Genomic DNA, 56,932 nt, shown 5'->3' with positions numbered 1-56,932 from the left:
CCGCCGCCAGAGTCGGTTACGAGAGCAACTCCCAATTCAGCCGGGAGTACAAACGGTTCTTCGGCAGCACGCCGACAGATCAGGCCTCCCGCTTTCGGGATGGCCAGCTTCGTATCATAGAGGGATAACAAGAGAGGGATTACCTATGCGTTCACTGCTTTGTCTGTTTACCGTCTGGCTGCTGACGGCCTGCACCGGCCTCGCCGACGGCATCCGTCCCGTCACCGGCTTCCAGCTCGACCGCTATCTCGGCACCTGGTACGAGATTGCCCGCCTCGACCACGGTTTCGAGCGCGGGCTGGAGCAAGTGAGTGCCACCTACAGCCTGCGTGACGATGGTGGCGTCAAGGTGCTCAACCGCGGCAAGCAGAGCGATGGCAGCTGGCGCGAAGCCGAAGGCAAGGCCTACTTCGTCGGCAGCCCTGACGAGGCTCGGCTCAAGGTGAGCTTCTTCGGCCCCTTCTATGGCGGCTACAACGTCATCGACCTCGATCCCGACTATCAGCTCTCGCTGGTGACCAGCTACAACCATGACTACCTCTGGATCCTCTCCCGCTCACCCAACCCGCCCAAGGCGAAGGTGGATGCGCTGGTCGCCAAAGCGAAATCGCTGGGCTTTGCTACCGACCAGCTTATCTGGGTCAAACAGAGTCACTGACCCCGCACCGGTGGCGAAACGCCTTCGCCACCGGCTTGTTTTCCCTTTCCAGTTAATATCCCAACGCCACCTTCGCGGCCATAAAAATACCGCCGCTTGGTTGTTGCCAATATATTGCGAAGCTGCACCCGCCCCTACCAATAACGCAACAAATAATAGCCATGTTGTCAGTTCTGCCTTGCCACACAGGCACCGGCAATGATTGCTACAGCTGATTAAGGTGAAACGAAATAGCGCCAAAATAATGGGATTCACCATTGACCAGAGAGCAATAAACCAACAGCAAACCGCAATTAAAAACCAAACGAATCCCACCAAGGTGATTATTTGTTGCCATCCCCGGAGTCTGGTGATAAACAACTCGGCTACCCAAAATTACACATAAATATTCACTTTAACGAGGTGGCTAATTGGAATGGATTAAACTGAGCGGCATTCTTATTATTTTGTTGGGTTTTTATTTCAAACTCGACACCCTGGCTGTCGTACTGGTGGCCGCCGTCACCACGGCGCTGGTCTCCGGTCTCTCCATGACCGATTGCCTCTCCCTGCTGGGAGAAGCCTTCGTCTCCAACCGCATGGTGACACTGTTTCTGCTGACCCTGCCGATGATCGGCATCTGTGAACGCTACGGCCTCAAACAGCAGGCAGTCACCCTGATCGAGCGGATCAAGAAGCTCACCCCGGGCAAGTTCATGACCCTCTATATGTTTATCCGCGAGCTGGCCGGTCTCTTCTCGGTGCGGGTTCAGGGTCACACCCAGTTTATTCGTCCGCTGGTCAACCCCATGACTCAGGCAGCCGCCACCAAGGTACACGGCAAATTAAGCGAAGAGGACGAGGAATATATCAAGGCGCGGGTTTCCGCCACCGAAAACTACGGTAACTTTTTTGCCCAGAATACCTTCGTCGCCTCCGCCGGGGTATTGCTGATCGTCGGTACATTTGAATCTCTTGGATATAGCGTCTCTGCCGTCGATATTGCCAAGGCATCCATGCCGATCGCCATTATCGCCCTGCTGATGGTGGCGATTTCCAATATGTGGTTTGACCGTCAGATGGCCAAGACATATACCGTGAGCAGCGACGAGGAGGGGCAACAATAATGGCGACCCTCATCCCCAACATGCTCGAATTCTTTTATGTGCTGATCGGCGTCATCCTGTTCAGCAGCGCCTGGCGTGTCCTGCGTGACCCCAACCACCCGGCCAAAATCGGTACCGCCCTGTTCTGGACCATCCTGGGTGTGCTGTTCGCCTTCGGCAGCTATATCCCCAATGTCATCAATGGCGTGCTGATCCTCGCCATGGGGGTCATCACCCTGCTCAAACAGGTGAAGATCGGCAAGCTGGAGCAGGCGAGCGAGGAGGAGTCCCAGCGCCACGCCAACCGCATCGGCAACCGGATCTTCCTCCCCTGCATCCTGCTGGCCGTGCTGGCGGTGGTGATCGCCCAGTTCACCCCCCTTGGCGGTCAGGTCGGTATCGGTCTGGCGGCGGTCATCGCCTTCGTCATTACGGTACTGCTGACTCGTGCCACCCCCTCCACCGTGGTGGGAGACTCCGACCGGATGATCCAGCAGGTGGGTATCACCGGCATCCTGCCGCAACTGCTGGCCGCCCTCGGGGTGATCTTCAACAAGTCCGGGGTCGGTGATGTCATCTCGCAAGGGATCTCCACCGTGGTCCCGCTCGGCAGCCCCTTCATCGGGGTAGTGGCCTACTGCCTCGGGATGATGGTCTTCACCATGATCATGGGCAACGCCTATGCCGCCTTCACCGTCATCACCGCCGGGATCGGTATCCCCTTCGTGGTCGCGCAGGGCGGTGATCCTGTCGTGGCCGGTGCGCTGGCGATGACCGCCGGTTTCTGCGGCACTCTGATGACCCCCATGGCTGCCAACTTCAACGCCCTGCCCGCCGCCCTGCTGGAGATGAAGGATCTCAACAAGGTGATCAAGGTGCAGGTGCCGATGGCACTGACCCTGGTGCTGGTCCATATCGTCCTCATGTATTACTGGGCATTTTGAGAATTCGGGAGAAGATGATGAAAGTTCTGATTACCGGTTTTGACCCCTTTGGCGGCGAGCCCATCAACCCGGCCTGGGAGGCAGTAAAACGCCTGCCGGACACCATTCTGGATGCCACCGTGATCAAGGCCCAGATCCCCACCGTGTTCGGCAAATCGGCCACCCTGCTGGCGGAGCTGATGCATCAGCACCAGCCGGATGTGGTGATCAACGTCGGTCAGGCGGGAGGTCGCTTCGCCATTACCCCGGAGCGGGTCGCCATCAACCTCGATGACGCCCGCATCCCCGACAACGAGCAGCAGCAGCCCATCGATGAAGTGATTCAGGCCGATGGCGCTCCGGCCTACTTCTCCCGCCTGCCCATCAAGGGGATGGTGCAGCGCATCAAGGAGAACGGCATTCCTGCCGCGGTCTCCAACACCGCGGGCACCTTCGTCTGCAACCACATCATGTATCAGCTGCACTACCTGATCGAACAGCAGTTCCCGGCGGTGCGCGGCGGCTTTATCCACGTCCCCTACATCACCGAACAGGTGGCGGACAAGGTGAACCAGCCCTGCCTCGCCATGAGCGATATCACCCGTGCGCTGGCGTTGGCCATCGAGGCGGTGGTGCTGCAACAGGATGGTGACCTCAAGGTCGTGGGTGGCGAGATTTCATGACGCTTTGCCAGCCACGCCCGCTGTTCGTCTATGGCAGTCTGATGGATGGGCTCTTCAACTACCGCCGCTATCTGGCCGCTTATGTGAGCCAGCCGCCACGACGCGCCCGGGTGCGCGGCGCCCTCTATCACCTGCAGCACAAGGGCTATCCGGCCCTGCTGCCGGGTGATGACTGGGTCTATGGCGAGCTGTTTGTGCTGGACGACTTCCCCGCCGCCATCGCGGCGCTCGACGAGATGGAGAACTTCCACGGCGAGGATGATCCGCAGAGCGAATATCTGCGCCAGCTTGTCGAGGTGGAGATCTTCGACCCGCAGCAAGGGCGCTATGTCGGCCAGCAGCTGGCCTACCACTACCGCTACGTGGTGCAGCACGATCCCCAGTGGCAGCAGGGCAAACACTACCTGCCCGATGGCAACTGGCGCGCCTTCCATCTGGCACAGCTGGAGAGCGCCGCCTGACGGTCAGCGACAATAACAAAGGGCAGCCCGCGGGCTGCCCTTTTGCATGGAGAGTTGGCGGAGGATCAGAGCCGGAAGCGGCCAATCTCCTGCTCCAGCCGCTCGGTCAGCGACTTGAGCTCGGCCGCCTGCGCCGCCTCGTTGCCCGCCTGCTCGGCCAGCTCTTGCGAGACGTGGCGGATATTCTCGGTATTGCGGCTGATCTCGCCGGTCACCGAGGTCTGCTCCTCGGCCGCCGCCGCGATCTGGGTCGCCATGTCGCTGATGGAGCCGATCGCCTCGTTGATCCGGCCAAGGCTCAGGTTGGCGGCTTCCGCATCCTCCACGCTGGTGCCCGCCAGCTGACGGCTGGTCTCCATGCCGCCCACGGCGCGACGGGTCGTCTGCTGCAGGGTCTCGATCATCTGCTGGATCTCGTCGGTGGAGTCGTGGGTACGGCGCGACAGCACCCGCACCTCGTCCGCCACCACCGCAAAACCACGGCCCTGCTCACCGGCCCGGGCCGCCTCGATGGCGGCGTTGAGCGCCAGCAGGTTGGTCTGCTCGGCGATGCCGCTGATGGTAGCCAGAATGCCGCTGATCTTCTGGGCATGGCTGTCGAGCTCGTTGATCACCTGACTGGCATCGGCCACTTCGTCCGCCAGACCGGTAATGCTGCGCTGACTCTGGCCAACCTGGGATTGACCCGCGACCGCCAGGGCGACTGCATCGGTGGCGGTGGTAGCGGCAAACTCGGCGTTACCGGCGATCTCCTGGGTGGCGGAGGCCATCTCGGTCACCGCGGTCGCCACCATCACGATCTCGTCCTGCTGCTGACGCACCCGCTGGCTGCGGGCCTGGGCGCCAGCCGCCTGGGCACGGGACTGGGCCGCCAGCTCGACGGTCACATCCCGCAACCGGCTAACGATGCCGTGCAGCCGCGCCACGAACTGGTTGAAGTTGCGCGCCAGCTGACCCACCTCGTCCTGACTGCGGGTATCGATATGAACGGTGAGATCCCCCTCGCCGTGGGCGATGTCGTGCAGTGCGTGCGCCACCCGACCGAGATCGGCGAACAGGTATTTGAAGGTGGCGGTGAGCAGGGCGCTGAACACCAGCATCAGCACCAGCGTCAGCCCCACCAGCTGCCACAGCAGGTTGCTGAGCGGCGCCTCCAGCACATCGCGATACATCACCATGGCCAGCAGCCAGTCGGTGCCCGCCACCGGTTGTACCGCCAGCAGCACATCCCGCCCGTCGATGGTGGCGGTGTGCAGCTCGCTGTTCTCGCGGCCCCACTGCTGGAAGGTGGCGGCAGAGAGTCCCGGCGCCAGCTCGGCGATGGGCTTGAGCGCCAGATCCTTCTGCGGATGGCCGACGATGAGGCCGCTGCTGTCGAGCAGCATGGCGTAACCCTCACCCTGCACCTTCATCGCCAACACCTCGTCGATCAGCTTGTCGAGCGCCAGGTTGGCCCCCACGGCGCCGACCAGCTCGCCCTGATGACGCACCGGCTCGGAGAGGGTGACCACCAGCTTCTGCATGGTGACGCTGACATAGGGGGCGGTGATGATCAGCTGACCCGCCTTCACCGCATCCTGATACCAGGGGCGCTCGCGCGGGTCATAGTTGCCGGTGTTGAGAGAGGGGTCCTGCCGGGTCATCACCCCCTGCGCGGAGCCAAAATAGGCGAGCCCGAAGCCACCGGAGGTGTAGGCCTGCTTCAGGTGAGGCACCAGCTCGGCCTGCGGGTTATCGCCGATCAGATTGACCAGCGCATGGACCGTGTTCTTACGGTCCTCCATCCACTCACCGATCGCCACCGAGTAGGCGTGGCCATAGTTGACCGCTTCGCTCTGGATAGCGGCCATGGTACGTGATTTGAGGGTATGGAATGCCACTACACCTAGCAGTGCTGCCATCAGCAGCACCACGCCAAGGCTGGTGGCCAGCAGCTTGCCGCGCAAAGAGAGGGTCATGACTACAAATCCTTGTTGTTGTTGTGTCAGGCAGGGAAAACCCCGTGTGATCCGGGCTATCGGCCGCAACATGAACAGACTTTAGTGAATCTGTATATTTTCACATCTATCAACAACAGAGATTGCTTTCAAAGAGTTCCGCTTCGCTATTCCATGCTACTGAGCCATTTCACAACAAGCAGCAGGCCGCCCGAAGGCGGCCTGTCACTTACCCCTGATATGCACCGGCGGAGTAGGTCAGCTCATAGCTGTGGCTGTAGATCTCGATGATGTTGCCGAAGGGATCTTCCATGTAGACCATGCGATAGGGCTTCTCGCCCGGGTAGTACTCGCGCACCGGCATCCGCTGCTTGCCGCCCGCCGCGACGATACGCGCCGCCAGCCCCTCGACATCCGGATCCTGCACGCTGAAGTGGAACACCCCGCTCTTCCAGAATTCGAAGTTGTTCTCGCGGCGCTCGCTGTTGGGGAACTCGAACAGCTCGATGCCGATCTTGTCGCCGGTAGAGAGGTGGGCGATGCGGAAAGAGCCCCAGCCCGGGCCGAACACGTCGTTGCACATCACGCCGATGGCGGAGTCATCCTCGGTGATGGTGGTTGCCGGCATGATGAGATACCAGCCCATCACCTGGGTATAAAACTCGACCGCTTGGTCGAGGTCAGTCACCGTGATACCGATGTGGGAGAAGTTGCGCGGGTAAGTCATAAGTCACCTTGAAACTGTGTGTGGGAAACAGGTGACATGATAGGAAGAGGCGCCATAATGAAAAATAAGGTCAAACTAATGGAAGGCATAAATTAAATTTATGATTAATCCACTCTGGCTCCACACCCTGCTGGTGGTGCATGAAACCGGCAGTTTTACCCGCGCCGCCGATCGGCTGGATCTCACCCAGGCCGCCGTCAGTCAGCACATCTCGCGTCTCGAGGCCGAATTCGGCCCCCTGCTGCTGCGCAAGCCCCGTCAGCTGGAGCTCACTCCACGCGGGCTGGTGCTGCTCGACTTCGCCCGCCAGCAGGAGCAGGCCGCCGAACAGCTGCGGGCCCGCCTCTCGGACGACGATCCCCATAGCGGCACCATCACCCTGTCCACCCCGGGTAGCATCGGTCTGTTGCTCTATCCCCTGCTGCTCGACCAGCAACAGGAGCACCCCGGGCTCACCATCCAGCACCGTTTCGCCCCCACCCCCGACATAGTGCAGGCGGTGCTGGCGGGGCGCAGCGATCTGGGACTGGTGGATCAGCCGCCGGAACACCCCAGCCTCGCCGCCGAGCCGTTCGCCCGCGAGCCCCTCTGTCTGGTGGTGCCCAACGATGGCGAGGAGCAGAGCTGGCAGCACCTCTGCCAACTCGGTTTTATCGATCACCCGGATGGCCGCAGCATGGCACAACGCCTGCTGGGACGACGCTACCCCGGCCAGCGCCTTGACGAGATCCCGCTGCGTGGTTTTACCAACCAGATCGGTCTGATCCTGGAGCCGGTCGCCCGAGGCCTCGGCTTTACCGTGCTGCCCCGCTTCGCCGTCACCGCTTTTGCCCAACAGGAGAAGATCCGGGTGATCCAGAGCCGGATCGAGGTGATCGACACCCTCTGGCTGATCTACCGCGCCGAGTGGCCGCTCCCCGCCCGCCACCAGCGTCTGGTGGAAACTCTCAAGACGCAGGTCGGCGCCAGCTGACCTGCCATTCAGGGCGATTGAGATTGTCGGAGTCTGCGAAAGATTGAGCCTCAATCCGGAATCAAACGGGTGCTCACCCTGTTGCCTCCCCTCTCGGCAACGCGCGCTGTGATAGATTGGGTATCCCGTTTTCAAGGAGAGCCCGCTGCCATGCCACGAAATATCGAGATCAAAGCCCGAATAGCCGGGGTCGATGACCTTATCCCCAAAGCTGCGGCCATCGCCGATAAGGGCCCCGTCGAAATCGCCCAGGACGATACCTTCTTCCGCTGTGAATCGGGCCGCTTCAAATTGCGTACTCTCTCGCCTTCGGCAGGCCAGCTCATCTTCTACCGCCGGCCTGATCAACAGGGTCCGAAGGAGAGCTACTACCACATCACGCCAACCAGCGAGCCGGACAATCTGCGGGAAACGCTCACGCTGGCTTGCGGCCAGATCGGCCGAGTTCGGAAACAGCGGACCCTGTTTCTGGCGGGCAGAACCCGGATCCATCTCGATCTGGTTGAAGGGCTGGGTCACTTCCTCGAACTGGAAGTGGTGCTGGAGGATGACGAACCGCTCGAGGTGGGGATGCAGGAAGCCCACGACATCATGGCGCGCCTCGGTATCGATCCTTCCCGGTTGATCGAAGGCGCCTATCTGGATCTCCTGCTGCAACGGCAACCCTGAAGGATTAACAACAGCGAGGCCGCCCTTGGGCGGCCTCGCACTATCAGGTGGCAGGGTTATTTGACCCGCGCCAGCGCCGTATTGATCCTCAGGTTGGTCGCCTCCAGCCCCGGCTGCTGGCCGTAGAAGTCGAACTCCAGCTCGACCCCGGGGCGGAACAGCAGGCAGTGGGTGGAGCCACCGAAGTGGAACATCCCGAGCTGCTCACCCTTCTCGATCCGCTGCCCCGGCTGCACCGTCACCTCGCAGCTCGACACTTCGGCCATCCCGACCGGCACCACGCACATCAGACCGATTTTGGGATTGTCCGCCTCGATAAAGATCAGGGCGCGGGTCGCCACCGCGGTGAGGAAGGGTTGCGACTGATTGGGGGCGCTCGGGTCAGCGCCGTCGAGGTTGCCAAAACCCTGATGGCGGTTGGCAAGGTAGTAGCTGCCGTTGACCACCTTGACCGAATGCACCGTGCCGCTCACCGGGCTGTGCCAGCGGTGATAGCTCAGCGCGCTGAGGAAGGCCTGATAGATGGTGCCCCCCTCGAACTCGGCGGCACGCGGGTCGAAGTCGAGCAGGTTGTCCAGCGAATAGGGTTGCCCCTTGAGCCAGAAGGAGTCCTGCCGGCGCACTCTTTTGGCCACCTGCAGCGGGGCAGATTCGCAGGCGTTGGCGATCACGTTGTCATCGTCGGGGGCCGTCACCGGCCGCACGCCGGGGCGAAAGCGGCGGGTGAAGAAGTCGTCCCAGCTGGCAAACCCTTCATATTCGGCCCCCGGGGTGGAGTGGAAAATCCCCTCGAAGCTGTCCGGAGTGGGGTTGTCACCGGCACCGAGCGCCCCCTGCGCCACCTTGACCATCTCCCGTTTCGCCACGTCCCCCAACCAGGGGACAATCAGGGTCTGGTGATCGAGGGGACTGACCGACTCGGTCAGCACATAGCGTGACGCCGGGCTTTGCAGGAAATTGGCCCAGTAGCCGAGGATCTTGCGCAGCTGCTGGTTCACCAGCTCGTTGGCAAAGAAGCCGTAGCCGGCGGCCGTCGCCATGGGCCAGTTGAGCAGGGCATTGATGGGAAAGCCGATGAGCCCCGCCGGCTCGTGGCTCTGCACATCCTGATAGGCTTCCGGCGCCGTGGTCATGATGCCGTTGAGCAGCAGCAGAAACTCTTCGAAGCTGCGCACCTCGACCTGGCCGAGCGGGGTTCTGTGCTTGTGCTGCCACGCCTCGTCAAACATCGCCTGCGCCTGCAAATGCAGCGCCGGCTCCTGCTCGACCAGCGCCTTCAGCTCGGCGATCGGTGCCACCAGCGGACGGGGCTGACGGGTAACCGCCTGCCGCAGCCGCTGCACCCAGCGCTCTACATGCACCTGATCCCGGGGTACCCAGCCGCCAGCGTGGGTGTGATTGTGACGAGTCTCCACCGCTTTGTTCATCGTTCTGTCTCCTTGGATTGAAGCGCCTCAGGCCAACCGGATGCAGTACAGACGCCGGGCAACAGGGCACCATCTGACAAGAAGCAAGGTGTAGCACAGGGGTAGAGAGGCCTCAATTGACAGATGTGGCAGAGGCAAACGGCAAGAAAGAGAGCTAGCGGGGAGAGTGGCAAACGCCAGAAAGCGAAAAGCCAGCTCGATGAGCTGGCTTTTCTTGAATTAAATGGCAGGGGCGGCAGGACTCGAACCCGCAACCATCGGTTTTGGAGACCGCTGTTCTACCAATTGGAACTACGCCCCTGCAACAAACGAGGCGTAGTATACAAAGCGGGTTTCAAAGGTAAAGGCTTTTTTCACACTTTTAATGCGATTGCACAAATCCCGAACAAGTCGCGCCGATTTGTGCAGCAACGAGGGGTAACTTGCTGTATTTCCAGACTCAGCGGGGTAGGAATGGGACATAAATGGGGGTAGGGTGAAAGCAGGTACCGGGAGGCTGCTTATGCTCAATTACCGACTGCTCCAACAACTGGCGCCCCTCAACTTCAGGGACGAACGCAAAACAGAGTCCCTGCCCGACTACCTAGCCCGGGTCGCCCCGCTGGTGCCCTTCATCCCCGAAAATGTGCTTTCCCAGTGGATTTACCGTCATTGGCGCGGTTTTGAGTCCAACTGGAGCTTTATCGATCTCGCCAGCCACCAGTTCGCATGCGAAAGCTGGCCCACCGCGCAGATTATCGAGCAGATAGACTCCCGCCATATGGAGGTGATCGAGCGCTGGGGCGAGATGCTGCGCAGCAATCGCTATGTCCGTCGCTCCTGGCTCGGCGAGAAGATGCTGAGCGAAGGGAGCTGGCCCGAGCCGGTCATCGTGCTGGCGCCGGGGGCGGGAGCCAGCTACCCGAACGGCCATCCCCTGCCCCACCCATTCTGTTTGCTGGAGGGGCACCACAGACTCGGTTATCTGCGCGCCATGGCCCGCGATGGGGAATCGCTGCAAGAGACGCACAGGGTGTGGATTTGTCGTCCTGTTCCCGCTACTTAAACGTTTTTCAGGCCAAAACAGGCATGGAAAATAAAATTTTGACAATTAAAAATGCAGCCCTATAATCTGTCCGGTTTTGAACAAGGTCGGGACAGGAAGATGCCGTTTTTGATGAAAAAAACAGCTTTGCAAACGGGTGGAGCGCACCAGAGCGGCCCCGTTGTTTCCGGTTTCCGACCCGATGTTCCCCAGTTATTTTTAAAAAAAGCCCCTGTTTCCAGGGGCTTTTTTTTGTGCCCGAAAAACCTCCAATGATGTCAAAGGGAATGCAGACGATGACCAATCCACTCTACAAGAAACATGTCATCTCCATCACGGACCTGACCCGGTCTGAAATGGAACTGGTAGTCTCAACCGCACAACGGTTGAAGGCCGAGCCCGACACCCGCTTGCTGAAAGACAAGCTGGTTGCCAGCTGCTTCTTCGAAGCCTCCACCCGCACCCGCCTCTCCTTCGAGACCGCGGTGCAGCGCCTCGGCGGCAACATCATCGGCTTCGCCGACGGTGGCAACACCAGCGCCAAGAAGGGCGAGACCCTGGCTGACTCCATCAAGATCATCGGCTCCTACACCGATGCGGTGGTGATGCGTCATCCGAAAGAGGGGGCTGCCCGCCTCGCCTCCGAGTTCTCCCGCGTGCCGGTCATCAACGGCGGCGACGGCTCCAACCAGCATCCGAGCCAGACCCTGCTCGACCTGTTCACCATCCATGAAACTCAGGGTCGTCTGGACAACCTCAACGTCGCCTTCGTCGGTGACCTGAAATATGGCCGCACCGTGCACTCGCTGGCCCAGGCCCTCAGCCTGTTCAACTGCCGCTTCTTCTTCATCTCCCCGGAAGCGCTGGCGATGCCGGACTACATCTGCGAAGAGCTGGAAGAGAAGGGCATCCAGTTCAGCGTCCACCAGACCATGGAAGAGGTGATGCCGGAGCTGGACATCCTCTACATGACCCGCGTCCAGAAAGAGCGCTTCGACGAGACCGAATACAAGCACATGGCCGCCAAGTTCATTCTGGAGCTGGCGACCCTGGAAGGGGCCAAGCCCACCATGAAGATCCTGCATCCCCTGCCCCGCGTCGACGAGATCGATGTCGCGGTCGACAAGACCCCCCACGCTTGCTACTTCCAGCAGGCGGAGAACGGGGTCTATGCACGCCAGGCGCTGCTGGCACTGGTACTGAACGAAACTGTCTGAGCTTAGGGGAATATCATGTCTGACAAGAACCAACTGCAAGTCGAAGCCATCCGTCACGGCTCCGTCATCGATCACATCCCCGCTGGCCAGGGCATCAAGATCCTCAAGCTGTTCCAGCTGATTGAAACCCAGGAGCGGATCACCGTCGGCTTCAACCTGAAATCCGGCGCACTGGGCAAAAAGGATCTCATCAAGATTGAGAACACCCGACTGACCGAGCAGCAGGCCAACCAGCTGGCGCTGTTCGCCCCGAAAGCGACCGTCAACATCATCGAAGACTTCAATGTGGTGAAGAAGCACCAGCTGGAGCTGCCGGAGTTCATCACCGGGGTGTTCCACTGCCCCAACTCCAACTGCATCTCCCACAACGAGCCGGTGGACAGCTACTTCCGGGTACGGGAAGTAAAAGGCGTGGTGCGAATGAAGTGCAAATATTGTGAGAAGTCCTTCACTCAGGACATCGTCAGCGAGCGTGACTGATATCTGATTGGGCCCTGCGGGGCCCATTTTTGAACCCTGTCACATCACCGAATTTCCAGTCAGCTATAATTTGCCATCCCAAGATGGTAATGCCCGTTCATTCCCTGCATATAGATTGATTATCAGTGTTTTTGGCTGATAACTGACTGCTATGGCAGATATCGCGCGTTTACCTCCGGTCATAGTCAAAGGAATTCGCCGTGGTCAAAACCCTCAGTCGTCCCGTTGCCCAAGAGCCCGATCTGGCCCAGCTGGATGCCTGTCGCCAGATCATCGGTCAGCACTGCTACAGCACCCAGGAAGAGATCCGCCGCGAGCTGTCGGAGCGGGGCTTTGCCGACATCAGCCAGTCCACCATCTCCCGCCTGCTGCGCCGTCTCGGCGTCGCCAAGGCGCAAAATGCCAACGGCAAGAAGGTCTACACCCTGGTCGACGAGCAACTGGAGCCCGCCGGCAGCACCCGCTCCATCCACGACATGGTGCGCGACGTGGTGCACAACCAGCAGATGGTGCTGATCCACACCACTCCCGGCGCTGCCACCGTGGTGGCCCGCCTGCTCGATCGCAACGCCAATCCCGAGATCATGGGCGCCGTCGCGGGCAACGACGTGGTGCTGGTCGCGCCGCGCCATATCAGCCGTACCCGTCAGGCCCACGCCGCCGTGGTGCGCACGCTGGCTCAGGCCCGTTAAGCCCCCTCCCCCAAATGCATCGAAGCGACCCGCAGGTCGCCTTTTTGTTGCCTCTCATTTGCGACCTTCACTTGCGCCCATAAAAAACGGGAGCCAGTGGCTCCCGCTTTCGGCTTTCTCTTGTCAACTAATCAGAGCACGGCACCCAGGCTCAGGCAGACCACGATCAGCACGGTCAGCATGGCGAGCAGCGGAGCCACCCACTTCAGCCAGCGCACGTAGGGCACCTTGGCGATGGCCAGACCACCCATGACCACGGCGGAGGTCGGGGTCACCAGGTTCACCAGACCGGAAGCAGACTGGTAAGCAGTCACCACCAGATCGCGACCCACGTTGGCGAAGTCGGCCAGCGGCGCCATGATCGGCATGGTCAGCACGGCCAGACCGGAGGAGGACGGCACCAGGAAGGAGAGCACCACTTCCAGCACGAACATCACGTTGATAAAGACGATGGTGGAGAGGCCGGTCACGATCCCTTCTGCACTGTGCAAAATGGTGTGAGTGATCATGCCGTTATCCATTACCACCACGATACCGCGGGCGATACCGATGATCAGGGCCACACCCAGCAGGTCGCGGGCACCATCGATGAAGTTGGAGGTCAGCTCCTCCTCGCTCATGCGGGAGATGATACCGACGATGATGGCGGCAGCCAGGAACACGCCGGAGATCTGCGCCATCCACCAGCCCAGCACGGCCACACCGTAGATCATCACGGCAAAGGCGGCGACGAAGATACCCAGCACGATTTTACGGGTCAGGGTGAACTCCAGCATCTGATCGCTCTTGTTGCCAAGGAAGTGGGCACGGTTCTCTTCCCACTTGTCAGCCACCAGCGATCTGCTGGGATCATTGCGCACCATCTTGGCGTAACGCATCACGTAGGCGACACAGAGCAACCAGCCAGCGACCAGCATGGCAACGCGCAGCCAGATACCGTCGGTGAAGGAGATACCGGCCGCGTTGGCCGCGATAACGGTCGCAAACGGGTTGATGGTGGAACCGAGAGTACCGATACCGGCCCCCAGCAGCACGGTTGCCGCAGCCACCACCGGGTCGAAACGGGCGGCCATCATCACCGGCACCAGCAGGGTGTAGAACGGCAGCGACTCTTCGGCCATGCCGTAGATGGTGCCGCCTGCGGCGAACAGCGCCATCAGGATCGGGATCATCCACTCTTCACGGCCACGCAGACGATCGGTAACACGTTCTATACCGGCATCGATGGCACCGGTCTTGGTCACAATGCCAAGAAAACCACCGATGATCAGGATAAACAGGGAGACGTCGATGGCGCCTGCCTGATAGGTGTCATGGTTGTAGAGGCCATCGATAGGTGCCAGCAGCACGTCGACGATCCCCTGAGGATTGCCCTCTACCAGCTTGTAGGTACCCGCCACCGGCACTTCTTTGCCGAGGGCTTCGTTCATGGTCATCTCATATTTGCCGGCCGGCACTATCCAGCTCAGGGCGGCCACCAGGGCGATCAGCACAAACAGTATCGTGTAGGCTGACGGGAACTTGAATTTGGTCATGGTCCAGCTTCCTTCTGTGGGTGTGGTATCCATGCAGGCTGCGGGTTGTAGGGTTAGAGGTATTATGCCGCTGTCACATGGTCGAAAAGCCGGGGGTCGCCCCCCGGCACCACTACTGCGACCTTAGTCGCCCAGCGTAGCAACCATCACTGCCTTGATGGTGTGCATCCGGTTTTCGGCCTCGTCGAACACGATGCTGTGCTCGGATTCGAACACATCCTCGGTCACTTCCAGGCCTTTCATGCCATATTTGTCAGCCACTTCCTTGCCCATGGTGGTCTCGTCGTTGTGGAACGCCGGCAGGCAGTGCATGAACTTCACATCGGGGTTCTTGGTGGCGTTGATGACATCCATGTTGACCTGATACGGGGTCATCAGTTTGACGCGCTGATCCCAAGCTTCTTTCGCTTCACCCATGGATACCCAAACGTCGGTGTAGAGGAAATCAGTGCCCAGCACACCCTCTTTCACATCTTCGGTCAGGGTGATGCGTGCGCCGGTCTCTTCGGCGATCAGGCGGCACTTGGCAACCAGCTCCTCTTCCGGCCAGAAGGCTTTCGGCGCAACCAGACGAATGTCCATGCCCATCTTGGCGGCACCGACCATCAGGGAGTTACCCATGTTGTTGCGGGCATCACCCAGGTAGGCGAACTTGATTTGATCCAGACGCTTGCCCTTGCCGTGCTCCAGCATGGTCATGAAGTCTGCCAGGATCTGGGTCGGGTGGAATTCGTTGGTCAGGCCGTTCCAGACCGGTACACCGGCGTAGGCACCCAGCTCTTCCACGATCTCCTGACCGTAGCCACGGTATTCGATACCGTCATACATGCGACCCAGTACCCTGGCGGTGTCCTTCATGGACTCCTTATGACCGATCTGGGAACCGCTTGGGCCAAGGTAGGAAACTTGCGCGCCCTGGTCGAAGGCCGCCACTTCAAACGCACAACGGGTACGGGTGGAGGTCTTCTCGAAAATCAGAGCAATGTTCTTGCCGACCAGATGCTTGCGCTCGTAGCCACCGTATTTGGCTTTCTTCAGGTCGATGGCCAGATCGATCATGTATTGGATTTCGCGCGGGGTGAAGTCCAGCAGTTTCAGGAAGTTACGGTTACGCAGATTAAAAGCCATGATGAGTTCTCTCTATATTTGTTCAGACCAATTTAGGCAGTAGTGTTGACTACGCATTCTTCAGTACAGATTTGTAACTACGCATTCACGGTACGGGTGGCGACGATATTGGTACCAGCTTCACCCTTGAGGATGGCGAGGCCATCTTCCAGAGAGCCGATGCCGACCATGCCGCCGGTCGCTTTGACAAATTCACAAGAGGCTTCGACTTTCGGTCCCATGGAACCTGCGTCGAACTTGACCCCGGCCAGCTCGTCCGGGCTGGTGACTCGCAGCGGACGCTGGGTCGGTTTGCCCCAATCCAGGTAGACGGCATCGGCATCGGTCAGGATCAGCAGGGCATCAGCCTTGATCTGCTTGGCCAGATAGGCGGCAGACATATCCTTGTCGATGACCGCTTCGATACCGGTCAGGCTCTGACCATCCCAGGTCACCGGGATGCCGCCACCACCGGTACAGATGATGAGGTGGCCCTGGGCAATCAGGGTTTCGATGGCGTCGCCTTCGACGATGCGCTGGGGCAGCGGGGACGGCACTACGCGGCGGAAGAACTTGCCGTCAGCCTTGACCACCCAGTGCTTCTCTTCTGCCAAGGTGCGGGCTTCCGCTTCTTCGTAGACGGGGCCGATAAATTTGGTCGGATTGGCGAAGGCCGGATCCTTGGGATCAACCTGCACCTGAGTCAGCAGCGCGGTGACGTTGCGGCTCGGCATCAGATTCTTGAGCTCCTGAATCAGCATGTAGCCGATCATCCCCTGGGACTCGGCACCCAGCACATCCAGCGGATAGGGGGAGACCTTGGTGTAGGCACTGTTTTGCAGGGCCAGCAAGCCGACTTGCGGGCCGTTGCCATGCACCAGCACCACGTTGTACTCCTGAGCGATCAGGGCGATGGTTTTGGCGGCAGTTGCGATGTTCTTGCGCTGGATATCCGCTTCAAGGGGCTCACCACGACGGAGCAGAGCATTGCCACCCAGAGCGACGACGACAGTTGGTTTTTTCATAGTGGTTAATCTCGAGTTTGGTTCTGTGTGGCGCCAACTTCTGCCAGCGCCACGCCGTCTCATCAGATGCTGTCGCGTTCCATCGGGCAGCTCATGCAGCGTGCGCCGCCGCGGCCACGTCCCAGTTCGTCACCCGGGATGGAGAGAACTGTGATACCGGCCTTGTCGTATTTCTCGTTGGTGTAGGTATTGCGCTCGTAACCCACCACCACGCCGGGACGTACGGTCAGCACGTTGTTAGCATCGTTCCACTGCTCGCGTTCGGCTTCGAAGCTGTCACCACCAGTGGTGATGATCTTCAGCTGATCTACGCCCAGTGCTTTCTCGATAGCGGTGACGAAGTAACCCTCTTCCTTGATGTTCATGCCGGTAGCACCGCCCGGAGTCAGGCTCCAGCACTGCACGTCCTTGCGGATGACTTCCGGATAGACGGAGAAGGTGTCGACATCCATGTGGGTCATGACGGTATCCAGGTGCATGCAACTGCGGTGTTTCGGCAGCTCCATGGCGATGACCTGCTTGGCCTGACCATGTTTGAACAGGCTGCGAGCCAAGTGCTCGACACCTTGCGGGGTGGTGCGCTCGGACATGCCGATCAGCACGGCGCCGCGGCCGATAACCAGTACGTCGCCACCCTCGATGGTGGAGTTGTCGTAGTCGCGCTCCTCGTCACCGAAGTACTTGATGAAGTCCTGACCGGCAAACATCGGGTGCCAGCGGTAGATGGCCTTCACATGGTTGGTTTCACGGCGACGAGCCTGTTTGGCCATCGGGTTGATGGAGACGCCACCGTAAACCCAGCAGGATGTGTCACGGGTAAAGAGATGGTTGGGCAGCGGCTCGATGATGAAATCGGTCGGTGCGTGCATGCCTACTACCATGTTGACGCCGCTGTAGGGCATCTCGGAGTAGGTCAGGCCGCCGGAGAGAATGCGGGCCAGTTCGCGGTGCGGCATGTCAGCCAGGAAGCAGCGCACGTCGTTGGCAAAAGAAGAACCGAGGCGATAGTCGGAGACCTGATGTTGCAGCAGCCAGGTTTTGGCTTCCGGCACATCCAGGGTCTCGGCCAGCAGATTGGTCAGCAGGAAAACTTCGACATTCTGATCGCGCAGTACCTGAGCGAATTTGTCGTGCTCCTGACCGGCGCGTTCAACAGACAGGACGTCATCGAACAGCAGATCCTGGCAGTTGGAAGGGGTCAGACGCTTCAGACTGAGGTTGGGGCGGTGCAACATGACACGGCGCAATTGGCCAACTTCAGAACCTACATAAAATTTGCTCATGATTATATTCCGTCTAGCAGTGGTCCCTGCGAGTGATTGAATAGATTCCTTCTATTCATGCTCGTGGCTAAGGCGGGATATTCTTTATGTAGGGTAATCGGCTTATGTTCTATCCTGCCCTTGCCTTTCGAGACCGAGGTTAGACCTGCCAATCACTGCAAACTTAGAGATTGATCACATTCACCCAGAACTGAATAAATTCATGAAAAGATCTTTGATAGGGGTAACAGATCCCACATTCTCTTATTCACCAAGCCCGCATACATACTTAAAAAAAGCCCTTTATATTTCATATTGAAAGCCATTTCATTCATGGCGTCACTCTCAAAATGGATAGAAACAAAAAGACAATATCATTAATTTCAATTGGTTAAATTAAATCAAAAATATTCTGTGAATTTACCATGCACTATTATGAATAATGTCACCCTCTCATCGCCTCTAACCAATAAATAAAAAGTCACCCATCCTTCTCACTCTGCATAATTGTTTTCTTGTCCCAGATCATGGCATTCACGCCAGCTTGGTCGCACTGCGGCTCATATCATTACCGCCCAGCTATCTGTTGCTCATTAATATGCACAAAGTCAGCATCTTGGCCGCCAGACATTCAGAGCCTGACGTCAGGTTCATTTTGAGAGTTTTTTCATTGGCTGAATTTATTCGCTCTTCCTTGCGCTGGGTCGAACCTCGGCTTAACTCAAAAAGTGATCCAGATCACGTATGAATGGTGTTACCAAGGAGTTGTTATGAAAATGAAGTCCATGCTGCTGTTCGCAACCCTGTTGCTGCCTCTCGTACCCAGCCTCACGCAGGCAGAAGGAGCCCCGGCCATGCCCATGGTGGTATGCCATGTCGACAAGGCTCCCCAGACGCTGGTACCCGACTATGTGTGCCGCTCCAGCGGCGGTAGTCAGCACTACTGATAGATTGGGCGGGAGGCAAACCACCTCCTGCCTTGTTATGAGAGCAGCCCCTCCTATACTGAAAACAGCGGTTTTCTCATGGATAGGGGAACGTCATGATCTTGTTGGTGGGCGGAGAAAAAGGAGGGAGTGGCAAGAGCTGCCTGGCGCAAAATCTGGCGGTCTACCTCAGATCCCAGTTTCAGGGGGAAGTTTTGCTGGTCGACTGCGATCCCCAGCGCACCACCTCCGACTGGATCCAGGAGCGCAACGACAATCCGGAACTGCCACAAATCAACTGCGTCCAGCTCTACGGCAATATCCGCAACGACCTGCTCAGCCTGAAAAACCGCTACGACTACGTCATCGTTGACTGTGGTGGACAAGACAACCGGGCGCTACGTTCTACCATGGCAGTCGCCACCCACGCTCTTATACCGCTGCGCCCCAAACGTCGGGATCTCAAGACCCTGCCCCATATGGAAGATCTCATCACCACCTGCAAGATGGTCAACCCGACCCTCAATGCGGCTGTGGTGCTGACCCAGTGCCCTTCCCTGCCCAATCAGGTGAAACGGATTCTTGAAGCGAAAGAGGTTTGCTCCTCCTTTGGGGTAGATGTGCTCAATGCCATCACCTATGGCCGCAACGTCTACGACGACAGCGAGGAGAAGGGGTTGTCGGTGATGGAGATCGAGCCGGATGGCAAATCCGCCGAAGAGATCCGTGCCATCGCCAAAGAGTTCCTGCAAGTGGGGGTATGAGATGGGTCTGGCCGATCTGAAGAAGAAGCACCAGCTTCATCACCAGAAGAACTTTACCGTCGACGAGTTTATCGAAGATGCGGAGTTCTACGCCAAAGGCAAGCCCAAGGTCGTCAGTCTGGAGCTGAGCCTGCACCGGGACGAAGCCCTGACGGCACTGGCCTTCATCGAGAGCGGTGAACACCTCAAGCCCAGTTACAAGAAGGCGACCTTCTCCATGAGTACCGTCGCCATCGATGAGTTGGGTAATCTGACCCAGCAGGACGGCATGAACAAATCTCTGCTGCTGCGCCTCTTTACTCACTACTTCTCATCGCTCAGCCCTGAAGAGCGGCAGACCATATACGAACGCCTCAATCAGCGCTCCTGACCCCGCCTTTTCTTGCTCAAGTTCCCCTTTTCCTGTTGGTGAAAGACATCACCATCAGGACGACATATTTGTTTCCACAGCAACCATAATGCCGCGTAAGAGATCAGCCATTAAAGATGTGAGCAATAAGCTCAAAATGTTCTCGAAATAATCGGAAGATAACGTCTTAAAAACAGTAGTAAATTTCAATAACACAATGTTTTATATCAAATAAATCGAAAGAGATTGCTTTCGTTAACTATCAACACAAAAACGTTTTCCAACTTGCCATTGTCGCCTCTCGGAAAATCCTTATAGTTACTCATGCACGGACGCAATGAAGTCGGTCAGGAAGACTGGCTGCCAGGGTTGGGCAAATGGACTAGTCACAGGACGTGGCAAAGGACACCTCCCAGGACGGAGAAAGTGCGGCGGGAAAGGATGACTCGTCAGGCCAAGATGGCTAAAGGACACCCCAAAGGATTGGGAAGGGGAAACCTAAAGGAAGAGGTAAACAGTCAGGGATTGCAGGGAGCAACTTCGTTCAAGGATTAGAGCGATACGACTACCGGGGGCGACGCAAGTCGCCCCCATCTTTTTATCTGCGTTTCACTGTGCAATTGCTTGCCTCATCGCAGCGCCTTCTTGCCAAAACCTCCCTAAGTCACAGTTCAAGCACACTACATATGAAAAGGGCGCCACTGATGGCGCCCTTTTCTGTTTTCTGAGCTGCAAACAAAAACTTATATAACGCGAGAGAACTGCTGCTGGCGAGCCTTGTTGCGCAGGTAGAGGTCGAAGCACATGCAGATATTGCGGATCAACAGCTGCCCTGTGGAAGATACCTCGAGCCCCGAATCCGTCATACGCACCAGCCCATCGTCGATAAAGGTCTGTAGCAGCTTGAGATCCTCGGCGAAGTACTCTTTGAAATCCAAGCCAAATGTCTGCTCAATGGTGGCGAAGTTCAAACGAAAGTCGCAGATAAGCCGCTTGATCACTTCACGACGGATCAGGTCATCCTGATTCAGCGAGCACCCTTTCCATTGCGCATGCCCCAACTCCTCAACCTGAGCGTAATAGGTTTTGAGCTCTTTCTGATTCTGCGAATAGGCATCGCCGATCATGCTGATGGAGGAGACGCCCAGCCCAAGCAGATCACAATCCCCCTGGGTGGTATAGCCCTGGAAGTTGCGATGCAGCTTGCCTTCGCGTTGTGCCACAGCCAGCTCATCATCCGGCTTGGCAAAGTGATCCATGCCGATGAACTGGTAACCGCGACCGGTAAGGAACTCGATAGTCCCCTGCAACATGGCCAGCTTCTCCTGCGGAGCAGGCATATCCTCTTCCTTCAGCTTGCGCTGCGCAGCAAAGCGGCTGGGTAGATGGGCATAGTTGAAGATGGAGAGGCGCGCCGGATCTGTTTTGAGCACCTCTTCCAGCGTATGGTGGAAGCTCTCCCTGTTCTGATGCGGCAGACCATAGATAAGGTCAAGGTTGGTTGAACGAAAGCCCAGCTCTCTGGCTCGTTCCAGCATGGCACGAATGAAGTCGTTATCCTGCTCGCGATTTACGGCAACCTGCACATCCTTGTTGAAGTCCTGCACGCCGAGACTGATACGGTTAAAACCGACTGCTCGCAACACATCCAGCATCGAAAGTTCTATCTCGCGCGGATCGACTTCGATACTGAATTCGCCTTCATCGGCAAAATGGAAGTGCTCACGCAGCATGGCCATCAGACGCCGGGTCTGGCTTTCATTGAGATAGGTAGGAGTGCCACCGCCCCAGTGCAGCTGGGTAACCAGCCGCTGTTTGAATAGCGGAGCCTGCGCCTTGATCTCCCGTTCGAGATAGTCGAGGTACTCGTCAGCCTTGTGCTGATGACGGGTTATGACCTTGTTGCAGCCACAGTAGTAACAGAGTTTATGGCAGAAGGGGATGTGAACGTAGAGAGAAAGATGACGCTCGGGATACTGCCCGGCAGCGCGAACAAAATCCGGGTAACCGAAGTTCTCGTTGAACTCCAGTGCCGTGGGATAGGAGGTATATCTCGGGCCGCTGTAGTTATATTTTTCGATCAGGGCCTGATCCCACACAATCTGTCCTGCTTGCACGCTCGCTTCCTCTCTTTTTGTTATCAATGGCTTATCGGCTTAACTGAAAATCCTTCAGTTGTGCCACATCCTTGAGGATCTGGGCTTCCAGCTCGGCCTCATAACCGCTGCGCTCGAGATCCATCTTCATCACTTCATTGCGCTTGAGTGCACGCCGCGCCTCATGGGTCGGCATATCCTTCACCTTCTCGTATAACCCGTAGAGACCGGGAAATTCGCTGGCAAAAGGGCGCCCATCCTTGATCTGCAGAGCATCCAGCAGATTGGTCAGCCGAATGGCTCCTTCGGAGTAGTCGCACTGCCCCTCCTGCACCGCATGGGCAATGACCCGCACGCTCTCCAGGATTCGTTCATTGCGAGCTGCAATGGCCTGCCACTGCATCACCTGCTGGCGCCGGAGTCTGGCCAGCAGCATACCTGCATAAATGGCCAGCCCGGACAAAATCAGGCCGCCCGACAGGGCGGCCAGCATCGATCCACTCATCACTTCTTCTTCGGCTCAGGCTTGGTCTCGGGCTGATAATCGACCTGGGTAAAGCGATCCCACAACTCATCTTCGGAAGCCGGCTGGAACGACTCTTCATAGTCGCTCTCCTCGAAGGCTTCGTCAGCCTCTTCATCATCGTCGTTGTCGATGATGCCGAGCTCATCCATCAGCTCCTGATAACGATCAACCCGCTGGTCAACCCAGGCCTGCTCAGCCGCCTCCAGAGTTTCACCGGCATCGAGACGATCCAGCAAATCATTGAGACGGTCATCATTCTCGATGGATGCCAGCTCCTGCTCCGGAGTCATCACCAGCTTCTTCTCTTTTACCGCCTTGGATACGGTGGACTTGGTGCCCTTCTCTTCAACAATCAACGCGACCGGCTTGCGTGAGCCGATACGCGGATCCTTGGCCTGTTTGCCGGCTGACTTGCCTTTCTGCTGCTCGACTTGCTGGCGAGAGCCCGCTTTCAAGCCCTTGCGCTTGGCCGCACGTTTCCGCTCACGACCTTCCTGAGCACTGGCTTCTGATTCTTTGCGCTTGCCAGCAGGCTTGCGATTGGGTTGTTTGGCAGACATGAATGGATAACTCCGAAAAATAACTGGATTGAGCCCGACTCCGGGATGATCTCACCCGGCGGGATGCAATTCTGGGGAACAGTGAAACCGGAACATCAGCAGGATCCCGCATCAATCCGGCCCTTTAGGGCCACTGAACACCGCAGGATCGGTATCCTCTGGGCATATTGCTGGTATTTTGACACAGAAAGGCTGATCGGGTTAATGACCCAATAAGAAAAAAGGCAGCCGAAGCTGCCTTGATATGTCTGTGTGAGGATCATCCTGAATGGCAAAACAGTCTGTTTTGTCCCGTCCATGACGACTTGTTGCCACATCATATCTTTATATGGTCATCCTGACCTTCTTGTGGTCGTTCCTGAATGTGCGTGTGCCTGTTTGACCCGTTCCGACCGCATCCTGCCATCGTGCCGGGGAGCCTGCATCCCGCAACCCCATCCCGCTCCGGAGATGGTCACCATCCTGATCTTTCAATCCCTTGCCAGTTCTTGCGAACCCACGGCATCCCGCCATGCCAAACATCCTGTGCTCACAGCATCCCACTGTGAAACCGCTATCCATTCCGTGGATAAATCCATTGAACTTAATGTATCAGCTCTATAAAGGCGCTCAATCTACCTGAATACATCCCAATACCGCAGAAAACCGCAATAAAAGCATAACAGATTGATAAATATCATTTATTTTAAATTTTATACAAATCTATGAGCCTTGGCCTGCTGCGAAAATGGAGGATCTCTTACATAACGAGAGGATTAAACCGAGAATGACGTGGAAACCATAAAAACAACGAGGAGCCCAAGCTCCCCGTTTCTCATCAATTGCAGGTAACGCAATCAGCTTAGTGCAGTCCGGCAACATACTTGGACAACACATCGATATCCTGATCAGTCAGCTTCTTGGCAACGTCGCGCATCATGCCATTCGGGTCGTTGTCCCGAGTACCGGCACGGAAACCGGTCAGCTGCGCTTTGATATAGGCAGGGTGCTGCCCGGAGAGACTGGGATATTTGGCCTGCTCAACCCCGGAACCTCGCGGTCCGTGGCAAGCAGTACAGGCTGGCAGGCCGCGACTCATGTCGCCACCCATATAAAGCGCCTTGCCTGCAGCAACAACGTCATCAGGAACGGCCACCGGAGTCACTTTCTGGCTGGAGAAGTAAGCCGCCAGGTCATCCATGTCCTGATCCGACAAAGGCAGAGCCATCGGCCCCATAACGGGCGCAACCCGACCAATTTGGCCAGAAGCGGCAGCCTTCAGTTCAACCAACTGCTTTTTGATATATGATGCGTGCTGACCAGCAATTTTGGGGTACATATCAATCAGGCTGTTTCCGTCCGGTCCATGACAAGCCGCACAAACTGCAGCCTTGGCCTGTCCCGCAGCGGCATCGCCTTTGGCTTGTGCCATCCCCGTTACGCCAACCATCAGAGCAAGAGTAATGACTAGGTTCTTCATGGCGTTCCAACTTTTAGTTATTAGGCTTCCAGATCCCATGCCGCTGAAGGCATGTTAAAATAAACGCGTTTAAGCGACGCCATTTTACACCTTTTTACAAAAAAGTAACTCTATAACCCTCTATCTCCATGGGGAATTTACGTTGGATACACAAACTCTCAATTTCAATAAGGTGCATTTTGTGACCAGCGCACCCGACATCCGCCACCTGCCAAATGATGGGGGTGTCGAGATCGCGTTTGCTGGCCGTTCCAACGCCGGTAAGTCATCTGCATTGAACACGTTAACCAAACACAAGAACCTGGCCCGAACCAGTAAAACCCCCGGCCGCACCCAGCTGATCAACCTGTTTGAGCTGGAACCGGGCAAACGTCTGGTCGACCTGCCGGGTTATGGTTATGCCCAGGTTCCGCTGGAAATGAAGCTCAAGTGGCAAAAATCACTGGCAGAATACCTGCAGCGTCGTGAGTCATTGAAAGGACTGGTAATCCTGATGGATATCCGTCATCCGCTCAAAGATACCGACATGAACATGCTGGAGTGGAGCGCTCATCGCGAACTGCCGGTTATGCTGCTGCTGACCAAGGCCGACAAGCTGAGCCCTGGCCCGCGCAACAATCAGGTGATCAAGGTGCGTCAGGCCGTCGCCAGTCTGGGTTCCCAGATCCAGGTTGAAGCCTTCTCCTCCCTCAGCAATATCGGGGTAGAAAAACTGGCACAGACCCTGACCAACTGGTATGTCACCGGAGCCGATGACTCTCACATCGCAACGGATGAGCAAGAACCCACCGGGGAGTGATCCACTCCTCGCTAGTCTCGCAATTGGCGGAGTCCCCCTCCGCTGATTGAAAGACTTTCAGATCCCTACAGTCCTCACAATCCAGCCAACACATCAGATATCACTCTTGGCAAGAGCGAGTTAGTGGTTGAAATTCATATAGATAGGAAATTAATTCTCGACAAGAATTAACCTTTCATGTTTTTGATATCGTTTTCATATCTGCCCCCATATCGGGGATGAAAATCACCAAAAACAACCAAAAATGAAATTTAATTACAGATCTGGCAGAGAAGGGATAAAAATGAGGCCGGACGACAGTTCTGCCATCCAGCCTTAAACAATAAGTTCAAAAATTGGGAAGAAGCTGAATCTCGAGCACCAGACGACCGGTGTACCTCAAGAATCGACCCCATTTTAGCAAATGCATCGACAAATTAAAGCTTTTACTCTAAATGCTGCGCATAAAAAAACACCCCGACGAGAAACTCATCGGGGCCGCTATTCAGCCACATTCAATTACGTGAAATAAAAGGTCTGAAAGATAGAACATCTTACCTCTGTACCCTACGCAGACAACTGTACAGCAAAGCAGCAAAAAGTGAAAGTAATTTATGTAATTTAGTTTCATGACTTTTTGCTTTATAAAAAACACTTTTATTTCAAATAGATAAAAAAATCCCCAGTACGAATACTGGGGAGTTATAAAGGTGACTAGCTAGCACTTCCTCAACTATCAAGTTAGTCAGCAGAAAATCGATAAAGTTCCGCTGCAAAGGAAAAAAACTTTGAAAATCTACAGATAGATGGCGCCATCTTCAGCAAACGATTGTTCTTCAATGAGTTTTTCCACAAAATCCTCAATATCAAAACGCACGCTTTCGAACGCTCGCAGGATGTCATCCTCTCGGCTCAGAGCCAGACCAGTCATCTTCTCCAACCGACGCAGACTGATATAGCAGTTGATCAGTGCCCCCATCTGCTGGGCAGGAAAATGCACCCGCATCTCCTGGGCCTGCCACTCCATCAGATCAGGAAACAGAATACCCTGGTTCATATCACCCCCAAGTTACGCTTCAACTCTCTCAATACCTGTTTAGTCCCGGGACGGATTCCACGCCACACGGTAAACGCCTCGGCAGCCTGTTCGACCAGCATGCCGAGCCCATCCATGGTTTGACGGGCGCCATGTTGCTTGGCCCAACCAATGAAGGGGGTATCCGTTGCACCATACATCATGTCGTAGATAGCAATATCGGCGTGGATCAGACCGGGAGCCAGCGGCGGCAGTTCACCCTGCAGACTGGCCGATGTGGAGTTGATAACAAGATCGAAATGACCGGCCAGCTGTTCATACGTCAGGGCGCTGACACTACCCAGGTCGCGGAATTCGGCAGCCAGTTGTTCTGCCCGGGCGTGGGTACGGTTGACGATCACCACCTCGGCCGGATGTTCAGCCAGCAGTGGAGCCAGAGCACCTCGAGCGGCGCCTCCAGCCCCCAGCAGCAGGATCCGGCTGCCGGTCAACATCACGCCATGAGCCTTGAGATCCGCCACCAGCCCGGCACCATCGGTGTTATCCCCAAGCAACACACCATCATCGGTCAGTTTGATGGTATTGACTGCCCCCGCCCGTTTGGCCCTTGGGCTCAGCCGATCAACCAGCGCGAATGCCTGCTCCTTGAACGGCACGGTGACGTTGCAGCCCTTGCCGCCCCGAGCAAAGAAGTCCCGCAGAGTGTTGGCAAATTCATCCACCGCAGGTTCGGCCAGCCCATACTCCAGCTCTTGCTGGGTCTGTCTGGCAAACAGGGTGTGAATGAAAGGGGATTTACTGTGGCGCACCGGGTGGCCAAAAACCAGATAACGATCCATCAAACAGTTCCTTTATAGGGCAATCTCCCGATTTAACGGTTTTTCCCCTGCGGGAACAAGTCGAATATCGGCCAACAAAAAGGGGCCGTTATGGCCCCTTCGTTCACAACCACTCGCGTGGCTTGAGGTAATCGCTGTAGAGCAAGGCTTCCGGACTGCCTGCTGCCGGTTGCCAGTCATACTCCCAGCGAGCCAGCGGTGGCATCGACATCAGGATCGACTCGGTACGGCCACCGGTTTGCAGCCCGAACAGAGTACCCCGATCGAACACCAGATTGAACTCCACATAACGTCCGCGACGATAGAGCTGGAACTCCCGTTCCCGCTCACTATAGGCAAGATCTTTGCGTCGCTCGATAATCGGCAGATAGGCCGCAAGGTAGCCGTTACCCACCGCCTGCATAAAGGCGAAGCTGTCGGCAAATGGCCAACGATTCAGATCGTCGAAGAAGAGGCCACCGACACCGCGTGTCTCGTCCCGATGTTTGAGGAAGAAGTAGCGATCGCACCAGGATTTGAACTCCGGATAGATATCTGCGCCAAACGGCTGACAGAGGTCGTGAGAAACCTGATGCCAGTGGCGAACATCCTCTTCGAACGGATAGAAGGGAGTCAGGTCAAAACCACCGCCAAACCACCAGATGGGCTCTTCACCCTCCTTCTCGGCAATAAAGAAGCGCACATTGGCGTGGCTGGTCGGCACATAGGGGTTGTGCGGATGGATCACCAGAGAGACCCCCATCGCCTCGAACTTGCGACCAGCCAGTTCGGGTCGATGAGCGGTGGCAGAAGCCGGCATGGCATCCCCATACACATGGGAGAAGTTGACCCCGCCCTGCTCGATCACTGCACCATGGCGCAGCACGCGGGTGCGACCACCGCCGCCGCCATCACGGCTCCAAGCATCTTCCACAAAGTGTCCGCTGCCATCGCCCTGCTCCAGGCCACGGCAGATCTCGTCCTGCAACTGCAGCAGAAAGGCCTTGACCCGGGCCACATCCGGTTTGCTCATCTTGTCTCCAGCTCAGGCGGGATCTACAGAGTCCCGCTCATTTTTATAGTGATATTACAGACGGGCTAGCCCGCCGGCATGGCCGCAAAGCGGTCTGCCATTCAGGAAGGGCGGATGATTGCGCCGCTTCTGGCATCCTTGATTTCCGAGGGGTTGGCTTGCCCACCCACCTCACCCGGCAGGACATAAGCCAGCTTGCTTGCCAGCAGTTCGCCGATATCGGCCACGCGGCGAGCCGGCTCTTCACCAGTCAGGTTGGCGCTGGTAGAGACCAGCGGCTTGCCAAAGGCGCGGCACAGCCCTTGTACCTGCGGATGCGCCGTGACCCGCACTGCCAGCGTATCGAACTGACCGGTCAGCCATGAGGGTGTGTCGGGCTTGGCAGGCATGATCCAGGTAAAGGGGCCTGGCCAGCTGGCCTCAACCCGAGCCAGCTGCTCTGCGGTGAGCTGACTCAGGTCGATATAATCGAGCAGTTGCCCCAGTTCGGCCGCAATCAGGATCAAGCCCTTCTCCACCGGGCGCTGCTTGATATCAAGCAGACGCTGCACGGCCAGTTCAGAATCCGGATCACAACCCAGACCGAAGACCGCCTCGGTCGCATAGGCGATCACCCCTTCGTTCTCGAGCGCGGCAACCGCTTGTTCAAATTCGTTTTGCATCAGAAAAAATGCGGCAGTCCAGCTGCCGCCTCATCATTGGGTTGCTATCAACACAATGACCACCGTTGCAAACCCGGCGCCCCGGAGGGGAGCACCGTGCAACTGGCGGCCACCTAGAAACTTACTTAAGCTGCGCCTGCAAGGCAGCATCTTTCGCCATCACCTCTTCGGCGCTCTTCTGGCGTTCGGCACGCACTCTTGCGGCCAGCTCGTCGTCAGCGACAGCCAGCAGCTGAGCTGCCAGATATCCGGCATTCTTGGCACCCGCCTTGCCGATGGCAACCGTCGCTACCGGTACGCCGCCCGGCATCTGCACGGTAGAGAGCAGCGCATCCAGCCCTTTCAGCGGGCCACCATCGATGGGCACCCCGATCACGGGACGCGTGGTGATACCTGCAACTGCCCCTGCCAGATGGGCAGCAAGACCGGCAGCACAGATAAATACCTTGCAGCCACGGGCCTCGGCATCGGTCACATACTGGTGGGTCGCAGCCGGAGTCCGGTGGGCTGAAGTCACTTTGACTTCCACTGTGATATCAAACGACTTGAGCACTTCAAGGGTGGCTTGCATCACGGGGAAATCAGAGTCAGAGCCCATCAGTACGGCAACAAAGGGTTTCTTCATGGTGGGAATTTCCTTACTCCAAGTGGGAGGTTGAAGTTCGCCGAAAACGTTTTAGTTCCGTTATGGCGGCGCGATTATACCCGCTCACTTTGATGGCCGCATTTCTTTTGCGGACAGACCCAGCGCAGCGTTCCCCGCACCTTTTTCTCCACCATGATGCCCCAGCCACACTGCGGGCAAGGCATGGGAACCGGCTTCTCATTCACCACATATTTGCAGTGTGGATAGCCGTCGCAGGAGTAAAACTGCTTGCCGTAGCGGGAGGTGCGGCTCACCAGATGGCCCTTGCCACACTCCGGGCAGAGGATCTGGGTATCGTCGCTCTCCTGCAGGGATTCGATATGTTGACAGGCCGGATAGTGAGTACAGCCGACAAACAGACCATAACGCCCCTTCTTGATCGCCAGCGGCTGACCGCATTCGGGACAGGCAGAGCCCTCGAGCACCTTCTCGATATCGCGGCCGGATGGCGTCAGGGAGCGAATATAGTCACAGGCGGGGTAGGCAGAACAACCGAGAAAGGGGCCATGTTTGCCCTGACGGATCACCAGCTCGGCCCCGCACTGCGGGCACGGCTCGCGCTCGAAGGCATGTTCGTGGGCTGAAAAGAGGTGATGATCGATTTTTGACATGGGCCGCGCCTTGAAATCCAGATGGCCTGAATTCTACCAGCGCGGCACCGGACTGTCAGTGAATGACGCCGTCTGACTCGTCAAACACCAGCTCTTCCATCTGCTGGTAGGCATTTTCACTGCCCGGCACGTTGAATAGCACCATCATGACGACCCACTTGAGATCATCTAGTTCGATGTCCGGCTTATCCAGCTCGAGCAGGCGCTCGATGCAGATCTCGCGGGTCTCGGCGTTAAGCACCTGAGCCTGTTCCAGAAACAGCAGGAAACCGCGGCACTCGGTGCTGAGACGAGCCAGCTCTTGCGGAGCATAGATACGCATGGAGCCTTGCGCGCTGGCGGCTACATAGACCTCCCGCTCGCTGTCATGCAGGTTGGCCAGCCGCTCCAGCCAAGTCAGCGCCTTCTCGATCTCTTCCTTGTCAAAGCCGGCACGGCTCAGCTCGTCGGTGAGTTCATTCTGCTCGACCATCACATCTGCATCGCTGTGGATGTAGGTCTCGAAAAGGTACATCAATACATCAAACATGATTCACCCTCCTCGCTCTGACGTATCCACCGGCGACCGCCGTGACTGCTCCGGCCAGCTCCAGCTCTACCAACCTGCCTAATACCACTTCGACAGGAAGCTGGGCCCGCTCGGCGACGGTATCCACACTTGTGGGCTCGTAATCTACGTTATCCAACAAATCTGCATAAGGCAATTCGCTATTATGCGATTGCTCAGATGATACGACCGGTTCCGGCAACCGCACTGCCCATTCGGGCAGCTCTTCCACTATATCGGCCGCACTCAACACAAGTTTGGCCCCCTGCTGAATTAATTTATTGCACCCGGTTGCCTGCCCGTTTTGCGGCGCTCCGGGCACCGCAAATACCTCACGCCCCTGCTCAAGCGCATAGCGCGCCGTAATGAGCGAGCCACTCTGCTCGGTTGCCTCAACCACCAGAGTGCCAAGGGATAGGCCACTGATGATACGGTTGCGGCGGGGAAAATGTTCAGCCAGCGGACCTTTGTCCGGCGCCAGCTCGGAAATCAATACGCCGCCCCGCTCGAGTATCGCCGCAGCCAGCGCTTGATGACGTTTGGGATAGAGCTGATCCAGCCCAGACCCCAGCACCGCCAAGGTCATGCCTCCGGCGGTCAGGGCCTGCTGATGGCAGACGCCATCGATGCCAAGCGCGAGACCCGAGGTAATTGCCAAGCCACAGCCAACCAGCTCGCTACAAAGACGGGCTGCATTATCCTTGCCGGCATAGGTTGGATGGCGGGTCCCCACCATCGCCAGCTGTGGAAGAGACAAAGCAGAAAGCTCGCCACGGCAGTAGAGCAGCAAGGGGGCGGCGGGGATCTCCCTGAGCAAGGCAGGGTAAGCGGGATGATCCTGCGGGAGTAGTGCATTGCCGGGCTGGGTAGCCCACATCAGGCTCTGCTCGACAACAGGTGATGGCCAGCGCAACTGGCGGATCTGCTCTGGCGCCAGCCCCATCTGGTGCAACTGCGTTTCGTCACACTGAAACAGTTGCTGAATATCGCCGCCAACCCGCTCCAACAGACGGGATGCCGTCACCGGGCCAATCCCGGTGACGGCATCCAGCGCGAGCCAGAGTGCAAGGCGATCGTCAGGATAGTGCACGGTCAGAAGTGAGTTACCTGATAACCAGTACTCACCATGTCCTTGCTCTGCATGATGAGGCCGTAACTCAGCTTGTCATACACCTTGAACAGCATGACCCGGGCAATCGCTTCGGAAGGCAGTGGCGCTTTTTTGTTGCTGCTGTAAAACACCTTGTTGTAGACCGACGAGAGCTCTTTGTACTGGACAGTACCGTTCTTGGTCACCAGTGCCGCACCGGGACGGCGAATATCGAGCACATCACCCGCCGACAGCTGATCCCGACTCCCCTTGTTGATGAGCACCACATCGAACTTGCCGCCGCCTCGCACCTTGCTTGGCAGGTCGACGATATAGCCCGGTTGGATGGCAGGTGCCGCCTTTGGCATGAATACGGCAGGCATGCTCTCCTGCTCGGGTAGCTGCATCACCTTGTCACCCTGCAACACCTCCCTCTGGTTGTGAGTCAGAGTCACTTCGGTGCGATCACCATCCAGGCGCGCCACAGCGCGAACGATACCGGTTAGCACGGCCTCCTGCCCAAGCAGTTCGCCCGTATCACGATCCTTGTAGATTGCGCCGAGGTGGTACACACCATACATCTGGCCAGGGGTCAAAGTCCCCTGCACATAGAGGGTGTCCCCCTCCAGCATACCGATATGTTTCTCATCCGACCCCAGCAGATAGGGCAGTTTTTTGCCTTCCTGAGCGTTGGCAAGAATATGGTCGGTCTGCAAAAACGGGCCAATCTCGCTGATAGGAAGGGTGGGAATAGGATTGGCTTTGCTCTCGTAGCGGTTTTTCGGGCTCAGGCGGATGACCTGCTTGCCCCCTTGCATCGCCTTGCCAAGACGGGGTTCGCCATTGACCCAGCTCAGTTGCAGCACGTCACCCGGGTAGATCCAGTGCGGGTTGGCAATCTGCGGATTGATATTCCAGAGATGGGGCCATAGCCATGGCTCGGAGAGATATTTGCCGGAGATATCCCACAATGTGTCGCCTTTTTGCACGACATAACTCTCGGGATAGCCGGCTTTAAGCCGCAGCTGGTCGGCCAGCAGAGTCGGGCTCGCGGCAACCAGCAGACAGGCCAGGATGGTTCGCTTCAGATACATAACACTCCCTGTTACTTCTGCGCGCAAAGTGTTGCTGTTTTTTGTCGGCGTAAATGACTAGAATTACGCCAATATTGACTGCATTTATACGAAACTAAAGAAAAAACTATGGCCATTCTAGATGTATTGCGTTTTCCCGATGAGCGCTTGCGCACCGTCGCAGCCCCTGTCGAGACCTTTACACCCGAGTTACAGCAAATTGTAGATGATATGTTCGAAACCATGTACGCAGAGGAAGGCATCGGCCTGGCTGCAACTCAGGTGGACATTCATCAGCGCATCATAGTGATCGATGTCTCTGAAAACCGTGAAGACCCTCTGGTATTGATCAATCCGGAAGTCATCTCCCAGTGCGGCAGCACCGGCATCGAAGAGGGTTGCCTCTCCGTGCCCGGCAGCCGCGCTCTGGTGCCGCGTGCCGAACAGATCAAGATCCGCGCGCTGGATCGCCACGGCCAGCCGTTTGAACTGGAAACGGACGACCTGCTCGCCATCTGCATCCAGCACGAGATGGATCACCTGATGGGCAAGCTGTTTGTGGATTACCTGTCCCCGCTCAAGCGCCAGCGCATTCGTCAGAAGCTGGAAAAGATGGCCCGTGAAGATCGCAAAGCCCTCTGAGGATCTGCCCCGTTGAATAAGTTGAAACTGATTTTTGCCGGTACTCCCGACTTCGCCGCCCGTCACCTGGCGGCGTTGTTGTCTTCCGACCACGAGGTCGTCGCCGTTTATACCCAGCCGGACAAGCCCGCCGGTCGCGGCCAGAAGCTCACCGCCAGCCCGGTCAAAGAGCTGGCGCTGGCCCATAATCTGCCAGTTTACCAACCAGCTTCCCTGCGCAAGGAAGAGGCACAGGCCGAACTGGCAGCCCTTGGCGCCGACCTGATGGTCGTCGTGGCCTATGGCCTGATCCTGCCCAAAGCGGTGCTCGATACCCCGCGTCTGGGTTGCATCAACGTGCACGGCTCCCTGCTGCCGCGCTGGCGCGGTGCGGCCCCGATCCAGCGCTCCATCTGGGCGGGCGATGCCGAGACTGGCGTCACCATCATGCAGATGGATGTGGGGCTGGATACCGGCGCCATGATCCGCAAAGTGACCTGCCCCATCGCCGCCGACGAGACCTCCGCCAGCCTCTATGACAAGCTGGCCGAGCTGGGTCCGCAGGCGCTGGTCGACACCATCGATGCCATGGCCGCCGGTGAAACCGCTGCCGAGGCGCAAGATGATGCGCTGGCCAACTACGCCGAGAAGCTCTCCAAGGAAGAGGCCCGCATCGACTGGTCGATGGAGGCCGTCGCCATCGAGCGCTGCATCCGCGCCTTCAATCCCTGGCCCATCAGCTGGTTCGAAGTGGCTGACCAGACCGTCAAGGTATGGCAAGCCGCCGTCATCGACAGCGACCATGGCCAGCGCGCCGGAACCCTGCTCAAGGCTGACAAGCAGGGGATCGATATCGCCACCGGCAAAGGGGTACTGCGCCTGCTGACCCTGCAGCCGCCCGGCAAGAAGGCGATGTCCGTGACGGACCTGCTCAACTCTCGCCGCGACTGGTTTGAACCCGGCACGCAATTGAATTGAACTGGATTGAATTGACACAAGCGGGGCCCAGGCCCCGACTTGCGCATCTAAGGTAACACTATGAAAACACGCGCACAGGCTGCTCTCGTTATTCAACAGGTGCTGGATCAGGGCCAGTCCCTCTCCGCCGTTCTGCCTGCTGCCCAGGAGAAGGTTGCGCCCCGCGATCGCGCCCTCCTGCAAGAACTCTGCTACGGTACCCTGCGCTGGTTGCCCCGCCTCGATGCGGCGGTCGGCGAGATGATGGACAAGCCGCTCAAGAACAAGAGCCGCATCTTCCACTACCTCATCCTGGTCGGCCTCTACCAGCTCATCTACACCCGCATTCCGGCTCACGCCGCGGTGGCCGAGACCGTCAACGCGGTCAAGCTGCTCAAGGGCACCTCCCTGCGTGGCCTCATCAACGGTGTGCTGCGCAACTTCCAGCGCAGCGCCGAAGTGATTCTGCTGCGTATCGACCGCGTGCCGAGCGTGCGCCTCGGTCACCCCGAGTGGCTCACCAAGCGCCTGCGTCAGGCTTATCCCGACGAGTGGGAGTTCATCATGGAGGCGAACAACCAGCGCCCCCCCATGTGGATCCGCAACAACAGTCAGCGCCAGAGCCGCGAGCAGATGCTGGCCCGCATGGCCGAAGCCGGCATCAATGCGGTGGCCGGTGAAGAGGGCGAGGATTGCATCCTGCTGGAGCGTCCCTGCGATGTGACCAAGCTGCCCGGCTTCGAAGTCGGTGACTGCTCGGTACAGGATGGCGCAGCACAACAGGCGGCCGCCCTGCTCGACCCGCAACCGGGTGAGTGGGTGCTGGATGCCTGCGCCGCCCCCGGCGGCAAGACCGCCCACCTGCTGGAGCGTCAGCCCAAGCTGGCTGGCGTGGTCGCCGTCGATGCCGACGAGAACCGCCTCAAGCGAGTGCAGGAGAACCTGGATCGCATCGGCCTGACCGCCAAAGTGATCCACGGCGATGCCGCGGCACCGGAACAGTGGTGGCCGGAGGGCCAGTTCGACCGCATTCTGCTGGATGCCCCCTGCTCCGCCACCGGCGTTATCCGTCGCCACCCCGACATCAAGTGGCTGCGCCGTGATCAGGACATTCGTGAGCTGGCCGAGCTGCAGCGCCGGATTCTCAATGCCCTCTGGGGCAAGCTGAAGAGCGGCGGCACCCTGCTCTACGCCACCTGCTCCGTCCTGCCGGAAGAGAACCGCGAACAGATCCGCGCCTTCCTTGCCGCGACCAAAGATGCCAAATTGGTACCGTTGCACGAACAGGACACCCCGGAGTGCTCGGGTCGCCAGTTTCTGCCGGGTGAAGCCGAGATGGATGGCTTCTACTACGCCAAGCTGGTCAAGCTGTGACGCTGACATGCTTCTTCCGGGGCAATCGCCATGCTGGCGGCATGCCCCTTTACTGCCTCAACGTGAGTAGACGTTCCCTATGAAAATCATCATTTTGGGAGCCGGCCAGGTCGGCGGCACTCTGGCCGAGAACCTGGCCGGAGAGAACAACGACATCACCATCGTCGATACCGACAGCGAGCGCCTGCGCGAACTGCAGGACAAGTTTGACCTGCGGGTAGTCAACGGCCATGGCGCTCACCCCAAGGTGCTGCGCGAAGCGGGGGCTCAGGATGCCGACATGCTGGTCGCCGTCACCAACAGTGACGAGACCAACATGATCGCCTGTCAGGTGGCCTACTCCCTGTTCAACACTCCGAACAAGGTGGCGCGGATCCGTTCGCCCGCCTATCTGACCGAGCGGGATCGCCTGTTCCTGCCGGAATCGGTGCCGGTGGATCACCTGATCGCGCCGGAGCAGCTGGTGACCGACTATGTGCGTCGCCTGATCGAGTACCCGGGCGCCCTGCAAGTGGTTGATTTCGCAGGTGGCCGCGTCGGTCTGGTGGCGGTCAAGGCCTACTACGGCGGCCCTCTGGTCGGCAATGCCCTCTCCACCCTGCGCGAGCACATGCCCAATATCGAGACCCGGGTGGCAGCCATCTTCCGTCAGGGCCGCCCAATCCGCCCGCAAGGCACCACCATCATCGAAGCGGATGACGAGGTCTTCTTTGTCGCCGCCGCGGGCCATATCCGCGCCGTGATGTCGGAGCTGCAGCGCCTCGAGAGCCCCTACCGTCGCATCATGATCGTCGGTGGTGGCAACATCGGTGCCGGTCTCGCCCGTCAGCTGGAGAAGCGCTACAGCGTCAAGCTCATTGAACGTAACCAGAAGCGGGCGGAGCAGCTCTCCGAACTGCTGGAGAACACCATCGTCTTCTGCGGCGATGCAGCGGATCAGGAGTTGCTGGCCGAGGAACATATCGACCAGATCGACGTCTTCATCGCCGTGACCAACGAGGATGAGGCCAACATCATGTCGGCCCTGCTCGCCAAGAAGATGGGCGCCAAGAAGACCATGGTGCTGATCCAGCGCGGCGCCTACGTCGATCTGGTGCAGGGTGGTTCCATCGACATCGCCATCTCGCCGCAGCAGGCCACCATCTCGGCCCTGCTGACCCACGTGCGCCGGGCCGATATCGCCAACGTCTACAGTCTGCGCCGCGGCGCCGCCGAGGCGATCGAGGCGATTGCCCACGGCGACGAGAACACCTCCAAGGTGGTCGGCAAGACGGTGGGCGAGCTCAAGCTGCCGCCGGGTACCACCATAGGTGCCGTGGTGCGTGGGGATGAGGTGCTGATCGCTCACGATCGCACCAGGATCCAGCAGGATGACCACGTGGTCATGTTCCTGGTGGACAAGAAGTACATCCCGGAAGTGGAACGGCTGTTCCAGCCCAGCCCCTTCTTCCTGTAACGGGCCCATGGCCGCTCACTGTCACGCCAGACCCGGCTCAGCCCCAACAGAGGGATGGTCCGGGTCTTTTTTCAATCACCGACCAGGTTATCGAACATGATCAAGCTGCGTCCCATCATCTTTACTCTCGGGCTGGTGCTCTCCAAGCTGGCGCTCTTCATGTGGCTGCCGACCCTGCTGGCCCTGCTGACCGGCTCCGAGGGGTTCGTCGAGTTTCTTAAATCGGTGCTCATCACCCACGGCGCCGCCCTGCTCTGCCTCCATTACGGGCGCAAGGCGGAGTTCCATCTGGGGGTACGGGAGATGTTCCTGCTCACCACCTCGGTCTGGGTGGTGGCCTGTATCTTCGGGGCGTTGCCCTTTGTCTTCATCACCCACATCAACTTTACCGACGCCTACTTCGAGACCATGTCCGGGGTGACCACCACCGGCTCTACCGTGCTCTCCGGCCTCGACAACATGGCTCACAGCATCCTGCTGTGGCGATCCATCCTGCAGTGGCTGGGCGGGGTCGGCTTTATCGTGATGGCGGTGGCGGTGCTGCCCTACCTCAACGTCGGCGGCATGAAACTGTTCCAGACCGAGAGCTCGGACTGGTCAGATAAAAGTGCGCCACGGGCCAAGACGGTCGCCAACAACATCGTAGTGGTCTATCTGGTGCTCTCCATGCTCTGCATGATGGCCTACTGGGCCAGCGGCATGACGCTGTTCGAGGCGATCAACCACTCGATGACCACCCTCAGTACCGGCGGCTACTCCACCTCCGATCAATCCATGTCCCACTTCTCCAACTCGGCACACTGGATTGGCACCCTGTTCATGTTCCTCGGTGGCCTGCCCTTCCTGCTCTATGTGCAGAGCCTCAACCACCGGGATTACAGCCTGTTCAAGGATGCCCAGGTGCGCGGCTTCTTCTGGCTGGTGGTGTGGGTCACCGTCATCATGACCTTCTATCTGTGGGAGAGAGACCTGTTCGGCTTCTGGGATGCCCTACGCATCAGCTGCTTCAACATCGTCTCGGTGCTCACCACCACGGGCTTTGGCCTCGGTGACTTCGGCACCTGGGGGCCGCTGGCCAGCATCACCTTCATCGTGCTGCTAGCGCTTGGCGCCTGCTCAGGCTCGACTGCGGGCGGCCTCAAGATCTTCCGGGTACAGGTGGCCTTTGCCCTGTTCAAGAAGCAGATGCGCCAGCTGATGCACCCCTCCGGCGTATTTCCCCAGAAGTACAACGGCCGGACGGTCAACGATGCCATCATCCGCTCGATGATCTCCTTCGTGCTGGCCTACTTCACCATCATTCTGGTGATCGCGGCGCTGCTGGCCGCCATCGGGCTAGACCCCCTCACCTCCATCTCCAGCTCCATCACCGCGGTTGCCAACGTGGGGCCAGGGATGGGGCCGGTGGTGGGCCCCAGCACCAACTTCGCCAGCCTGCCCGACTCGGCCAAGTGGCTGCTGTCGTTCGGCATGCTGCTGGGCCGACTGGAGATCCTGACGGTCGCGGTGCTGTTCTTCCCCTCGTTCTGGCGCCAGTAACACGCAAGTAGCGACGCCCTCCACCGGTTGATAGCAACCGGTGGAGGGCGTCGTCTTTTATGCCCCCGGATCGGGCACAGCCCTGTAACGGCCTGGCATGAGCCGCAGAGTGCTTCAGGCAGCCGAATTCGTTCGCATAAGATAAAGTTGGGCCATTAAGGCTAAGTCCATAAATTAAATTTATAGCGATTGATTTGGCTCACTCATAAGGCCCCGCCCCTGCCAGCAGGCCCGGTAAAGCCATCTTCCGATCTGCAGAGCCCTGCTTTCAGAACACGCCCACAGCCCCAGCCATGGCGAGCCAGATACAACTCCAAAACGAATGCCCATTGATAGCCTGCCATGCTCGGCAGCAGCGTTTATCCGCAAAGCAAGGTGCAACCGATCAGCCCAGCCCAACGCAAATAAAAAAAGGCCCAAACCGGAGGTTTGGGCCTTTCTATCAGCGAATCGTCAGCAGCCGCGAGGGCTACCGGGACTCAGCACATGGGATTAACCACGGCCAGAGCGCTTGCGATCCAGCTCGGTCAACAGCTTCTTACGGATACGGATGCTCTTCGGAGTCACTTCTACCAGCTCATCGTTGTCGATGAACTCGAGAGCCTGTTCCAGAGTCATGCGGATCGGCGGAGTCAGAACCTGAGCTTCGTCGGTACCGGAGGCACGCATGTTGGTCAGCTGCTTACCTTTCAGGCAGTTAACGGTCAGGTCGTTGGAACGGGAGTGGATACCGATCACCTGGCCTTCATACACTTCGGTCGCGTGACCGATGAACAGACGACCGCGGTCTTGCAGACCGAACAGGGCGTAAGTCAGTGCCTTACCGGTAGCGTTGGAGATCAGCACGCCGTTCTGACGCTCACCGATGCTGCCACCCTTGTGCGGACCGTAGTGGTCGAAGGTGTGGTACAGCAGACCGGTACCGGAGGTCATGGTCATGAACTCGGTCTGGAAGCCGATCAGGCCACGGCTCGGGATCATGAAGTCCAGGCGGACACGACCCTTGCCATCCGGGGTCATGTTGGTCATTTCGCCCTTACGCAGACCCAGCTGCTCCATCACGGAACCCTGGTGCGCTTCTTCCACGTCCACAGTAACGGTTTCGAACGGTTCTTGCAGTTCGCCGTCAACGGTACGCAGGATTACTTCCGGACGGGATACCGCCAGCTCGTAACCTTCGCGACGCATGTTTTCGATCAGGATGGAGAGGTGCAGTTCACCACGACCGGATACGCGGAACTTGTCCGGATCATCAGTCTCTTCCACGCGCAGGGCCACGTTGTGGACCAGCTCCTGGTTCAGACGCTCCAGAATGTTGCGGGAGGTCACGAACTTGCCCTCTTTACCAGCGAACGGTGAGGTGTTGACCTGGAAGGTCATGTTCACGGTCGGCTCGTCGACGGAGAGCGGCGGCAGCGCTTCAACAGCACCGTTGTCACAGATGGTGTCGGAGATCTTCAGCTCGCCCAGACCGGTGATGGCGATGATGTCGCCAGCTTGCGCATCGGCAACTTCGGTACGGGACAGGCCCAGATAGCCCAGCACCTGACCGACTTTACCGTTGCGGGTCTTGCCGTCGGCACCAACGATGGTGACCTGCTGGTTGGTCTTGACGCGACCACGAGTGATACGGCCGATACCGATAACGCCCACGTAGGAGTTGTAGTCCAGCTGGGAGATCTGCATCTGGAAACCACCGTCAGCATCAGCCTTCGGCGCTTCAACGTTGTCGACGATGGCCTGGAACAGCGGCTCCATGTTCTCGGACTCGACGTCCTGATCCATGGTGGCCCAACCGTTCAGTGCAGAGGCGTAAACCACTTTGAAGTCCAGCTGTTCGTCAGTCGCGCCCAGGTTGTCGAACAGGTCAAATACCTGATCCATTACCCAGTCAGGACGAGCACCCGGACGGTCAACCTTGTTGATGACCACTATCGGCTTCAGACCCTGAGCGAACGCTTTCTGGGTCACGAAACGGGTTTGCGGCATCGGGCCGTCTACGGCGTCAACCAGCAGCAGCACGGAGTCAACCATGGACAGTACGCGCTCTACTTCACCACCGAAGTCGGCGTGACCCGGGGTATCAACGATGTTGATGCGGTAGTCATTCCAGCGGATCGCAGTGTTCTTGGCGAGAATGGTGATGCCACGTTCCCGTTCCAGATCATTGGAGTCCATGATCCGTTCCTGGCCTTCCGTGGAGCGGTCCAGGGTACCGGACTGCTGCAGCAGTTTGTCCACCAGCGTCGTTTTGCCGTGGTCAACGTGCGCAATAATCGCAATATTGCGTAAATTCTCTAACATTCTCGCCTCAATCACCGGGTAAAATTGGGCGCTAATTGTACTCTTGCCTTTGTGATCTGCCTAGCAGAATTGCAGTACATTCGCGCATGACAACGGATCTGGATCATAGACCTCGTCTGTAAACCCTGCTTATATGGGGTGCGACCGCATCTTGCGCACTATTTCAGTGCACCAAAACGATCCACGGTCGCACCATTTTGATGCAACACCAGTCGAGATTGCCTGCTTTTGGGGAACCACCGAGACGGGATTGCCCTGAAATCAGGCTGTCACAAACTTGGCACGATACTGGCTTATGTGAATACGACGACGCATTCACCCAGAGAGTTTTAACACCGGAGGTTATTTAGCATGTCAGTCCAGAACGTTTTGGCCCTGATCCAGGAACACGAAGTCAAGTTTGTTGATCTGCGCTTTACCGACACCAAGGGCAAAGAGCAGCACGTATCCATCCCTGCCCATCAGGTTGATGAAGATTTCTTCGAAGACGGCAAGATGTTCGACGGCTCCTCCATCGGTGGCTGGAAAGGCATCAACGAATCCGACATGGTACTGATGCCGGATGCCGCCTCCGCCAAGCTGGATCCCTTCACCGAAGAGACCACTCTGAACATCGTGTGTGACGTGCTGGAGCCTGCCACCATGCAGGGCTACGACCGCGACCCGCGCTCCATCGCCAAGCGCGCCGAAGATTTCCTGAAGTCCAGCGGCATCGCTGACACCGTGCTGTTCGGGCCGGAGCCGGAATTCTTCATGTTCGACAACATCACCTTCTCCAATACCATGGGCCACAGCTTCGTGAAGATCGAATCCGAAGAAGCTGCCTGGAACTCCGGCACTGCCTATGAGCATGGCAACAAGGGTCACCGTCCGTTCGTGAAAGGCGGTTACTTCCCGGTTGCGCCGGTTGACTCCTCCCAGGACATCCGTGCCGCCATGTGCTTGGTGCTGGAAGAGATGGGCCAGGTTGTTGAAGCTCACCACCACGAAGTGGCTACTGCCGGTCAGAACGAGATCGCTACCCGCTTCAATACTCTGACGCTGAAGGCGGACGAAGTGCAGGTGCTGAAGTACGTGATCCACAACGTAGCCCACGCCTACAACAAGACCGTCACCTTCATGCCGAAACCCATGTTCGGTGACAACGGCTCCGGCATGCACTGCCACCAGTCTCTGGCCAAGAACGGCGTCAACCTGTTCGCCGGCGACCTGTATGGCGGTCTGTCCGAGATGGCGCTGCACTACATTGGCGGTATCATCAAGCACGCCAAGGCCATCAACGCCTTCGCCAACCCGACCACCAACTCCTACAAGCGTCTGGTTCCGGGTTATGAAGCACCGGTCATGCTGGCCTACTCTGCCCGCAACCGCTCTGCCTCCATCCGTATCCCGGTGGTTCCGAGCCCGAAAGCCCGTCGTATCGAAGTGCGCTTCCCGGATCCGGCAGCCAACCCGTACCTGGCCTTCGCAGCTCAGCTGATGGCCGGTCTGGACGGTATCATCAACAAGATCCATCCGGGCGATGCCATGGACAAGAACCTGTACGACCTGCCGCCGGAAGAGGCTGCAGAAGTACCGACCGTTGCCGGCTCTCTGGACGAAGCACTGGCCGCTCTGGATAGCGATCGCGAGTTCCTGACCCGTGGCGGCGTGTTCAGCGATGACTTCATCAACTCCTACCTGGAACTGAAACAGCAGGATGTTGACCGTGTGCGCATGACCCCGCACCCGCTGGAGTTCGAGCTGTACTACTCCGTCTAAGCCGGGAACAGCTGTCCGGTTAATCGGACCAGCTTGCCCAATCGTGACAAAACCCGCCATCTGGCGGGTTTTTTCTCTGATAGGATTAAGCAAGATACCGTCAAGGAGAGATGGATGAACAACAAGTATGGCATCGGGCTTGTCGCCCTCCTGTTGCTGACCTCGTTTGGTACGCATGCCGCCAAGGTCTACTCCTGGGTCGATGGCAATGGCGTCACCCACTACACGGATGCACCACCTCCCGGCAAGAAGGTAAAGGAAGTCGATCTGCGCACGGCCCCCTTCTTAAGCGGTGCCCCCCGTTCGGTACAGGTGGAGAACTTCAACTCCCTGACCGGCGTCGATGCCAACAAGAAGAAAGAGGCGACCAAGCTGGTCATCGCCCTGCTTTCACCGGAACAGGGCAGCACCCTGCGCGACAACACTGGCAATATCGTCTTTCAGGGCCAGATCAGCCCCAAACCCCCCACCCAGTATGATGTCCGGTTGACTCTGGATGGCAAAGCAGCTCCCCTTGTCAGCAACAGCCTCTCGATCCGGGTCGAAAACGTCGACCGCGGCGCCCACGAGGCCCAGCTCGAACTGCTTACCAAAGACGGTACGATCCTTGCTAAATCCACTCCAGTCACCTTTTACCTGCATAGAGCAAGCGTGGATCCGGCTCCCAAACCCACCCCCAAAGCCAACCAGGGGTGATATAGCGCACCGATGCGGGTAAACTCAATGCACCATATCGGTGCATTACAGGTGCACAGCACCGTTTTAGGGAGAAACCTGTGCCAACCCGCTCGGACAATGCCAAAACACTCTTGGATAATTTGCTGACCGCCGTGATCCTGATGGATGATCGGCTCTGCATCCAGTTCGTCAACCCGGCGGCTGAACAGCTGCTCTCCCTCAGTGAACGTAGGCTGATCGGCATCGAACTGCCCCATCTGCTGGAACATATCTCCCTCGACCTGCAACGACTGAAACAGTGCCTCGTTTCAGGGCAGGGCTTTACCGATAGCGAAGTGACTCTGGTGGTAGAGGGAGAACCGCGGCTGGTAGAGCTGAGTGCTACTCCCATGGCCGACCACGAGCAGCGCCTGCTGGTCGTGGAGCTGCGCAAGATCGACCAGCAGAAAAAGATCAGTCAGGAGCAGCAGCAGCATGCCCAGCAGCTGGCAGCCAAGGAGCTGGTACGTGGTCTCGCCCACGAAATCAAGAATCCCCTCGGTGGCCTGCGCGGCGCGGCCCAGCTGCTGCAAAAAGAGCTGCCGGACCCGGCCCTGCGCGAATATACCGGCATCATCATTGAACAGGCTGACCGGCTGCGGGTACTGGTCGATCGGCTGCTCGGCCCCCAGCGCCCCGGCCGCCACCAGATGCACAATGTCCATTCGGTACTGGAGCAGGTACGCCGACTGGTGGAGCTGGAGCTGCCACCCTCGGTTCGCATCGAGCGGGATTACGACCCCAGCATCCCCGAATTCGAGATGGAGCCGGATCAGCTGCAGCAGGCGTTTCTCAACATAGTGCGCAACGCCGCCGAAGCGCTGGGCGATCAGACCGGGCTTATCCGTATCAAGACTCGCACCGCGTTCCAGATCACCATCCACGGCCAGCGCTACCGGCTGGCGGCGGAGATCAAGATCATCGACAACGGCCCCGGTATTCCGGATGCCATCCGCGACACCCTGTTCTATCCCATGATCACCGGCAAAGAGGGCGGCACCGGGCTTGGCCTCTCCATCGCCCAGAACCTGATCGACCAGCACAAGGGGAAAATCGACTGCATCAGCTGGCCGGGCCACACCGAATTCACCATTTTTCTACCGCTTCGCAAGTAAGGGAACACCATGACAGCCAAAGTGTGGATCGTCGACGATGACAGCTCTATCCGCTGGGTGCTGGAGCGCACTCTCGGCAGCGAAGGCTTCAACTGCGAGAGCTTTGCCGATGGCGAAGCGCTGCTGCATGCCCTTGAGCTGCGCTCGCCCGATGTGATCCTCTCCGATATCCGGATGCCGGGTATCGACGGCCTGAGCCTGCTGGAGCAGATCCACCGCCGTCAGGCCGATCTGCCCATCATCATCATGACCGCTCACTCGGATCTCGACAGCGCAGTCAACGCCTACCAGCGCGGCGCCTTCGAGTACCTGCCCAAACCGTTCGACATCGACGAAGCAGTGACACTGGTGCGCCGCGCCGAGAATCACCTCAAGGAGCAGCGCACCAAGCGCAAGGCTCGCCAGCAGGAGACCACCGCCACTCCCGAGATCATTGGTGAGGCGCCGGCAATGCAGGAAGTGTTTCGCGCCATCGGCCGCCTGTCACGATCCAGCATCTCGGTGCTGATCAACGGCCAGAGCGGTACCGGCAAGGAACTGGTCGCCCATGCGCTGCACAAACACAGCCCGCGCGCCCACAAGAACTTTATCGCCCTCAACATGGCGGCTATCCCGAAAGATCTCATCGAATCGGAGCTGTTCGGTCACGAGAAGGGGGCCTTTACCGGCGCCAACAACATCCGCCACGGCCGCTTCGAGCAGGCCGACGGCGGCACCCTGTTTCTCGACGAGATCGGCGACATGCCGCTGGATGTGCAAACCCGGCTGCTGCGGGTGCTGGCCGATGGCCAGTTCTACAGGGTCGGTGGCCACCAGCCGGTGCAGGTGGATGTGCGGATCATCGCCGCCACCCACCAGAATCTGGAGAAAAGAGTGGCCGATGGCGAGTTTCGCGAGGATCTGTTCCACCGCCTCAACGTCATCCGCATTCACATCCCCGCCCTCAAGGAGCGCCGTGAGGATATTCCCCAGCTGGCTCGTCACTTCCTGCTGCGCGCCGCCAAAGAGCTGAACGTGGAGGCCAAGAGCCTGCATCCGGATACCCAGGCCTATATCAGCCGCCTGCCCTGGCCGGGCAACGTGCGCCAGCTGGAGAACGTCTGCCGTTGGCTCACCGTGATGGCCTCCGGTCAGGAGGTGCTGGTGAGCGATCTTCCCCCCGAGTTGCTTACCCCCATCACCCACAACGCCGAGCCCGGCCAACCGGCGTTGCCCGGTTGCTGGCAGCAACAGTTGCAGGAGTGGGTGGCCAGCAAGCTGGCGCTGGGAGAGACAGACATCCTGGCCGATGCCATGCCCCAGTTCGAACGGATCATGCTGGAGACGGCGCTGGAGCACACCCATGGCCACAAGCAGGAGGCCGCCCGTCTGCTTGGCTGGGGTCGCAACACCCTCACTCGCAAGCTGAAGGAACTCGATCTCTCCTGAGTCCCGGGAAAAAACGATTCCCATCACGCCTTGGTAAATCACCGACCAATAAGACCCCGTTTGCCAGCAAACGGGGTATCTTTTTTGAAAGCCCCGCCTAGAATGGCAGGCTTTCAAACCTGACTCGACGAGGGCGCCCCCATGATTGACAGATCTCTCCCCCTGACCGACCTGCACCGCCATCTGGACGGCAACATCCGTCCGCAAACCATCCTCGAGCTGGGTCGCCAACACAATATTCAGCTGCCAGCCTTCGAGCTGGAAGCACTGCGCCCTCACGTACAGATCGTCGAGAACGAGCCTAGCCTGGTCGCCTTCCTCAAGAAGCTGGACTGGGGGGTAGCCGTGCTGGCCGACTATGACGCCTGCCGCCGGGTCGCTTACGAGAACGTGGAAGATCTGCTGCGCGCCGATATCGACTATGCCGAGCTGCGTTTCAGCCCGGCCTACATGGCGATGGCCCACAAGCTGCACCCGCAGGGTGTGGTGGAAGCCATCATCGATGGCGTGGCCGCTGGCAGCCGTGACTTCGGTATCAAGGCCAACCTGATCGGCATCATGAGCCGCACCTTCGGCACCGAGCAGTGCAATCAGGAGCTGGCCGCCTGTCTGGCCCACCGCGACAAGCTGGTTGCCATCGATCTGGCCGGTGACGAGCTGGGCTTCCCGGGGGAACTCTTTGTCGACCACTTCCGCAAGGTGCGCGATGCAGGCATGCGCGTCACCGTACACGCCGGTGAAGCCGCTGGCCCCGAGAGCATGTGGCAGGCCATTCGCGAGCTGGGTGCCGAGCGTATCGGCCACGGTGTCAAAGCGATTCAGGATCCGGCCCTGATGGCCTATCTGGCCGAGCACCGCATCGGCATCGAATCCTGCCTCACCTCCAACGTCCAGACCACTACGGTGGCAAGCCTGACTGAGCACCCGATCCGCCAGTTCCTGGCTGCCGGCGTGCTGGCCTGCCTCAACACCGACGATCCGGCGGTGGAAGGGATCGACCTGCCCCACGAATATGAGGTGGCCGCCCCGGCCGCGGGTATGACCGTGAGCGAGATCCGCACCGCCCAGCAGAACGGCCTGACCCTGGCCTTCCTGAGCGATAGCGAGAAAGCAGAACTGAGCGCCCGCGCTGCCAGCCGCTGATTAACAGCGGTAGAATAAATAGCAACGGCCCACTGAAGTGGGCCGTTTGCTTTGCGGATTTCTAATGATGGGTAAGCGCTGGGCAGACGGTAGATTGTAAAAGGCCCAAACCGGGTTTGGGCCTTTTACTGATTACTGTACGGGGAAAACTACTCCCGCTCCTTGTCACGCTCCAGCGCCCGCTCAACCAGCGGCTCGGGCAGGCTCTTGGTTACCTCCACCCCCAACTCGCGGAAACGCTCGACCTGCGCAATCAGGTTGCCACGACCGTTGACCAGCCTTCCCATCGCCTTGTCGTAGCTCTCCTGCGCCTTGTGCAGGCTGCCGCCCATCTGCTGCATCTCCTCGACAAACAGCCGCAGCTTTTCGTAGAGGCGACCGGCCCGCTCGGCAATCTGGCGGGCATTCTGATTCTGCCGCTCGTAGCGCCACAGGTTTTCAATGGTTCGCAGCGCCACCATCAGGTTGGTAGGGCTCACCAGCAGGATGTTGTTGTCGAGACCGTAACGCACCAGCGAGGGATCGGCTTCCATCGCAGTGAGGAAGGCGGGCTCCACCGCCACAAACATCAGCACATAGTCGAGGGTGCGCACCCCGGGCAACTGCTGGTAATCCTTGCGACCCAGCTCGCGGATATGGTTGCGCACCGAGGCGACGTGCTCTTTCAGCGCCACAGCCTTCTCCAGCTCGTCATCGGCGTTGTACCAGCGCTCGTAGGCGGTCAGCGACACCTTGGCATCGATGATGATGTCTTTGTCTTGCGGCAGGTGGACGATGACGTCAGGTTGGTAACGCTTGCCCTTCTCCACCTCGATATTGACCTGGGTGTGGTACTCGTGACCCTCGCGCAGACCGCACTCGCTGAGGATCCGCGCCAGCACCACTTCCCCCCAGTTGCCCTGCTGCTTGCTGTCGCCCTTGAGGGCTCGGGTCAGTGCCGCGGCCTCTTCGGTCATGCGGGCATTGAGCTCGGCGAGGCGCTCCAGTTCGAACTTGAGGCTGTGGCGCTGGGCCGTCTCCTGAGCGTGAGTCTCACCCACCTGACGACGAAAGCCCTCGAGCTGCTCTTTGAGCGGGGTGAGCAGCAGATCGAGGCTGTTCTGGTTCAATTCGCGGAAGTTGCCGGAGTTTTGCTCGAAGATCCGGTTGGCAAGGTTCTCGAACTGCTGGCTGAGGCGCTGCTCCGCCTCCTGTTGCAGTTGCAGCTTCTCGGCGGCAGCCAGCCGCTCGCTGCGCAGGGTCGCTTCCGCATCCTTGAGGCGGGCGGTGAGCTTGATGAGCAGGGTCTGCTGCTGATCCAGCTTCTGCTGCCCCTGTTGTCGCTCATCCTGCAACTCGTCAAAACGCTCCTGCAGTGCCTGATAACGCTCCTGTGCCAGCAGCAGCGCCTGAGCCTGCGCCGTGCTGCTGCGCCGACCAATCAGCCAGCCTGTTCCGAGGGCCAGCAGGGCGGCTGGCAGCAGGATGACCCAGAGCCCGGGCTCGATCATTTACGGCTCCGCTGGCGCAGGAAGAGTTCGAGATAGCGGTTGGCCAGCAGCCAGAGCAGCACGTAGATGAGGTAGGCGGCGAGCACCACCCACTTGTGGCTGTTGACCCCGGTATCGAGCTCGACGAACTCGATGCCCTTGATGCGGCAGTAGCCCCACATCAGCAGGGGAAAGATATAGAGCAGGGACGAACGCCAGAGAAATAACCACATATGTTTTCATTCAACCACGGAAAAGAGACCCGCCTAGCTTACACAAGGGCAACAGCCCTTGCGATCCTGACGGCTGCTATTCTCTGGCCTGCCCTCGCAAACTTCGATAAAATTAACCCCTAATAGGTATCAGGGGTGGGCATGACTCATTATTTCCTCCGTTGGCTGACACAAGGTTGGCAAGCTTCGCGCAAACCCGCAGTGGTTTGCCATGAAGCGCGCCCGCCGTGGGCGATCGAGGAGTCCCAGTACCTCACGCTCTGCACCCGCTGTGGCGAGTGTTTCAAGGCCTGCCCGCGCGGCCTGCTCAAACCGGCCACCCAGGAGGAGTACGAAGGGAGCCCGATTGCCGGCACCCCGGTGCTCGATCTCGCCTGCGGCCAGTGCAGTTACTGCGGCAGCTGCGCCAGAGCCTGTCCGACCGGTGCGCTCGACTTGCAACTGGGCCGTCAGGTGCAGACCCGGGTACAGATTGAAGAGAGCTGTCAGGCCCGTCAGGGCTTCTACTGCCTGCTTTGTGAAGATGCCTGCCCCCAGCAGGCGATCAAGGCCACTGCCGATGGCATCAACGTCAATATGGACGCCTGCAATGGCTGCGGTGCCTGCGGCCTCGCCTGTCTGCACGGCGCCATCACCCTGATCCGCCAGCCGGGCAATCGCTGACAAGCAAAAGGGGCCATCAGGCCCCTTTCACATCTGTTCTTGTTTCCTGCCCATCAGGCCATCGCCAGAATGGACTCCTGCTCGATGCCCAGCAGGTGACAGAGGCGGTTCGGATCGCGCACCGCATCGGCCAGGGTGTACTCGCCCAGCACTTCAAGGAAGGCGTTCATGGCGCGGCGCAGGATACCCTGAATGCGGCAGCCACCGGAGAGACGGCAGTTCTCGCGCTTGCAGTCGACCGGGCAGAGCACGTGCTCCATATCCATCACCACATCGCGCAGATTGATGGAGACCGCTGAACGGCCGAGGCGGATACCGCCATGCTTGCCACGCACCGTCTCGATGTACCCCTTGATGCCGAGCTGGTGCACTATCTTGACCACGTGGTTGCGAGAGATGCCGAAGGTATCGGCCACTTCGGTAATGGTCGACAGGCGATCGCCCGGCTGCACCGCCAGAAAGGTCAGGGTACGCAGGGCATAGTCGGTAAATCGTGTCAGTTGCATGGTCGCACTTGCCTCTTACTACAAGCCAGGAATCAGGACGACAACATTGAGCTAAGAGGCAGGAGACAACCGGTTTGCCTCTGTTCGCCATTGGTTCGCCAGAGGGGGGGGCCTGTCTCTTAATCTGAGTTGCGGAGTGACAAGGTTAAGAGCAGCACAACCGGGTGTCGATGAAGATGCACATAAATCGACACTTTCTTTGATTGATCGCAAACTTGCCGGGTTAGCCCGGCGTTTGCCTCCATTCTGGCGGCTAAATTTCCCGAAATTCCTCGCCGCCGCCCCCAACAGACAAGAGGGGAAATCCCCCTTCGAACAGTGAATGAACGGGGCGTCAGTGAGGCTGTTTCAGCCAGTTTTTCAGCGCGACCGAGGGGATTGAACTCTCGGAGGCGACGGCAAATGCGCCCCAGTCCACCGCACACTGCAACGCATCCTTGATGGCCATGCCCCGCGCCAGACCATGGATCAATCCACCCGCAAAAGCATCTCCCGCCCCCGTGGTATCGACCACCGAGACCGGCCGGGCGGCGACCCTAATCTGCTCCTCGCCGTGGATGGCCACCGCGCCTGCCTTACCCTCGGTCAGCACTAACCACTCCAGCTGCTCGCCCGCCAGCTGACAGGCGTGTTGCCAGGGGTCACTTACCTCGCCGAGATCGGAGCGGGAGGCCACCAGCACGTGGCAGGGACGGCGCGCCTGCCCCCCCTTGGGATACTGGGCTACCACGAAGCTCTTGCCGAGCATCTGGCGCATGTAGCTGATGATGGCGGTGCCGGGATAGTTCACATAGAGGCAGTCGATCCCCTCCAGCGGCAGATCTCCGGGCAGATCGGGACGCCGCGGGCGGCGCAGTATGGTGCGCTCGCCAGTGGAGTCCACCAGAATGAGCAGCTCGCCGGTCTCGCCGCCAAAGCGTTCCACATGTCTGCAATCCAGCCCATAACCAGCCGCCTGCTCCAGCAACCAGTCGCCGGTCTCGTCCAGCCCGATGCGGGAGGCAATGGTCACCTCGTGACCCGCCCACACCAGCCCGATGCCGGTGTTGGCCGCACCGCCCCCCAGCCTGCGCCCCTGATCCACGTATTGCAGCCGGGCCCCCGCCACCAGCGGTTCGGAGAGGGAGAGCACATGATCACAGTTGAGATTGGCAAGCAGCAGAATGCGGGACATAGAGACCTCGGACGATGGAGATAGCCCAAAAGAGACAGGCTGGACCCCGAGTAGAGCCCAGCCTGACAGAAGAGACAACCGGCAGCGATCGGGAATCCGATCGGGATCAATAGATGGGCAGCTCCACCCCGGCCAGCAGCTCGTCGATGCGCGCCTGGGTCGGCTGCTGCATCACGCTCTGGATCACCTCCTTGGTGAGGTGGGGCGAGAAGGAGCTGATGAAGTCATACATGTAGTTCTGCAGCAGAATGCTCTTGCTGAAGCAGATCTGGGCCGGGCAGGGCTTGAACAGATGCTCCAGATTGATGGAGACCAGCCCGGGGCTGTCGGTGTCGTTGGCCACCAACGAGGAGATGATGCCGATGCCAAAGCCCAGCTCCACATAGCGCTTGATCACCCCGGCATCCATTACCGTCATGTAGTAGCTCGGGGTCAGCCCCGCCGCCTGAAACACCTCGTCCTGCACCTGCCGACCGGTGGCACCGCTCTCGTAACTGAGAATGGGGTAGTGGCAGAGCTGCTCCAGCGTCGGCTTCTTCACCTTGGCCAGCGGGTGATCCTGCGGCACCACCAGCGAGAGGGTCCAGAGGTAAGCGGGCAGCGCGATCAGCTCCTTGTCGAAGCCAATCTCGTGGGCAACGATGGAGAAATCGGAGTAACCCTTGCTGATCTGCTCCTTGCTCGCCGACATCACCGGATGGAGGTGGAACGAGATCTTGGGGTACTTCTTGGTGAAGTAGGTAACCGATTTGGGCAGCAGGTAGCGGGCGATAGTGTGGGTAGTGTGGATGTTGAGGGTACCCACGGTCGGATCCAGATACTCGCGGGAGATCGCCTTGATCTTGCTCTCGATGTTGAGCATCGCCTCGGCACACTTGATGATCTCCTCGCCAACCGGGGTGATGCGATGCAGATGCTTGCCACGGCGCTCGAAGATCCGCACTCCCAGCTCGCTCTCCAGCAGGCCGATCTGCTTGCTGACCCCGGGCTGGCTGGTATAGAGCGCATCGGATGCCACCGAGACGTTGAGGTTGTGGTCCCGGATCGCGATCAAGTACTTCAATTGCTGTAGTTTCAAGGCTTCACCCTCTCAAGCTGGTGCGGCGATCACGCCAGACAAACAGGCCGCCACAAAGGGCGGCCAGTGTATCATCCGATCCCGACATCGCAGCGCTTGATCCTTCATTTTGCTACAAAATCTAGCACCCGAAGGGGGTCGCTGACAAACCGGGCTCAGGCCGCGCCGGCTTGCAGCGGCAGGATCCCCAAAAACTGCAGCAACCACTGCATCATGGTGGTCGAATCCACCTCCCCCTCCAGCGAGGAGAGGCTGCTCTGGTAACGCTCGTCGGGCAGCAGGCCACGGCGTCGCTCGATCAGCGCCCGGTTGTACTCCACCGAGAACTCGGGATGTCCCTGAATGGCCACTATGTTGTCCCCCTGCAGGAACATGAAGTTGGGACAAAAATCGTTGCCCGCCAGCCGGGTTGCTCCGGGGGGGAGCAGCGCCACCTGATCCTGATGGCTCGCCAGAATGCGGATATGATCCCGCGCCGGCGCCATCCAGGGGGCATCTTCCAGCATGGGGTGAACCGATACCCCCAGCCCCCATCCCTTGGTGGACTTCACCACCTCGCCACCGAGCGCCTGGGCTATCACCTGATGGCCGAAACAGATCCCGGCCAGCTTGACGTCGGCATCGTGGGCACGACGGATCCAGCCGCGCAGTGTCTGGATCCAGGGGATATCGCTATAAGCATCGTGGCGCGAACCTGTGATAAGCCAGGCATCACACTCGTGCAGATCCTCCGGCAACTCGCCATCGATGGCTGACCAGACCCGAAACTCCAGCTCGGGTGCCAGCGGCTGAAATCCCCTGATAAACATCTCTGAGTAGACGGGGCCAAAACGATCCGCCAGATCGGGATCCAGCCGGTCACAATCGAGAATTCCCAATCGCATCTGTTGCTCCTTTACAGAAGTGCCCCCGCAGACCAGCGATCTGCGGGGGCAAGAGAATCAAGTCATGGTAGTGAGCCTTGGGCTCACTTCATGGTTGGCATGGAGAACTCGGCTCCGCTGCGCAGGCTCTGGGGCCAGCGCGCCGTGACCGTCTTCATCCGGGTATAAAAGCGAACCCCATCCGGCCCGTGCATGTTGAGCGGCCCGAAAATGGAGCGCTTCCAGCCGCCAAAGCTGTGAAACGCCATCGGCACCGGAATGGGGACGTTCACCCCTACCATACCGACCTGCACCCGCGCCGTGAAGTCCCGCGCAGTGTCGCCGTCACAGGTAAAGATGGCGGTACCGTTGCCGTACTCGTGCTCGTTGATGAGCCGCAGCGCCGTCTCGTAGTCCGGCACCCGCACGATGGAGAGCACAGGGCCGAAGATCTCCTCGCGGTAGATGCGCATCTCGGGGGTTACCTCGTCAAACAGGCAGCCACCGATAAAGTAACCCTCGTCGTGGCTCAGCGTGCGACCATCGACTCGCAGCGTGGCCCCTTCTGCCACCCCCTGCTCCACGTAGCCGCGCACCTTTGCCAGATGCTCCTTGCTGATGAGCGGCCCCATCTCGTTCTCCGGGCTCTGGCCCAGCCCCGGGCCCACCCGCAGTTTTTCCACCAGCGGTGTCAGCTTGGCCACCAGCGCATCGGCGGTCTCGTCACCCACCACCACAGCCACCGAAATGGCCATGCAGCGCTCACCAGCAGCCCCATACGCAGCCCCCATCAGAGCGGAGACCGCCTGATCGAGATCCGCATCCGGCATCACCACCATGTGGTTCTTGGCGCCGCCCAGCGCCTGCACCCGCTTGCCATGGGCCGAGGCGGTGGCATAGATGTACTGGGCGATGGGGGTGGAGCCAACAAACGACACGGCTCCGACTCGCGGGTCAGTCAGCAGCACATCCACCACCTCCTTGTCACCGTTCACCACGTTGAGCACGCCGTCCGGCAGACCGGCCTCCTTGAGCAGCTCGGCCATCCGCAGCGAGAGAGAGGGATCCTTTTCGGAGGGTTTGAGAATGAAGGTATTGCCGCAGGCGATGGCAACCGGGAACATCCAGAGCGGCACCATGGCCGGGAAGTTGAACGGCGTGATACCGGCGCAAACCCCGACCGGCTGCATCATGGAGTAGCTGTCTACCCCGCGGCCGACGTTGAGGGAGTGCTCCCCCTTGAGCAGATGGGGAATGCCGCAGGCAAACTCCACCACCTCCAGCCCGCGGGTCAGCTCACCCTGCGCATCGGAGAAGACCTTGCCATGCTCGCGGCTGATGAGCTGGGCCAGCTCGTCCCTGTGCTGCTCCATCAACTCCTTGAAGCGGAAAAAGACCCGGGCCCGCACCAGCGGCGGGGTTTGCGACCACTCGGCAAAGGCGCGCTCGGCGATGGCGATCGCTTCCTGGCACTCGGCGGCGCTGGAAAGCCCCACGCTCCCCTGCTGCTTGCCACAGGCGGGATTGAAGATGGCCCCCTGGCGCTCGCTACGACTCTCCTGCGGCTGGCCGTTGATGAAGTTGCTGACCCTGTATGTCATGTATCCTCCGTGATGACTGATGTCGTGGTGGCGCAGCACTCGTCAAAACGAGGCAACGCAAGGCCCCGCCAGAGCGGGGCCACCAAATGGGTTAGGGTTGGGCCTGCAGGGCATCCTGCAGCAGGGTGAAGAGATCGTCGATCTGGCTGCGCTCGATGATAAGGGGCGGCGACAGGGCGATGATGTCGCCGGTCACCCGGATAAGCAGACCCTTCTCGAAGCAGCGGACGAACACCTCGTAGGCGCGCTTGCCCGGCGCATCCGGCATGGATTCCAGTTCGATGCCGGCCACCAGCCCGTAATTGCGCACATCCTTCACATGCTTGCAGCCCTTCAGCGAATGGGCTGCCTCCTCCCAGTAGCCCGCCAGATCGGCGGCGCGGCTGAGCAGGTTTTCGTTGCGATAGATCTCGAGGGTCGCCAGCCCTGCGGCCGCAGCCACCGGATGGCCGGAGTAGGTGTAGCCGTGGAACAGCTCGATGGCCCCTTTGCCTGCCGCCATCATGTCGTCATAAATGTGCTTCTGCACCAACACCGCCCCCATGGGGATGGCGCCGTTGGTGAGCCCCTTGGCGCAGGTGATCATGTCGGGGATGACATCGAACTCCTGTGCGGCAAAGGGGGAACCGAGGCGACCAAAACCGGTGATCACCTCGTCAAAAATCAGCAGGATACCGTGCTTGGTGCAGATCTCCCGTAGCCGCTTGAGATAGCCTTTGGGGGGCATCAGCACGCCGGTACTGCCGGCGATGGGCTCGACGATCACCGCCGCGATATTGCTGGCATCGTGCAGGAAGACGATCTTCTCCAGCTCGTCGGCCAGCGCCACATCCTCCTCGGGCAGCCCTTTGGTGAAGGCGTTTTTGGCGATGTTGAGGGTATGAGGCAGATGATCAACGCCAGTCAGCAGGGAGCCGAACCACTTGCGGTTGCCGGGAATCCCCCCCACCGAGATGCCGCCAAAACCGACGCCATGGTAGCCACGCTCGCGGCCAATCAACCGGGTGCGAGTGCCCTGACCACGCGCTCGCTGCCAGGCCAGAGCGATTTTAAGAGCAGTATCGACCGATTCGGAGCCGGAGTTGGTATAGAAGACGTGACCGAACCCCTTGGGGGCAATCTCCACCAGCTTGTTGGCCAGTTCGAACGGCAGCGGGTGGCCCATCTGGAAAGTGGGGGCGAAATCGAGGTGGGAAATCTGCTGGGAGACCGCCTCGGCAATCTCGCGCCGACCATGGCCCGCGTTGCAACACCAGAGTCCGGCTGTGCCATCCAGTATCTTGCGGCCATCCTCTGAGTGATAATACATCCCCTCCGCCGACTTCAGGATGCGCGGCGCCGCCTTGAACTGCTGGTTGGCGGTGAACGGCATCCAGAAGGCGGACATGTCGGAGGGGGTATTGATGTCGCTGATCGGTTTCATGGTCACCTCATCCTTAAGGTGTTTAGCAACTATCGGCCATTGCCTATTAAATTAAACACCTGAATCCTTAAAAAAGGGCTCATTATGGCCCTGTCTGATCTCACCCCAACTAGCTGTGCTGAACGGGGTGGTATAAGATATTTAACACAAATTTAATAATAGTAAACAGTCAAGGAGTGTCTATCGATGGATATCGGCCACCGCCTCAAGGCGGTTCGCACCAAAGCCGGCCTCTCCCAGCGCGAGCTGGCCAAACGCTCCGGCGTGACCAACGGATTCATCTCCCAGATCGAGAAAAATCAGGTGAGCCCGTCGGTTGCCTCCCTGCGCAAGGTGCTGGAAGGGATCCCCATGTCGCTGGCCAGCTTCTTTACCGACGAGACCGAAATGGACTCCGAAGTGATCTTTCGCGCCGCCGATATGCCGGATCTCGGCACCCATCCCATCAGTTACCGACTGGTGGGGCACAGCCGTGCCAACCGCGCCATCGGCATGATGCAGGAGATCCTGCCCGCCGGAGCTGACACCGGTGACGACATGCTGAGCCACGAGGGTGAAGAGTGCGGCATCGTCATCAAGGGCGAGGTTGAGGTGACCGTGGGCGAGCAGATCTATCTGCTGACGCCGGGCGATGGCTACTACTTCGAC

57 protein-coding genes and 1 tRNA gene (2 of these 58 only partly in view) are annotated in these 56,932 nt (G+C 58.9%); 28 read left to right on the top strand and 30 right to left on the bottom strand.

Annotation, left to right across the window (positions count from 1 at the left end; all coding sequences use genetic code 11):
- The 6 genes from LG31_RS0112540 to LG31_RS0112515 form a co-directional block, all read left to right on the top strand.
- Positions 1-128: the final stretch of an AraC family transcriptional regulator gene (locus LG31_RS0112540; protein ID WP_033114809.1), read on the top strand. The gene continues 775 nt to the left of window position 1, outside the view; 128 of the gene's 903 nt are visible here — the last part of the coding sequence; its start codon lies beyond the left edge, outside the window; it ends in the stop codon at positions 126-128.
- Between the two features lie 17 nt (positions 129-145).
- On the top strand, positions 146-658 hold the full coding sequence (locus LG31_RS0112535) for a lipocalin family protein (RefSeq protein ID WP_033114808.1): 513 nt from the start codon (positions 146-148) through the stop codon (positions 656-658).
- A 410-nt stretch (positions 659-1,068) separates the two neighbouring features.
- Positions 1,069-1,764 carry a DUF969 domain-containing protein gene (locus LG31_RS0112530; RefSeq protein WP_033114807.1) on the top strand — a complete coding sequence of 232 codons (696 nt, stop codon included), beginning with the start codon at positions 1,069-1,071 and terminating at the stop codon, positions 1,762-1,764.
- Positions 1,764-2,687: a DUF979 domain-containing protein gene (locus tag LG31_RS0112525; protein WP_033114806.1), complete on the top strand. Its 924-nt coding sequence runs from the start codon at positions 1,764-1,766 to the stop codon at positions 2,685-2,687. The genes LG31_RS0112530 and LG31_RS0112525 overlap by 1 nt, the downstream gene beginning before the upstream one ends.
- 14 nt (positions 2,688-2,701) lie before the next feature.
- Complete coding sequence (gene pcp / locus LG31_RS0112520) at positions 2,702-3,349, top strand: pyroglutamyl-peptidase I (protein ID WP_274518919.1); 648 nt, start codon at positions 2,702-2,704, stop codon at positions 3,347-3,349.
- The gene (locus LG31_RS0112515; RefSeq protein WP_033114804.1) at positions 3,346-3,810 is read left to right on the top strand and encodes a gamma-glutamylcyclotransferase family protein; all 465 of its coding nucleotides are present in this window, start codon (positions 3,346-3,348) and stop codon (positions 3,808-3,810) included. Before pcp ends, LG31_RS0112515 begins: the two co-directional genes overlap by 4 nt.
- 65 nt (positions 3,811-3,875) lie before the next feature.
- Here LG31_RS0112515 and LG31_RS0112510 read toward each other — a convergent pair whose 3' ends face one another.
- Positions 3,876-5,768: a methyl-accepting chemotaxis protein gene (locus LG31_RS0112510; RefSeq protein ID WP_033114803.1), complete on the bottom strand. Its 1,893-nt coding sequence runs from the start codon at positions 5,766-5,768 to the stop codon at positions 3,876-3,878.
- A 208-nt stretch (positions 5,769-5,976) separates the two neighbouring features.
- On the bottom strand, positions 5,977-6,474 hold the full coding sequence (locus LG31_RS0112505; protein WP_033114802.1) for a lactoylglutathione lyase family protein: 498 nt from the start codon (positions 6,472-6,474) through the stop codon (positions 5,977-5,979).
- A gap of 100 nt (positions 6,475-6,574) precedes the next feature.
- On the opposite strand from LG31_RS0112505, the gene LG31_RS0112500 reads away from it, so the two are divergent.
- Complete coding sequence (locus tag LG31_RS0112500; RefSeq protein WP_033114801.1) at positions 6,575-7,447, top strand: LysR family transcriptional regulator; 873 nt, start codon at positions 6,575-6,577, stop codon at positions 7,445-7,447.
- A 150-nt stretch (positions 7,448-7,597) separates the two neighbouring features.
- The gene (locus LG31_RS0112495; protein WP_033114800.1) at positions 7,598-8,116 is read left to right on the top strand and encodes a class IV adenylate cyclase; all 519 of its coding nucleotides are present in this window, start codon (positions 7,598-7,600) and stop codon (positions 8,114-8,116) included.
- Between the two features lie 56 nt (positions 8,117-8,172).
- On the opposite strand, the gene LG31_RS0112490 is transcribed toward LG31_RS0112495, so the two are convergent.
- Together LG31_RS0112490 and LG31_RS0112485 are read right to left on the bottom strand one after the other, a co-directional pair.
- Entirely contained in the window at positions 8,173-9,543 is a 1,371-nt protein-coding gene (locus tag LG31_RS0112490; RefSeq protein WP_033114799.1) for a phosphatidylserine decarboxylase family protein, read from the bottom strand.
- Between the two features lie 224 nt (positions 9,544-9,767).
- Positions 9,768-9,844 (bottom strand) — tRNA-Trp (locus LG31_RS0112485).
- Positions 9,845-10,045: 201 nt separating this feature from the next.
- Between LG31_RS0112485 and LG31_RS0112480 the strand changes: the two genes are divergently transcribed.
- The 4 genes from LG31_RS0112480 to LG31_RS0112465 all read left to right on the top strand — a co-directional run bounded on the left by LG31_RS0112480 (position 10,046) and on the right by LG31_RS0112465 (position 12,956).
- Positions 10,046-10,588: a hypothetical protein gene (locus LG31_RS0112480; protein ID WP_033114798.1), complete on the top strand. Its 543-nt coding sequence runs from the start codon at positions 10,046-10,048 to the stop codon at positions 10,586-10,588.
- Between the two features lie 275 nt (positions 10,589-10,863).
- Positions 10,864-11,784 (top strand): aspartate carbamoyltransferase, encoded by a 921-nt coding sequence (gene pyrB / locus LG31_RS0112475; RefSeq protein WP_033114797.1) that lies wholly within the window; start codon positions 10,864-10,866, stop codon positions 11,782-11,784.
- A 15-nt stretch (positions 11,785-11,799) separates the two neighbouring features.
- A complete protein-coding gene (pyrI, locus tag LG31_RS0112470) occupies positions 11,800-12,264 on the top strand; it encodes an aspartate carbamoyltransferase regulatory subunit (protein WP_033114796.1) in 465 nt (154 codons plus the stop codon).
- A 200-nt stretch (positions 12,265-12,464) separates the two neighbouring features.
- The gene (locus tag LG31_RS0112465) at positions 12,465-12,956 is read left to right on the top strand and encodes an arginine repressor (protein WP_033114795.1); all 492 of its coding nucleotides are present in this window, start codon (positions 12,465-12,467) and stop codon (positions 12,954-12,956) included.
- Positions 12,957-13,087: 131 nt separating this feature from the next.
- On the opposite strand, the gene LG31_RS0112460 is transcribed toward LG31_RS0112465, so the two are convergent.
- From LG31_RS0112460 to arcA, 4 genes are all read right to left on the bottom strand, one after another.
- Positions 13,088-14,491, bottom strand: coding sequence for a YfcC family protein (locus LG31_RS0112460; RefSeq protein ID WP_033114794.1), 1,404 nt, complete (start codon positions 14,489-14,491; stop codon positions 13,088-13,090).
- A gap of 123 nt (positions 14,492-14,614) precedes the next feature.
- Positions 14,615-15,619, bottom strand: a complete 1,005-nt coding sequence (gene argF / locus LG31_RS0112455; RefSeq protein ID WP_033114793.1) for an ornithine carbamoyltransferase — start codon at positions 15,617-15,619, stop codon at positions 14,615-14,617.
- A gap of 77 nt (positions 15,620-15,696) precedes the next feature.
- The gene (gene arcC, locus LG31_RS0112450; RefSeq protein ID WP_005356275.1) at positions 15,697-16,623 is read right to left on the bottom strand and encodes a carbamate kinase; all 927 of its coding nucleotides are present in this window, start codon (positions 16,621-16,623) and stop codon (positions 15,697-15,699) included.
- 62 nt (positions 16,624-16,685) lie between these two features.
- Positions 16,686-17,906, bottom strand: coding sequence for an arginine deiminase (gene arcA / locus LG31_RS0112445; RefSeq protein ID WP_033114792.1), 1,221 nt, complete (start codon positions 17,904-17,906; stop codon positions 16,686-16,688).
- A 749-nt stretch (positions 17,907-18,655) separates the two neighbouring features.
- Here arcA and LG31_RS21440 point away from each other — a divergent pair.
- From LG31_RS21440 to LG31_RS0112435, 3 genes are all read left to right on the top strand, one after another.
- Positions 18,656-18,832 carry a hypothetical protein gene (locus tag LG31_RS21440; protein ID WP_167334757.1) on the top strand — a complete coding sequence of 59 codons (177 nt, stop codon included), beginning with the start codon at positions 18,656-18,658 and terminating at the stop codon, positions 18,830-18,832.
- A 95-nt stretch (positions 18,833-18,927) separates the two neighbouring features.
- Entirely contained in the window at positions 18,928-19,575 is a 648-nt protein-coding gene (locus tag LG31_RS0112440) for an AAA family ATPase (protein ID WP_033114791.1), read from the top strand.
- 1 nt (position 19,576) lies between these two features.
- Positions 19,577-19,945 (top strand): hypothetical protein, encoded by a 369-nt coding sequence (locus tag LG31_RS0112435; protein ID WP_033114790.1) that lies wholly within the window; start codon positions 19,577-19,579, stop codon positions 19,943-19,945.
- A 722-nt stretch (positions 19,946-20,667) separates the two neighbouring features.
- On the opposite strand, the gene hemN is transcribed toward LG31_RS0112435, so the two are convergent.
- From hemN to LG31_RS0112405, 4 genes are all read right to left on the bottom strand, one after another.
- Entirely contained in the window at positions 20,668-22,041 is a 1,374-nt protein-coding gene (gene hemN, locus LG31_RS0112430) for an oxygen-independent coproporphyrinogen III oxidase (protein WP_033114789.1), read from the bottom strand.
- Between the two features lie 31 nt (positions 22,042-22,072).
- The gene (locus LG31_RS0112425) at positions 22,073-22,513 is read right to left on the bottom strand and encodes a DUF2489 domain-containing protein (protein WP_033114788.1); all 441 of its coding nucleotides are present in this window, start codon (positions 22,511-22,513) and stop codon (positions 22,073-22,075) included.
- An 11-nt stretch (positions 22,514-22,524) separates the two neighbouring features.
- Positions 22,525-23,106, bottom strand: coding sequence for a Der GTPase-activating protein YihI (gene yihI / locus LG31_RS0112420; protein ID WP_033114787.1), 582 nt, complete (start codon positions 23,104-23,106; stop codon positions 22,525-22,527).
- A gap of 841 nt (positions 23,107-23,947) precedes the next feature.
- Entirely contained in the window at positions 23,948-24,565 is a 618-nt protein-coding gene (locus LG31_RS0112405; RefSeq protein WP_033114784.1) for a c-type cytochrome, read from the bottom strand.
- A 142-nt stretch (positions 24,566-24,707) separates the two neighbouring features.
- Here LG31_RS0112405 and yihA point away from each other — a divergent pair, with 142 nt between their 5' ends.
- Entirely contained in the window at positions 24,708-25,364 is a 657-nt protein-coding gene (gene yihA, locus LG31_RS0112400; protein WP_033114783.1) for a ribosome biogenesis GTP-binding protein YihA/YsxC, read from the top strand.
- Between the two features lie 775 nt (positions 25,365-26,139).
- On the opposite strand, the gene LG31_RS0112395 is transcribed toward yihA, so the two are convergent.
- The 9 genes from LG31_RS0112395 to LG31_RS0112355 form a co-directional block, all read right to left on the bottom strand.
- Complete coding sequence (locus LG31_RS0112395) at positions 26,140-26,400, bottom strand: DUF1488 family protein (protein ID WP_033114782.1); 261 nt, start codon at positions 26,398-26,400, stop codon at positions 26,140-26,142.
- Positions 26,397-27,218 carry a shikimate dehydrogenase gene (gene aroE, locus LG31_RS0112390; protein ID WP_033114781.1) on the bottom strand — a complete coding sequence of 274 codons (822 nt, stop codon included), beginning with the start codon at positions 27,216-27,218 and terminating at the stop codon, positions 26,397-26,399. Before aroE ends, LG31_RS0112395 begins: the two co-directional genes overlap by 4 nt.
- A gap of 103 nt (positions 27,219-27,321) precedes the next feature.
- A complete protein-coding gene (hemF, locus tag LG31_RS0112385; protein WP_033114780.1) occupies positions 27,322-28,230 on the bottom strand; it encodes an oxygen-dependent coproporphyrinogen oxidase in 909 nt (302 codons plus the stop codon).
- A 101-nt stretch (positions 28,231-28,331) separates the two neighbouring features.
- Positions 28,332-28,892 carry an L-threonylcarbamoyladenylate synthase type 1 TsaC gene (gene tsaC, locus LG31_RS0112380; protein WP_033114779.1) on the bottom strand — a complete coding sequence of 187 codons (561 nt, stop codon included), beginning with the start codon at positions 28,890-28,892 and terminating at the stop codon, positions 28,332-28,334.
- A gap of 121 nt (positions 28,893-29,013) precedes the next feature.
- Complete coding sequence (purE, locus tag LG31_RS0112375; protein ID WP_033114778.1) at positions 29,014-29,517, bottom strand: 5-(carboxyamino)imidazole ribonucleotide mutase; 504 nt, start codon at positions 29,515-29,517, stop codon at positions 29,014-29,016.
- Positions 29,518-29,591: 74 nt separating this feature from the next.
- On the bottom strand, positions 29,592-30,149 hold the full coding sequence (locus LG31_RS0112370) for a DNA topoisomerase family protein (RefSeq protein WP_033114777.1): 558 nt from the start codon (positions 30,147-30,149) through the stop codon (positions 29,592-29,594).
- 55 nt (positions 30,150-30,204) lie between these two features.
- A complete protein-coding gene (locus tag LG31_RS0112365) occupies positions 30,205-30,678 on the bottom strand; it encodes a DUF494 family protein (protein WP_033114776.1) in 474 nt (157 codons plus the stop codon).
- On the bottom strand, positions 30,671-31,786 hold the full coding sequence (gene dprA, locus LG31_RS0112360) for a DNA-processing protein DprA (RefSeq protein WP_033114775.1): 1,116 nt from the start codon (positions 31,784-31,786) through the stop codon (positions 30,671-30,673). The genes LG31_RS0112365 and dprA overlap by 8 nt, the downstream gene beginning before the upstream one ends.
- A 2-nt stretch (positions 31,787-31,788) precedes the next feature.
- The gene (locus LG31_RS0112355; protein ID WP_033114774.1) at positions 31,789-32,880 is read right to left on the bottom strand and encodes a LysM peptidoglycan-binding domain-containing protein; all 1,092 of its coding nucleotides are present in this window, start codon (positions 32,878-32,880) and stop codon (positions 31,789-31,791) included.
- Between the two features lie 108 nt (positions 32,881-32,988).
- Here LG31_RS0112355 and def point away from each other — a divergent pair, with 108 nt between their 5' ends.
- From def to LG31_RS0112330, 5 genes are all read left to right on the top strand, one after another.
- Entirely contained in the window at positions 32,989-33,501 is a 513-nt protein-coding gene (def, locus tag LG31_RS0112350; RefSeq protein WP_033114773.1) for a peptide deformylase, read from the top strand.
- A 12-nt stretch (positions 33,502-33,513) separates the two neighbouring features.
- Positions 33,514-34,458, top strand: a complete 945-nt coding sequence (gene fmt, locus LG31_RS0112345; protein ID WP_033114772.1) for a methionyl-tRNA formyltransferase — start codon at positions 33,514-33,516, stop codon at positions 34,456-34,458.
- 60 nt (positions 34,459-34,518) lie between these two features.
- Positions 34,519-35,811, top strand: coding sequence for a 16S rRNA (cytosine(967)-C(5))-methyltransferase RsmB (gene rsmB, locus LG31_RS0112340; protein ID WP_033114771.1), 1,293 nt, complete (start codon positions 34,519-34,521; stop codon positions 35,809-35,811).
- A 79-nt stretch (positions 35,812-35,890) separates the two neighbouring features.
- Positions 35,891-37,267: a Trk system potassium transporter TrkA gene (gene trkA, locus LG31_RS0112335; protein ID WP_033114770.1), complete on the top strand. Its 1,377-nt coding sequence runs from the start codon at positions 35,891-35,893 to the stop codon at positions 37,265-37,267.
- Positions 37,268-37,363: 96 nt separating this feature from the next.
- Positions 37,364-38,806 carry a TrkH family potassium uptake protein gene (locus LG31_RS0112330; protein WP_033114769.1) on the top strand — a complete coding sequence of 481 codons (1,443 nt, stop codon included), beginning with the start codon at positions 37,364-37,366 and terminating at the stop codon, positions 38,804-38,806.
- Between the two features lie 492 nt (positions 38,807-39,298).
- On the opposite strand, the gene typA is transcribed toward LG31_RS0112330, so the two are convergent.
- A complete protein-coding gene (gene typA, locus LG31_RS0112325; protein ID WP_033114768.1) occupies positions 39,299-41,110 on the bottom strand; it encodes a translational GTPase TypA in 1,812 nt (603 codons plus the stop codon).
- 351 nt (positions 41,111-41,461) lie between these two features.
- On the opposite strand from typA, the gene glnA reads away from it, so the two are divergent.
- The 5 genes from glnA (at position 41,462) to add (ending at position 47,274) form a co-directional block, all read left to right on the top strand.
- Positions 41,462-42,871 carry a glutamate--ammonia ligase gene (gene glnA, locus LG31_RS0112320; RefSeq protein ID WP_033114767.1) on the top strand — a complete coding sequence of 470 codons (1,410 nt, stop codon included), beginning with the start codon at positions 41,462-41,464 and terminating at the stop codon, positions 42,869-42,871.
- 114 nt (positions 42,872-42,985) lie between these two features.
- Positions 42,986-43,567 (top strand): DUF4124 domain-containing protein, encoded by a 582-nt coding sequence (locus LG31_RS0112315; protein ID WP_033114766.1) that lies wholly within the window; start codon positions 42,986-42,988, stop codon positions 43,565-43,567.
- 80 nt (positions 43,568-43,647) lie between these two features.
- Positions 43,648-44,703 (top strand): nitrogen regulation protein NR(II), encoded by a 1,056-nt coding sequence (gene glnL / locus LG31_RS0112310; protein WP_033114765.1) that lies wholly within the window; start codon positions 43,648-43,650, stop codon positions 44,701-44,703.
- Positions 44,704-44,712: 9 nt separating this feature from the next.
- A complete protein-coding gene (gene glnG, locus LG31_RS0112305) occupies positions 44,713-46,131 on the top strand; it encodes a nitrogen regulation protein NR(I) (RefSeq protein WP_033114764.1) in 1,419 nt (472 codons plus the stop codon).
- A 141-nt stretch (positions 46,132-46,272) separates the two neighbouring features.
- Positions 46,273-47,274 carry an adenosine deaminase gene (gene add / locus LG31_RS0112300; RefSeq protein WP_033114763.1) on the top strand — a complete coding sequence of 334 codons (1,002 nt, stop codon included), beginning with the start codon at positions 46,273-46,275 and terminating at the stop codon, positions 47,272-47,274.
- A 149-nt stretch (positions 47,275-47,423) separates the two neighbouring features.
- Here add and rmuC read toward each other — a convergent pair whose 3' ends face one another.
- Entirely contained in the window at positions 47,424-48,764 is a 1,341-nt protein-coding gene (gene rmuC, locus LG31_RS0112295) for a DNA recombination protein RmuC (RefSeq protein WP_050513456.1), read from the bottom strand.
- The gene (locus tag LG31_RS0112290; RefSeq protein ID WP_033114762.1) at positions 48,761-48,976 is read right to left on the bottom strand and encodes a hypothetical protein; all 216 of its coding nucleotides are present in this window, start codon (positions 48,974-48,976) and stop codon (positions 48,761-48,763) included. The genes rmuC and LG31_RS0112290 overlap by 4 nt, the downstream gene beginning before the upstream one ends.
- A gap of 141 nt (positions 48,977-49,117) precedes the next feature.
- Here LG31_RS0112290 and LG31_RS0112285 point away from each other — a divergent pair, with 141 nt between their 5' ends.
- Positions 49,118-49,639, top strand: a complete 522-nt coding sequence (locus LG31_RS0112285; protein ID WP_033114761.1) for a ferredoxin-type protein NapF — start codon at positions 49,118-49,120, stop codon at positions 49,637-49,639.
- Between the two features lie 53 nt (positions 49,640-49,692).
- Here the strand turns inward: LG31_RS0112285 and LG31_RS0112280 are convergent, their stop codons facing one another.
- The 6 genes from LG31_RS0112280 to aptA form a co-directional block, all read right to left on the bottom strand.
- The gene (locus tag LG31_RS0112280; protein WP_033114760.1) at positions 49,693-50,145 is read right to left on the bottom strand and encodes an Rrf2 family transcriptional regulator; all 453 of its coding nucleotides are present in this window, start codon (positions 50,143-50,145) and stop codon (positions 49,693-49,695) included.
- Between the two features lie 334 nt (positions 50,146-50,479).
- The gene (locus LG31_RS0112275; protein WP_033114759.1) at positions 50,480-51,319 is read right to left on the bottom strand and encodes a PfkB family carbohydrate kinase; all 840 of its coding nucleotides are present in this window, start codon (positions 51,317-51,319) and stop codon (positions 50,480-50,482) included.
- A gap of 106 nt (positions 51,320-51,425) precedes the next feature.
- Positions 51,426-52,397, bottom strand: a complete 972-nt coding sequence (locus LG31_RS0112270) for a LysR substrate-binding domain-containing protein (RefSeq protein WP_033114758.1) — start codon at positions 52,395-52,397, stop codon at positions 51,426-51,428.
- A gap of 155 nt (positions 52,398-52,552) precedes the next feature.
- Complete coding sequence (locus tag LG31_RS0112265) at positions 52,553-53,281, bottom strand: glutamine amidotransferase-related protein (protein WP_033114757.1); 729 nt, start codon at positions 53,279-53,281, stop codon at positions 52,553-52,555.
- 83 nt (positions 53,282-53,364) lie between these two features.
- A complete protein-coding gene (locus LG31_RS0112260; RefSeq protein ID WP_033114756.1) occupies positions 53,365-54,861 on the bottom strand; it encodes a CoA-acylating methylmalonate-semialdehyde dehydrogenase in 1,497 nt (498 codons plus the stop codon).
- 91 nt (positions 54,862-54,952) lie between these two features.
- Positions 54,953-56,284 (bottom strand): omega-aminotransferase AptA, encoded by a 1,332-nt coding sequence (gene aptA / locus LG31_RS0112255; protein ID WP_033114755.1) that lies wholly within the window; start codon positions 56,282-56,284, stop codon positions 54,953-54,955.
- A 186-nt stretch (positions 56,285-56,470) separates the two neighbouring features.
- Between aptA and LG31_RS0112250 the strand changes: the two genes are divergently transcribed.
- Positions 56,471-56,932: the 5' portion of a cupin domain-containing protein gene (locus LG31_RS0112250; protein WP_033114754.1), read on the top strand. Its footprint extends 81 nt past the window's final position; 462 of the gene's 543 nt are visible here — the first part of the coding sequence; the start codon lies at positions 56,471-56,473; its stop codon lies off the right edge, out of view.

This window comes from Aeromonas lacus, from assembly GCF_000764665.1.
GTDB classification, from domain to species: Bacteria; Pseudomonadota; Gammaproteobacteria; order Enterobacterales; family Aeromonadaceae; genus Aeromonas; species Aeromonas lacus.
This window is presented reverse-complemented; position numbering and strand designations above follow the sequence as displayed.

Bases quoted from the DNA above. Each gene is read 5' to 3' on its own strand.
- LG31_RS0112535 (WP_033114808.1), top strand. From the start codon at position 146: ATGCGTTCACTGCTTTGTCTGTTTACCGTCTGGCTGCTGACGGCCTGC.
- LG31_RS0112525 (WP_033114806.1), top strand. From the start codon at position 1,764: ATGGCGACCCTCATCCCCAACATGCTCGAATTCTTTTATGTGCTGATC.
- pcp (WP_274518919.1), top strand. From the start codon at position 2,702: ATGATGAAAGTTCTGATTACCGGTTTTGACCCCTTTGGCGGCGAGCCC.
- LG31_RS0112515 (WP_033114804.1), top strand. From the start codon at position 3,346: ATGACGCTTTGCCAGCCACGCCCGCTGTTCGTCTATGGCAGTCTGATG.
- LG31_RS0112510 (WP_033114803.1), bottom strand. From the start codon at position 5,768: ATGACCCTCTCTTTGCGCGGCAAGCTGCTGGCCACCAGCCTTGGCGTG.
- LG31_RS0112505 (WP_033114802.1), bottom strand. From the start codon at position 6,474: ATGACTTACCCGCGCAACTTCTCCCACATCGGTATCACGGTGACTGAC.
- LG31_RS0112500 (WP_033114801.1), top strand. From the start codon at position 6,575: ATGATTAATCCACTCTGGCTCCACACCCTGCTGGTGGTGCATGAAACC.
- LG31_RS0112495 (WP_033114800.1), top strand. From the start codon at position 7,598: ATGCCACGAAATATCGAGATCAAAGCCCGAATAGCCGGGGTCGATGAC.
- LG31_RS0112490 (WP_033114799.1), bottom strand. From the start codon at position 9,543: ATGAACAAAGCGGTGGAGACTCGTCACAATCACACCCACGCTGGCGGC.
- LG31_RS0112480 (WP_033114798.1), top strand. From the start codon at position 10,046: ATGCTCAATTACCGACTGCTCCAACAACTGGCGCCCCTCAACTTCAGG.
- pyrB (WP_033114797.1), top strand. From the start codon at position 10,864: ATGACCAATCCACTCTACAAGAAACATGTCATCTCCATCACGGACCTG.
- pyrI (WP_033114796.1), top strand. From the start codon at position 11,800: ATGTCTGACAAGAACCAACTGCAAGTCGAAGCCATCCGTCACGGCTCC.
- LG31_RS0112460 (WP_033114794.1), bottom strand. From the start codon at position 14,491: ATGACCAAATTCAAGTTCCCGTCAGCCTACACGATACTGTTTGTGCTG.
- argF (WP_033114793.1), bottom strand. From the start codon at position 15,619: ATGGCTTTTAATCTGCGTAACCGTAACTTCCTGAAACTGCTGGACTTC.
- arcC (WP_005356275.1), bottom strand. From the start codon at position 16,623: ATGAAAAAACCAACTGTCGTCGTCGCTCTGGGTGGCAATGCTCTGCTC.
- arcA (WP_033114792.1), bottom strand. From the start codon at position 17,906: ATGAGCAAATTTTATGTAGGTTCTGAAGTTGGCCAATTGCGCCGTGTC.
- LG31_RS21440 (WP_167334757.1), top strand. From the start codon at position 18,656: ATGAAAATGAAGTCCATGCTGCTGTTCGCAACCCTGTTGCTGCCTCTC.
- LG31_RS0112440 (WP_033114791.1), top strand. From the start codon at position 18,928: ATGATCTTGTTGGTGGGCGGAGAAAAAGGAGGGAGTGGCAAGAGCTGC.
- LG31_RS0112435 (WP_033114790.1), top strand. From the start codon at position 19,577: ATGGGTCTGGCCGATCTGAAGAAGAAGCACCAGCTTCATCACCAGAAG.
- LG31_RS0112425 (WP_033114788.1), bottom strand. From the start codon at position 22,513: ATGCTGGCCGCCCTGTCGGGCGGCCTGATTTTGTCCGGGCTGGCCATT.
- yihI (WP_033114787.1), bottom strand. From the start codon at position 23,106: ATGTCTGCCAAACAACCCAATCGCAAGCCTGCTGGCAAGCGCAAAGAA.
- LG31_RS0112405 (WP_033114784.1), bottom strand. From the start codon at position 24,565: ATGAAGAACCTAGTCATTACTCTTGCTCTGATGGTTGGCGTAACGGGG.
- LG31_RS0112395 (WP_033114782.1), bottom strand. From the start codon at position 26,400: ATGAACCAGGGTATTCTGTTTCCTGATCTGATGGAGTGGCAGGCCCAG.
- aroE (WP_033114781.1), bottom strand. From the start codon at position 27,218: ATGGATCGTTATCTGGTTTTTGGCCACCCGGTGCGCCACAGTAAATCC.
- hemF (WP_033114780.1), bottom strand. From the start codon at position 28,230: ATGAGCAAACCGGATGTGGCCCGGGTCAAGGCCTTTCTGCTGCAGTTG.
- tsaC (WP_033114779.1), bottom strand. From the start codon at position 28,892: ATGCAAAACGAATTTGAACAAGCGGTTGCCGCGCTCGAGAACGAAGGG.
- purE (WP_033114778.1), bottom strand. From the start codon at position 29,517: ATGAAGAAACCCTTTGTTGCCGTACTGATGGGCTCTGACTCTGATTTC.
- LG31_RS0112370 (WP_033114777.1), bottom strand. From the start codon at position 30,149: ATGTCAAAAATCGATCATCACCTCTTTTCAGCCCACGAACATGCCTTC.
- LG31_RS0112365 (WP_033114776.1), bottom strand. From the start codon at position 30,678: ATGTTTGATGTATTGATGTACCTTTTCGAGACCTACATCCACAGCGAT.
- LG31_RS0112355 (WP_033114774.1), bottom strand. From the start codon at position 32,880: ATGTATCTGAAGCGAACCATCCTGGCCTGTCTGCTGGTTGCCGCGAGC.
- def (WP_033114773.1), top strand. From the start codon at position 32,989: ATGGCCATTCTAGATGTATTGCGTTTTCCCGATGAGCGCTTGCGCACC.
- rsmB (WP_033114771.1), top strand. From the start codon at position 34,519: ATGAAAACACGCGCACAGGCTGCTCTCGTTATTCAACAGGTGCTGGAT.
- trkA (WP_033114770.1), top strand. From the start codon at position 35,891: ATGAAAATCATCATTTTGGGAGCCGGCCAGGTCGGCGGCACTCTGGCC.
- LG31_RS0112330 (WP_033114769.1), top strand. From the start codon at position 37,364: ATGATCAAGCTGCGTCCCATCATCTTTACTCTCGGGCTGGTGCTCTCC.
- typA (WP_033114768.1), bottom strand. From the start codon at position 41,110: ATGTTAGAGAATTTACGCAATATTGCGATTATTGCGCACGTTGACCAC.
- glnA (WP_033114767.1), top strand. From the start codon at position 41,462: ATGTCAGTCCAGAACGTTTTGGCCCTGATCCAGGAACACGAAGTCAAG.
- LG31_RS0112315 (WP_033114766.1), top strand. From the start codon at position 42,986: ATGAACAACAAGTATGGCATCGGGCTTGTCGCCCTCCTGTTGCTGACC.
- glnG (WP_033114764.1), top strand. From the start codon at position 44,713: ATGACAGCCAAAGTGTGGATCGTCGACGATGACAGCTCTATCCGCTGG.
- add (WP_033114763.1), top strand. From the start codon at position 46,273: ATGATTGACAGATCTCTCCCCCTGACCGACCTGCACCGCCATCTGGAC.
- rmuC (WP_050513456.1), bottom strand. From the start codon at position 48,764: ATGATCGAGCCCGGGCTCTGGGTCATCCTGCTGCCAGCCGCCCTGCTG.
- LG31_RS0112290 (WP_033114762.1), bottom strand. From the start codon at position 48,976: ATGTGGTTATTTCTCTGGCGTTCGTCCCTGCTCTATATCTTTCCCCTG.
- LG31_RS0112285 (WP_033114761.1), top strand. From the start codon at position 49,118: ATGACTCATTATTTCCTCCGTTGGCTGACACAAGGTTGGCAAGCTTCG.
- LG31_RS0112280 (WP_033114760.1), bottom strand. From the start codon at position 50,145: ATGCAACTGACACGATTTACCGACTATGCCCTGCGTACCCTGACCTTT.
- LG31_RS0112275 (WP_033114759.1), bottom strand. From the start codon at position 51,319: ATGTCCCGCATTCTGCTGCTTGCCAATCTCAACTGTGATCATGTGCTC.
- LG31_RS0112265 (WP_033114757.1), bottom strand. From the start codon at position 53,281: ATGCGATTGGGAATTCTCGATTGTGACCGGCTGGATCCCGATCTGGCG.
- LG31_RS0112260 (WP_033114756.1), bottom strand. From the start codon at position 54,861: ATGACATACAGGGTCAGCAACTTCATCAACGGCCAGCCGCAGGAGAGT.
- aptA (WP_033114755.1), bottom strand. From the start codon at position 56,284: ATGAAACCGATCAGCGACATCAATACCCCCTCCGACATGTCCGCCTTC.